Origin of the sequence: Aporhodopirellula rubra (genome assembly GCF_014192335.1) — a bacterium.
In the GTDB taxonomy this organism is placed as follows: Bacteria; Planctomycetota; Planctomycetia; order Pirellulales; family Pirellulaceae; genus Rhodopirellula; species Rhodopirellula rubra.
On the sequence record NZ_JACHXU010000010.1, the window covers coordinates 57,672 to 101,717 of the forward strand.

The window sequence follows — 44,046 nt, forward strand, 5'->3', positions numbered from 1 at the left end:
CTACGTTCGCCAGAGCGTGGTCCACTGTCGACCGTCCGCCGTCAGGTGACGGTAGCTACGGTCGCGTGGAAAGGTTCTGGAGATTGCATGAGTTCGGCGACGGGGCGAGTCATTGTCTCCGCTACGCCGCAATGTTGACCGTTTTGGCTCAAGCGTAGATGAATGCAGCCGACGCGTTCTCCGACGACGTCTGATCGAGCGATGAACTGATCTCGCTGTTTACTTTTTCAATAGAACCTGTTCGCCAAATGAACGAAGCATTGGGTTTCGTTGGTAGCAGGCAAAAACATTCTAACTCCTTTCAATCCCCCACTCCTCCTTGCTACTCGATCGACTTCGAACCAGCGGCGTTTTGATTTTTGTCTCGATTGCGTCGCTGTATGCTGACGCGAACTTTTCGGTCTCCGGTGCACCTGGTTTGTTCCTGTTTCCGTTGTTGTTGTTCTTTGCACTCGGGACCGCCGCGGATCTGTGTGGGCTGTTGTTGCGGGCGGGGTTCCCGGTTCATCGGGGCGTGATTTTGGCAGCGACGGCATTGATCGCGTTGTCGCCATACGTTCCCGTTGTTTGGAACACCGTGTCGGCATTGGTTCCGAATGCGTTGTCGCCTTATCCGGTGGATTGTCCGATCGGGCAGATGGGATGGATCACGTTGGCGGGCATCGTCGCGACGTTGATCTTTTTTCTCGACGAGATGAAAGATTATTCGGTCGGTTCGGATCCCTCGGGAGTTCTCCGGCGGCTCACCGCGAGCATGTTCACGGCGACTTATGTCGGTTTGCCGATGAGCCTGTTGGTCGTTTTGCGAGGGTTGGGAGCCGACGACGTGTCGGCGACCGGAGCGGGTAATTGGGGGTTGGCGGCGTTGTTGAGCATGATCGCGATTACGAAATCCACCGACGCGGGGGCTTACTTCACCGGAAAGTCGATCGGACGCCGGAAACTGATCCCGCGGCTGAGTCCGGGGAAGACGTGGGAGGGTTCGATTGGCGGTGTGGTCGTCGCCACGTTGGTCGCGGCGGCCTGCATTGCGTTTCTTTTTCCGGCGATTTCGGGTGCGGATTCGGCACCGCCGCTGGGGCTGGCACTGTTGCTCGGGCCGCTTTTGGCGATTTGTGGGATGGTCGGAGATTTGGCGGAATCCCTAGTAAAACGGGCCTGTGGGGCGAAAGATTCCGGGAATTTACTGCCTGGGCTGGGTGGCGTTTGGGATGTGACGGATAGCCTGATTTTTGCATCTTTGCCAGCTTTTCTATGTTTCGCGGCCGTGGCATGATCTGGTGTGCGGGTTGCATTAAAATGCCGGTTAACTTTCAATCGAACATGCCGGGTCTTTCCATTGTCGTTTAGAATTCACGCGGATCGTGTCCGGTGATAGTTTGTTCTTTTCCTCGAAATGAGAGTCGTCTGATCAACGTTCCTTATTCATTCGTCGTGGTTGTCCAGTGAAGCCCGTCATGAGCGAAGCCACGATTTCGACGGCAGGGCCGGACGAAGTTCTGATGCTGTTCGGTCCTCGCGACCAACACGTTCGCAAACTCCGCCGTCTTTTCGGTGTCGACATCACCCATCGCGACGGGCGTGTCCGTGTCGCGGGAGAAGAATCTAAGGTAGGCGCCGCGGCGCGTGTCCTGGAGCGGTTGCGAGTGATCGCGCGGAAGAAAAACGAGTTGTCGGTCGGCGACGTCGAGACCGCTGCGACCGAAGAGGGCGCAGTTGTCGAAAGCGGGCGGCCTGCGCGGCCGAGCAGCGAGACGATCAACATCCAACACGCGGGACGAAAAATTACTCCGCGGACGCCTGGCCAAGCCAAGTATGTCGACGCGATTCGTACTCATGATCTGACGTTTGCGACTGGTCCGGCCGGTTGCGGGAAAACATACCTCGCCGTCGCGACGGCGGTCGAAGCTTACAAGGCGGGTGAGGTTCGCAAGATCGTGTTGGTGCGTCCTGCGGTCGAAGCCGGTGAGAGCCTGGGGTTCCTGCCCGGTGACTTGCGTGCGAAGCTGAATCCGTATTTGCGTCCGTTGATGGACGCGCTTGGTGAGATGGTCGATTACGACCAAGCACGTGGGTTGATGGAACAGGATCTGATCGAAATCATTCCGCTGGCGTACATGCGTGGCCGCACGCTGAATGATGCGTTCATCATTTTGGATGAGGCGCAGAACACGACGGTGGCACAAATGAAAATGTTCCTGACCCGAATGGGTGAACGGAGCAAGATGGTGGTTAGCGGCGACGCAACCCAGTTGGATTTGCCTCGTGGCGTGCGAAGTGGATTGCACGATGCGTTGTACCGACTCAGCAAGATCGACGGCGTCAGTGTGATCCGTTTGGGAACACACGATATTGTTCGGCACCGATTGGTGCAGGCGATTGTCGAGGCATATGAAGCGTCCGAGCGACGCGAGGACCATAACGGGCGTCCGGATTCCAGCACCGACGGTTCTCACTGAGCCAGCTCGAGAGATCATCATGAGCAATGCAAAAACACAACGTGCGGGCAAAGAACGCATCGAATCGCTCGGCATCCCGAAACCCAAATGGGCGACGTGGTGGGACAAGAGCGATAAGGGCAATCTAGCGATCCGTTTCGGCATCGCGTTCATTGCCGCAGTCGCGCTGTTGGCGTTGTGCCGCACGTGGCAACCGGCGTTTTCGTATCGCATGGGGGCGATCCCTGCTCGCGATTTGATGAGCCGGGTGACGTTCCAGGTGCCTGATCGCGTTGCGACGGACGATCAGCGTGAACGCAAACGCCGCGAAGTTTTAACGTTGTACCGCAACACCCCGGTGCGACTCGAGCAATTGCGTGCGGCCCTGCGAAACCGATTGTTTCTGGTGCTGGGGGCGTCGTCTTTCGAGCAACTCGGCGAAAAGGAACAGGCCGCGTTGACGGAGTTTTACGAGGGCAGTGAAACGGCGTCGGATGACGAGTCGCCTGCCGAACGGTTCGCGTTGCTCAAACGAGTGTTTGCAAAAGATGTGGAGCTAACCGAACTCGACAGCGTTGTGGAATCGGCAATGATGCCGCTGTACCGCAACGGTGTTTTGCAGGCCCCGCAGCACTCGCCCGAGCAAGGGTCGCAGCGAATGATCCGCGTCTTTCAGGGTAACCAAGTCGACGAGGCGGTGCCGGTCGAACTCAGCAAAGTGCGGATCGCCGAGGCCGCTGGCGAGCTTCGCACGAAGTTGAAAGAGAACTTCCGGACGCGGTATCCGTCCGATGAAGGTCAAATCGCGGCGGAGATGATCGCGAAATGGTTACGCGACCAATTGCCCAATTATGAAACGCTGAAGTACGACGACGAGATGAGTCAGAAGGCACGCGACCAAGCGGCCGACGCCGTCGAGACGGTGCAGATGACTTACTATGCCGGTCAATCCAAACTCGCCGACGCGGGGAAACCTCTCAGTATTCGAGAGCTCGAATTGCTCCGGAGCGAATGGTCCGTGTTGGTCGATGACATGCACTTGTTCGACCGAGTCGCTCGCGTGGCGGCGTTCGCCGGAATGATTATCGCGTTGTACTTGCTTTGCGGATCGTACATTTGGTTTGTCGACGATCGGACGCTGGTGACCGATCACTGGAAACTCGCGAAGGTGCTCACGCTGCTCGTCGCAACGATCGTATTGAGCTACTACGCATCGCGTGACGCTTGGCGTGCGGAGTTGGTTCCGTTAGTGCTCGCGTCGATCACCGCGGCGGTTGTCTATGGTCGTGATTTTGCATTGTTGGTGATGGCCGGTGCGAGTCTGAGCGTGACGTTGTTGCTCGGTGCGGATTTATCGAACCTGGTCGTCATGGCGGCGGCGTGTACATCGTGTGCCCTTTTGACCGGACGCATTCGCAGTCGCACGCACTTGATCACCGTTGGGATTTTGTCGGCGCTGATTACGATGTTGACGACGATCGGTGTCGGTATCGTGTCCGGGCAAACGTTGTCGTCGGGAGCACCGGGGGAATCGCTCGAACCGATGCTGTTGAGCGGACCGCTGCAGCGGGTGCTCTCCGGATTGGTTGGCGAAGCCGGTTGGGCGGGTTTGTGTATCGTTGTTTCGTCGCTCGCGATGACGGGCCTGTTGCCGTTGGTCGAGAAGACGTTTGGCGTGCAGACCGACCTGTCGTTGTTGGAACTCGGCGACGCGAGCCATCCGTTGCTGCGACGTTTGGCGCAACGCGCACCGGGAACTTACAACCACTCGATCAACGTCGCGTCCATCGCCGAAGCCGCGGCGGACTCGATCGGTGCGAACGGGTTGTTGGTTCGTGTGGGAGCGTATTTCCACGACATCGGCAAAATGTTCAAACCTGAATACTTCATCGAAAATCAAAGTGCCGGGATTAATCAGCACGACTCGTTGCAGCCCGCGATGAGCACGCTGGTGATTATCGCGCACGTCAAAGACGGTGCTGACTTGGCACGCAATCACCATTTGCCGCGTCCGATCATCGACTTCATCTTGCAGCACCACGGTACGACGTTGGTGGAGTATTTCTATCGCGAGGCGGCCCGTCGAAGTGAAGAAGACCCGAACCGCGAATCCGTCAGTGACAAAGATTTCCGGTATCCCGGACCAAAGCCGCAAACGCTCGAAGCGGCTGTGTTGATGTTGGCCGATACGGTCGAGAGTGCGTCGCGGACGTTGGTGGATCCGACTCCGGCTCGGATTTCGAACCTGGTCGATTCGATCGCACAGAAGAAAGTCGGTGACGGACAATTTGACGAATGCGGGCTGACGTTCTCGCAACTTCACCGCGTCCGGCAGAGCCTGGTGAAGTCGCTGACGGCGATCTACCACGCTCGAGTCAAATACCCTGGGCAGCAATCCGCGTGACCGGTTTGATGAGTGAGATCGAGATAACGATAGACTCGCGTGTTCGCGATCAGGTTCGCGGGCATTCGAGTGAGGAGCGTCCGCTCGGGCGAGTCGAAATCGAAGCCGCCGTTCGTGCGGCGGCTGCAGTCGGGAATTGCACGGATTGCCGGATCGGCGTGCGGGTCACCGATGACGCGACGATCCACAAGATCAATCGCGAGTTCCTGCAGCACGATTATCCCACCGACGTGATCAGTTTTCCCTACGAGTTGCAACCACCGATGGTGGAAGGGGAATTAGTCGTTAGCATCGACACCGCGGAAAACGAAGCCACGGATGCGGGATGGTCCGTCGCACAGGAGTTGCTGCTGTACGTCATCCACGGAACGTTGCATCTGGTCGGATTCGACGACACCGATGATGAGTCGAGAAAAGAAATGCGTGAGGCGGAAAGAAAGGCGTTGGGAGGATGAGGTGACAGGTTGCAGGTTTTTTGAATAACGCTGTCTCAATTTCGTCCACCCGTATCCCCGTCCACCCGTATTCTGTCCTCTTGTTTCCATGTTTCCCTCCCCTAACCCTCTTTCTTCATGATTGAACTGCCTCTCTGGGTCGCTGTGGCCTGGACGATTTTCGGATTCCTTATCGGCAGCGTCGGCGGTCTTGGCGTCGAGCTGTTGGACGGATTCGCCGGTCGGTCGTTCGAAGTCTATTGTCGGGTGAAGAAGAACCGCGATCGGTTCGGTTCGGTGTTGGATCACCAAGACGCCGCGATTCGGGGAAGCGATTATCTGCGAATGATCGGCACCGTTCTGTTCATGATGTTCGGAACGATCGCGGTGATGGATCACTACGGCGAGGGAGTCAACGCTTTGGTTTTGTGGGCGAGCGCGGCGGGTGTGTTGATGATGCTCACGCACCTGTGGGTTCCCGTTGCGGTAACGCGGTTTACGTCCGCGCCGTTGCTTTATTACACATGGCCGTTTTGGTTGACATTGTCGATCGCGATGCGGCCGTTGCAGGCGCCCGGCGAAGTGTTGGAGATTGTGACGCGACGGTTGGCGGGCAAAGCGGAAACGGAGGACGAAGACGAAGAACAACTCGAAGACGAAATCCGAACGATCGTTGCGGCGGGAACACGCGAAGGCTACTTCGGTCCCGGTGTGCGTGAAATGATCCAAGGCGTGATGGAACTGCACGAGGATACCGTCGGGCACATCATGACTCCCCGGGGCGACGTGGAAGCCATTGATGCGACGATCAGTTGGAAGGACGCGTTTGCAAAAATCATTGCCAGCGGCCGGACACGCTATCCGGTTTACGAAGACAACATCGATAACGTGGTCGGCATTCTGTTCGTGAAAGACCTGTTGCCGTTTTTGGTCTCCGACGGTCTGCCGAATCAGCCGATCGTGGAGCTGTGTCGTCGACCGTGGTCGGTGCCGAAAGACCGCAGCGTCGAGGCTTTGTTGCGTGAGTTCTTGCACAACCGTTCGCACATGGCGATCGTGGTGGATGAGTTTCAACAGACCGCGGGTGTGGTGACGATCGAAGACGCACTCGAAGAAATCGTCGGCGAGATCGTGGACGAATCGGACGAGGAAGAAGAGTACGGCATTCGGATCATTGACGACGACACGATCGAGGTCGATGGGCGGGTGATGATCGATGATCTCAACGAGCGGATCCACTGGGACATTCCCGAGAGTGAGGATTATGAAACGATCGCAGGATGGGTGCTGTACAACACCGGATCGATTCCGGATTCGGGACACTTGCTCAAACTAGGGAATCTTGAAATCGAGATTTTGCGAGCGACCAACCGAAAAATCGAATCCATGAAGCTGCACCGCGGTGCGGGCGTGACCCAGTGGACGTGATCTGATGGGCACGTTCCCAACGGAAGTGCCGCAACGGGCGTGATCAGGCCAGATGGGTGGCCGGCGGGGTGAATTCCGGTATCCGGCGAGAGGGCGGGCCAAACGAGTGCGGTTTGTTGTCCGACCCTACCGCTTTTCGCGTGACCTGCAACAATTCAGGTCGACTGAGTTTGTTTCCACGAGCCCCATAGAAATGCAATGTCCATGGCGACCCCTGCCTCGCAGCCATCCGCGAATGAGACTGCTGACGATTCGTTTCCGGAACCCCGTGATTCGCTGCTCCGTATCGGCAACCATACGCTCAACAGTCGCCTGATTGTGGGCACGGGGCGTTACGATTCAATGGACCAGATGCGAGATTCATTGGTCGCCTCGGGCAGCGAGTGTGTCACCGTGGCGGTCCGGCGGGAGCGTTTGTATGACAAAAACGGCCAGAACATTCTCGATTTCATCGACCCTCAACGCTACACCCTGCTGCCCAACACGGCCGGTTGCTATACGGCCGCGGATGCGATCCGGGCGGCCCGTTTGGGACGCGAGATTCTCAGGACGCTCGGTAATTCTGGCGCCGATTGGGTGAAGCTCGAAGTGCTCGGTGATTCCAAAACGCTGCTGCCTGATCCCGCGGAAACCGTGCTCGCGTGCGAGAAACTCGTTGAGGATGGGTTCTCCGTGTTGTGCTACACGAGCGATTGTCCCGTCACGGCGGTGCGGCTGAAGAAGGCTGGAGCGGCCAGTGTGATGCCCGCGGGCAGTCCGATCGGCAGCGGCCAAGGGATTTTGAATCCGAACAGTTTGAAGATCATTCTCGAATACCTCAAGGAAGACGACCCGGATTATCCGGTGATCATCGACGCAGGCGTTGGAACCGCCAGTGACGTCGCCATCGCAATGGAACTCGGTGCCGACGGGGTGCTGTTGAATACGGCGATCGCTCACGCTCGCGATCCGGTTCGGATGGCAGTGGCGATGAAATATGGCGTGATGGCGGGCCGACACGCAGCGTTGGCTGGGCGGATTCCACGTAAGCTTTACGGTACGGCGAGCAGTCCCAGTGAGGGTGTGATCAGCACGCGTCCCTACGGAAGCCAAGCCGATGGGACGGCGAAGTCGTAGCAGGCTCCGCAGTCGGCCTTCTCGTTCGCGGTTTGTGAAGAATCTTTCCCGGGCGTCAGTGTCATCGCCTCTCGACACAAGTTCGGGCAGGTTGCAAAGTTGAGCGGGGGCAAAGTTGACTGGGATTGGAGCCTCGTCGCCATTTGCTGGCATCCGCCGGGACGCTCGGTTAGCTTATGGGCATGAACCGCTCAAACGAAATCCGTCCTGTTCTCCGGCCAACGATCCGATTGCGTTCTGACGCGGTGTCGGCGCGAACGCTACCGTCGACCGAATCATCGCTCGGTCGCGACGTGTCGGGTAGTGGCATTTCGGGCTATGCCGATGTCGCACCGAACGGCTCCGGCGCAAGGATTGGTAATCCGATCGGCGAGTCACCAATTTTGTCGGCCCGCGATGCTCGGGCGGGCGACGGTGGTGCGGGAGATTCTTTCTTCGAGGCAGGTTCGGTTTGGACGCCGGAGCAAGGAAGGAAATCCGAACTCATTGCCGCGGTGCGAGCGATCGAGAACAAGTCAACGGGCGGTTTCACCAAGTTCATCGTGCTGTTGGTGTCGCTCGCGGTCTTTGTCGCAGCCGGTGTCGCATGGTGGGACCCGTGGATGGTTTCTATGTTGGTGGTCGTGTTGTTGTTTCACGAGGCCGGGCATTACGTGGCGATGCGGATGTTCGGTTATCGAAACGTGAAGATGTTCTTCATTCCGTTTCTCGGTGCTGCCGTGAGTGGGCGTCACTTCAATATTTCCGGTTGGAAGAAGGCGATGGTTTACCTCGCCGGACCGGTTCCCGGCATTATTGTCTCGTTACCGTTGATGACCGCGGGGATCGCGTTGGAAAAGGATTGGATGTTGGAACTTGGTGGCATGGCGTTGCTGCTCAACACACTCAATTTGTTGCCGATCATGCCGCTCGACGGTGGTTGGATTATGCATTTGACGGTGTTCAGTCGGTCGCCGATTCTCGAAATCGTCGCTCGGGTGATCGGAATCGTTGCGATGGTTGCGTTTTCAATCTTCACTGAAAGCCGGTTCATTTTGTTCGTCGCGATACCGCTGGTGTTGTCTTTGCCGATGACGTATCGCGTTGCCAAATTGATTCGTCGATTGCGAGACCGGCCGCTGCCGCAGCCTGAACGAGATGAGATTCCCGACGCCGCGATTCATTTGCTCGACAATGAGATTCAAGCCACGCCGTTGGCGCCCACTCCGACGGCGAACAAGGCAGGGATCATCGTACAAATGTACGAATCGCTGATCGTCCGGCCGCCTGGGATCGCCGCGACGCTCGCGATTTGGATGGTCTATGGCGGTGCGTTTGTGATCGCGATCGTCGGCGGGATGGGGATCCTCGTTGGTCGAGATCTGTTTCGTGATGGCATCTTTGACATGGACATGTTCGATGCCGACAGCCACTCGGTGCCGTTGGATGTTGACGACACGCGGTTTCATCTCGGTACGGAACCGATCGTCGAGTCGTATCTCGCGGTCGCTCGTTTTGATTCGGCGGTCGATTTGGAAGCGGCCAAGCAACGGTTGTCTCCGGAGAATCTGGAAAAGTACACCCACGTGCGTTTTGGAAACGTTTGGTTTGCGTCGATTCCGATCGAGGACGATGGCCAAACGGAAGATGAATTGTTGGTCGACGAGGACGTTTTCTTAGAAGACGAATTCGACGACGAGTTTGGCGAAGATGACTTTGAGGCGGTTCGTGAGCGGATGCGGGAGTTGTTTCGTCCCGTCGATCCTGCCGAAACGTGGGTCGCGAAACTCGCACAATCACCGAACGTTGGAGACGGTATGGATGATGTGGCGGGCGACGTGGAGGGTGACAACGGGCGGATGCCACGTTTGGGGCAGTCGACTGTGCACGTGATCAGTGGGATGCATCATTCGTCGATTCAAATTCGTGCGATCGCACCGGATCCCGAAACCGCCAAACAGGTCGCCGAGGAATACTTCCAGATGCCCAGCGTTGCGGGAGACCGATTGTATCTGCCCGCGTGGTCTCCGCTGGACGCGCCGACGCAGCAACAAATCGATTGTCGAAATGTGCTCAAGACGCTGATCAGTGGCATCACGCCCGAGACGGCACCCGAGTTATTCGAAGAACGGAAACGACTCTACGAGCAGCAGTACGCCACGATTGATGACGACTATGACCCGGTGAGAGCGGCTGAGTTCGCGGCGCAGATTCGAGATTTGCAGACGCAGTTTGTCGCTGACTTTGTTGACGGGCTCGACGGGGAGCAGGCCACCGTTGGGCGAATGTACCAGCGATACCAGCAGGATGAATTGGCGTACCAAGCTGACGTGGAAAAGCGTTCGATTGATATTCGTGCCCGTATCGCGGCGGGTGAGGAACTCGATGAGAGTGCGGACTCGGAGATGATGGAGGACGAATATCCGATCATGGATGACTATCTGATCGGCGAACAAAATCTTTTGGGGTTGAGCGACTCATCACGGCGGAGTCACCATTTTGCCGCACATGTCAGCGGAGATGTTCTGACGGCCGAGGATGTCATGGAAGAACGCGAGTACGCCGATCAGGATGCGGACACGGATGTAATCGCGTTGAACCCTGGCGAGCGAATTCTCAATCTGCACGTGCACCGGGCGACGGATCAAGCCGCCACGTTGTCGGCAATCGTCGCGTTTCTAGGTGATCGCGGATTCCACACCTTTGAATTGCAATACGTGACTCCGACCGCCGAATTCGAGTGAGGCACCGCGGCCGGTGATTTCGGAGTCGCGTTTGGGGTTTTGGCCGCGTCTCGACTAGTTCTTGTCATTGCCACGTCGTGCGATTCGCGGGCGGTTTTGCGGAGGGAGTGAACGGACAATCCGGCTCATTCGCGGTCGCTGATGCGTTTTGGTTGACTTTGACGGTTAGGTCGATGCTGCCATCTATTCGGATCGTGCTGCGGTCAGCCCCTCGGGAGGGTCGATCAAGTCGAGGTAGATCTCCTTCACGTCCGATTCTAGCGATTGCAACGAAAACGCAGATAAATGCAATCGTCCGGCACGCTCCCATGAAACAACCACACATGAAACTCGGCGGAATACTTCTGTTTGCAGTGCTGTGTCTGCTCGGGACGGCATTCGTCTGGCAGGCGGCGCCGGTCGAGGCGACTGGTCCGTACGGCGTCAACGGGCCCGCTCGCCCCACGCGTCTCGGCGCATCGGGGCGGTTCGCGAGCACTCCCGTCGGTGGAGATTCCGATGAGGACTTACTAAGCAGTTCGAGCGATGAGCTCCACGGCGGCGATGATTTGCTAGGCGGCGACGACCTGCTCGGCGGAAGCAACGAGCCATCCGGGGATGATCTTCTCGGCGGTAACGACTTGCTCAGCGGCGATGATCTCCTCGGTGGGAACGATCTGCTCGGCGGGAGCGATGCACTCAACGGTCTCGGCCAAAAGAGCGACGACGTCGATCCTCTCGCAGGGCTCGGTGCGAAAACCAAGATCAAGCCCGCTGATGCGAAGTCGGCCGATAAGCAGGACAACGCGACGGACCCTCACGTCGGATTGTGGACCGAAGATATCTATCCGTCGGCTGAATCTTGCCGCGCGTGTCATCCGAAGCATTACGACGAGTGGAGCGTCAGCAGCCACGCGTACGCGTCGGTTTCGCCGATGTTTCATCGTTTCGAGCAGACGATGACGGAACTGACGCAGGGGACCGTGGGATCATTTTGCATGCGATGCCACTCGCCTGTCGCGACGCAATTGGAAATCCCGCGAACGGTCAGCATGCTCGACCAACCTGCCGTCGCGCGGGAAGGCGTCACATGCATCGCGTGTCACCGCATCAACGAACACTACGGACGCAGCAACGGTGACCGTCGTATTGAACCCGGCGACATTCATGCTCCGGTAGGACGCGGGGGCAATGGCCAAGCACTCTACGCGGCGCTCGCCGAAGCGAAAAAACACAAACTGAAAACGGACGCCTCTCAAACGGGGCCGGGGCAAAAGATTCACAACGGTTCGTTCTTCTTTGAGCCGCTGACCAAGACCGACATTTGTGTTTCCTGTCACCAAGTTGCCGTGCATCCCGGCATTTGGTTGGAAGTTGTGCACGGACAATACCGTGCCGGTCCGGCGGCGAAACGCGGTGCCACGTGCCAAGATTGCCACATGGGCGCGGTCCCAGGTAAGGATCTCGGGTACGAGCATTGTCACGTCGCCGAACTGTCCGGCAAACCCTACGGGGAACCGAAGAAGCATTCGAATCATACGTTTTGGGGGCCGGGCTACTCGATCGCTCACCCGGGAATTTTCCCGCATCATCCGAAAGCAAAAAAGTATTCGCCGCGACAATGGTTGACGTTCGATGACCGCGCAGGATGGGGCACGAAAGCGTTCGAGGATCACGTTCCACCCGGAATGGTTTTCCCCGAACCGTGGACGGAAGCCGATGACCGGATCGATGCGAGAAAGATCATCGACGAGAACCTTGCCAAAGTGCACGCCAAACGTGGCGTCTCGGCGATGACGCTCGAGTCCGCCGCTCACGTGAGCGATCCGGTGTTCTACACGACCCCGCAACTCGGACGGCCGTTGAAGATCGGCTATCGGGTCGACAATGCCAGCGACGGACATAACTTGCCGACCGGTTCACTCGGGGCTCAGCCGCAACTGTGGCTCAACGCGGCCTTGATCGATCCGACCGGCAGACGAGTTTGGGAAACCGGCTACCTCGACTCCAATGCGGACCTCGCCGACATGCATAGCGTCGACGTGGCGGAAGGCCGCGTCCCACGAGACAAGAACTTGTTTAATTTGCAAACGAAGTTCTTGATCAACAACGTTCGCGGAACGGACCGCGAGGCCGCGTTGCCGCTGAACTTCAGTCTCGATCAACTCGTGTTCTTGCGTCCCGGAGCGGTTCCGGTCAGTGTTTTGAATCACCCGCCGTTGATCCGGATGGAAGCACACAGCATCGCGCCGCTCGACCATCGAATTGCCAAGTACACGATCCCGGCGTCCGCGTTCTGCATGCCGGGAACGTATCGACTCAGCGTTCGGGTGCGAAGCCGAACCGAACCGATGTATTTGATGAAGTTGGTCGGTGCGACACCGGACATGATGCGGCGAATGAACGAGAACATGATCGACATCTGCCGATCCAGCATTACTTTTGAGGTTCGATAGTTATGTTGAACCATCACCCAACCGACAGTAAACGCCCCACGGTATCACCCCGCCGTCGATTGCTTAGGTCAATGATCATCGCGAGCTTGATCGCTGTTCCGTGCGGAATGGCAAATGCGATCGACCCAATTATCGATATGTCCCAAATCGACGCGGTGTCGACGCTCACGCCGTCGCACGTGGATTGGTTAAGCGTTCCGTTACCGACTCAATTGCCCTCGCGTTCGTTCGCGTCGGCAGGTTTGCGACCACGTCCGTTGCCGCCGATGGACGCGTTCGCGGCGACTCACTCGGTGTTGGAAGGCTCTCTGCAGCAACCGACCACCGCGCGTGCCGCGGTGATTGCCCCCAATACTGCGCCGGGAGATTTTGGCCGGCGTCCTGGTCACTTCGTCCGGCAGCCGACGCCGGCGCCGATCGTCGCGAAGGTTGAAATGAAAAATGGGATGCAGTTTGATCTGCGTGCCACGGAAACCATGTCTGACCCCGATTGGTTGGGGCTTCCGGTTCCGAATCCGCCATCGGAGCCACATGCTCAGGTCGCGATGGCACGGCCTCGACGTTTACCGATGTTGGAACCGGCGGCGGAAACCGACGCGGACGATATTCTTTCGCAAGGTTTCAATGACGAGGTGGAACAATCGAGCGAATTGTTCTCCATGGAATCGCCCGCCACAGAAGACTCACCGAACGTCGACGATGAAACCTTGGTGGGGCTGCCCCGCCGTTTGCCGCCGATCGGTGATCTGGCTGCGGAGGAAGAGTCGCCGCGTGATTTTATCGCGTCGGCCGGCATGTCGCCGATCGCCCGCCAACTCGATTGCACGCTCAACGATTTTTCCGCTACGCCGTTGCCTGGCGGAACGGAATACAACAACCCTTACGCGGCTCAATGGATTTACGACTCCAAAGCCGCCGTGCCGACGCAGGCACCATGGATCGAATGGGGGCGGTTGTTTTATGGCGACGGAATCACACCACGCGGACGCGACTGGTTCGGGCCTTACAACATGGTCCGCCCTCAGTTCTATCTGTACGGAGACTACCGAACAGGGATCTCGGCGGGACGCAATGCCGCCGGACGTACCGACAACTGGTCAACGCGTTTGAATCTCGACATGGATTTGCGGATCACTGACACGGAACGTTTCCATGGCTTCATCGGGCCGCTGGATCGCGCCGGGAAAGTCTCCGGCATCCAACTCAAGGACGGCGAAATCGATTATCAAAGCGTCATCAACCCGAACTTCGTCACGGCGTTCTTTGAAGGTGACCTTGGTGCGATGTGGGGCGGTTTCCATGATCAATCGTCGCCGATGGAGTTGCCGTTCACGGTTGGACTCGTTCCGTTGTTGTTCCAAAACGGCATTTGGATGGAAGACGCGGTGACCGGTGCCGCGTTCGCGTTACCGGCGCGGCATAGTCGGTTGCTGAATTGGGCGAACTACGATGTGACTTTCTTTGCGGCAGTGGACCAAATCAACAGTGCTGCCTTCGGAACAGACGGGCATGCCGCGCAGGCGTTCGGTAACGCATGGTTCATTGAGGCCTACGGAGGCTACATCGAAACCGGTTACGCTTTCGTTCGAGACCGGAACAATGCCGCGAAGAGCTACCACAACATGACGGCTAGTTTCACGCGGCGGTACTTTGACCGCATCAGCAATTCGGTGCGCGTGATTGTGAACAGTGGCCAGGATCTCGCCAAAGATGACCGAACGGCCGATGGCGGACTGTTATTGGTCGAAAACAGTTGGATCACGTCGGCACCGCTTACCGTGGTTCCGTATGCCAACTTCTTTTACGGTTGGGGACGCCCGCAATCGGTGGCCCGGGCGGCGAACAGCGGCGGGATTTTGCGGAATACCGGGATCAACTTCGACACCGACGGGTTGAACGGGCTCGCGACTCTCGATCCGACCGGGGCTGACACCGCGGGTGGTTCGATTGGCGTCGATTTGATCGGCAACCAACTCGACCGGCAATTGCTTATCGAGGCGTCGTACCTGACTGAGCACGGCAACCTGAACCCGGGTGTCGACGGTGACCAGTTCGGATTGGGGGCTCGTTATCAGTTTCCGGTTTCGAATGCGACGTTGCTGCGTTTCGACGTCATGCACGGCTGGCGGGGCGATTTGCCTAATGTCTACGGGACTCGGATGGAATATCGCTGGAAATTCTGAGGCCGGGAGAGCGTCGACGCGGGCACAAATGCGTCGAAAACGAGCTTTCAGCGTTAAAACGCGGGTTTCGCCGCCAAAATTCACGACGACTTCACTTCCGCTCGAACCGGGAAATTCGGTAGTTTTCGGACCAGCCGTTCTCATTTTTTTCCCGTTCAGGACGCACCTGCTATGCACGAACGAACCACGCGGGCGATCGCTCGATGGCTGTTCGTTGGCTGCTGCGCCGTGCCGACCGTCCTAACAATGTTCGCGATTTTGGTCACGTGGACGCCCTGGTATGACAACCGAGCCCGTCATGCCCTCGAGGATCACGTGGCTTTGCTGACGGGGCTGCATGTTGAAATAGGCGATTTCGAACGAGCGGATCCGTCGACGTGGAGGCTATCCGATGTGCGGTTGGCCGACCCCGAAACGCTCCGCACGGTGGCAACCGTCCGAACAGTGTGCTGGATTTCGCAAAGTGACAGCACCGTTATTCGGCTGAGCCAGCCGGAAATTCGTGTCGAGACGCTCGACCAAGTCGCCACGTTGGTGCACCATCGTTTCCTGTGTCGGCCGGATCAAACCCGTGTCCCCGTACGGATCGCGGCTGACGACGTCACGCTGCGTGGGCAGTCGACGGCACAGACGTTGCAGGATTTTGATGCGTACTTGGAGACGCGAGATGACGTTGTTTGGGCGACGGTGCGATGCATCCCCGCTGGGCAACGACCCGACAGCGAGGGTGTGCAAATCGAAGTCACGCGTGATCGTTCGGTCTCACCGCCGATGACTTCATGGTCGCTGCAGACCGGCGAGATGCGAATGCCGTTGGCGGTGATGGCGGACTACTACCCGTTCGTGAGCCGTCTCGGCGCCGACGCGACGTTTGACGGAACGTTCTCTGCATCGCGGCAGGATGGCGTTGCCGCGGACGCTTGGTCGATTAGCACGACAGGGCATTTTCGAAACGTTGATCTCGCCCAATTGACTCAGGAGTTGCCGCATCGGGTTACCGGACGTGGCGATGTTGCGATTGATCGTTGTCAGCTCGAACGCGACGGATCGGTGAACGTGGCCGGCCAACTCATTGTTAATGAAGGATGGATGTCGGCGTCGATACTTCCCCGGCTCGCGGAAGATTTGGGATGTGAGTTGACCGTTCCGATCCAAGATGATTTTGCGTTCGATGCACTCGCGTTGCGATTCGATCTCTATGCCGCTCAGTTGAAAGTGGAAGGCGTTTGTCGCGAGCTTTCGGGGCGACAGTGGTTGCCTTCCGATGTTGTAGTTTCCGCAGGTGGTCAGCCGATCGTGTTGTCGCGAGGGGGATGGCTTCCTGCAACGAATCTCGCTCGGTTGATCGCTCCGGCGCACAGCGTGACGATACCGATCTCTCACCAGACGACCGGATTGTTAGAAATCCTGCGTCCGCCGCGACACGCTCTTCCGGGTTCGGTGCATCCTCAGACGCCCATGGACGAGAATGCGGAGCCCGCCGCACGAATCGGTCGGCTTCAGCCATGGCGAGATCAGAGCGAGCCAATTTCGCAACCGCGATAACCAGGTTCGCTGCATTGCCGCAAATGCGGCGCTGCTACACTGTTGCATTATGGATCAGCTGCCGACCCCGCATAACAACTTCTTTCATTTTGCACTTTCGCACATTCCGAGTGCGAGGAGTCTGATCGAGTCGCAGCTCGACGCAAAAGCGTTACGGGCGTTGAGGCTCGACACGCTCCGGGTGGAGACGGGGAGTTTTGTCGATCCCGATTTGCGAGAGAAGTATTCGGATCTGTTGTTCTCGGTTGAGTTGGCAGATTCGACCGAGGGTGCGGATGAACAGATCTCGGGCGATGAATCGCGACGTGCGAACGTTTACTTTTTGTTCGAGCACAAGAGCCAATCGGATTCAGCGACGGTGCTGCAGTTACTGTCGTATATCGTTCGGATTTGGGAAAAGCGTCGACGCGAAGCCCTGCCGCTGACGCCTGTAATCCCGTTGGTGATCTACCATGGCGAGATCGGATGGACCGCAGCGAGAAAATTGGCGGATCTGATCGAAGGGCCAGAGGCGTTGGTGCCTTACCAGGCAAGCTTCGAATTTTCGCTTTTGGATCTCAACCGAGTGCCTGATGACGAAATCGATGGCGATCCCATTTTGCGTAGTTCGCTGCGGCTGCTAAAATACAGTCGGAGCAACGACTTGATTCTGCACCTTCATGAGATATTGGAGGTTTTCGGCCGTTTTGCCGCGAGCGGTCAGCTTCAGGACTGGATCACGGCGATTGGAGTTTATGTCATGGCAGTCAACAAGAATATTGACGATCAACAATACAAGCAAACCGTCGCCAGCGTGTTTCCCACTCAATTCGAGCCCGGTTCACTCGCCGACCGCCTGCTGATTCGTGGCCGTGAAGAAGGTCGCGAAAAAGGCCGTGAAGAAGGGATGGAGAAGGGGAAGCTGGCGGGGACGATTCAGACGTTGCAGGGATTGTTGGGGGATGCCGTCAGTACGGATGCTGAGTTATTGGATATGGACGTCGCACAACTAAAAGCTCGAGTCGACCTATTGCAGCAGCGACTCCGCGACCGGCCGTAAAAGCCGGGCTGAGTTCGGTCGTTCGAGCTTCATTCGAATCGCCGCGTGCTCAAGCCGTCCGCCGTTGATCGACTAGGCGAACTCGACTTTGTTGTCGTTTTCGCGAGTCTCGTCCGCCATCTCGATGCACAGTGTTTCGACGAGGACGTTGAAGTGCTGATCGTGGCGTCGGCTTGTCTTGAGAGTCCATCGTTGGTCTGAATCCGGCGCGTCGTCGGCGAGTCGGATTTCGACCGTATGCGTTAGCCATCCGGGGGCGAGTCGTGGCTGGGTTTTGTCGCACAGCATCACGCCTTGGCGTCCTCCGCCACCGGGGATCGGCATCCAGGAAAGTGGTGACCAGGATGACGCGGGCACGAGCGACCAAGTCGATCCGTCACGCACCAGCCGCAAGCAACTCTTGGCGGGGAACGGGCCGATGGCGTCTTGCGGAAACACCACGAGCCCGTTTCGGCCGGGCACTGCGTATGATCGCCACAAGCGAGCGAGCACGGGATCGAGCAACATGGTTCGGTAGAATCGCACTCGCCGTGCCGTCCAACGGAAAATGATAAGCGCGATCAAAAGTACGAACAGATTGATCGCCGTCGCGAGTGTTGGGCTGAATGCGTACACCGCCATCAATCCGGCGCAGATCGCTTTGTTGCAAATTTCAAAAATCGCATCGACGGTCGGAAATGGGGTCAGCCAAACTAAGAACTCAAAGAAAAACTTGACGCTGTTAATCACCAGCAGATTGATCGCCATCGCGATCATCAGCAGTGTCTCGGCGGTGAAGCTGACAATGCCGGCTTCAAAAACGATCGGGCTAGAAAGAGATGCCGTCTGGATGCTTTCATCGATCGCTGAATCGATGCTGTTGTCAACGCCGCCGGAGTAGTTGGCGGATAGTTTGATGGCCAGCAAAATGATCACGACCGCGTAGGCCTCCACGCGATCCATCGCCTGGGCAAACGGTTTGCTCACTTTGGATAGTCGCGGGAGGCTGGTCAGCAGCGCCAGGATGGCGAAGACGACGAACAGCGGGACGTTGCACAGCGGGCCGGAGTTGTTTAGCAATGCGTTGTCGGTGATCCAGTCCGGTCCCCAGAGTGCAAGTCCCGACAAACAGGCGACGCCGAAAAATGGCGAGAGTGCCAGCGGAGCGAGCGGTCCCAACCAGTCGGCGAGGTGCAGTTGTTCGGCCCATGCGGTTGCCGCCGCGATGTCGCTGGTCTTGAAATCGCCTTGTAGGGCCTTGGGGATATCTTCATCGGAAACTGCCGGTCTAGCATCGCTTGGCACTTCTGGCTCAACCGTTTCTACGGCTTGGACTGCGATGAGGGAGACCGATGGCGGTGAGGCGTGGGTGGTAGGGTTTCCAGAATCGGATTGAGCGTGACGGTCAGTTCCGCCCATCAGAACGCTGTCAATTGCAATGAATACGACCGCTGCGATCGCGAACAAAATCAATTTACCGTTCATCTGGCTAACCGCCCTTGTTGTCGTAAATAATCCGATGGCCTAATGTTTCGAACTATGAAACGACCACATCTCTATTTGACCGGGTATCGAGGGTGCGGCAAGAGTACTGCCGCAAAACTCTTGGGTGAATCTCTCGCACTGCCCGTATGCGACCTCGATCATGTGATCGAACAGACGGCAGGAGCAACGATTGCGGAGATCTTTGCATCCGAAGGCGAGGCTGGATTCCGTGACCGGGAAACGCAATGTCTCCAGGAAATCTCCGCTCAACCTCAACGCGTGATTGCTCTCGGCGGAGGTGCGATTTTGCGGCCGCTCAATCGACAAACGATCGGCATCAGCGGTTGGTGTGTTTGGTTGGACGCGGATCCCCGAATTATCGCGGACCGAATTTCCGGCGACGCAACGACTCGCGAGCGTCGACCGTCATTGACCGGACGGCCCGTCGCAGAAGAGATCATTGACGTGATGACAAAGCGTGAGCCGCTCTATCGTGAAGTCGCCGATCTGAGGGTCGAGACGTCTCACCGTACGATCGAAGAAATTGTCGCGGAGATTAGCAAAGCGTTCGTGGACGTCGAATAACGGCGTCAGGCGTGTAGCCGAGCGTCTCGCGATCGACGCCATTTCGGAGTTTCGATCAAGGTTCAACGTTTGAAGTGTGGGCCGGCGTTCTCAGGTCGCCCGGCATCAATCAACTCGAACCCGAGCCTACCAACGCAGGATCAAGGTTCCCCAAGCGAGCCCGGCACCAAAGCCACTCATCAAGACAAGGTCGCCACGTTTGAGGCGACCCGCCTGGGCGGCTTCATCAAGGGCCAACGGGATGCTCGCGGCGGAAGTGTTGCCGAAGCGATCGAGATTAACGAACACTTTCGAGGCGTCCACACCGAGGTCTGACACGGCCGAATCGATGATTCGTTGGTTGGCTTGGTGCAGTATCAACAGCGATAGATCGTCTGGTGAAACGTCCGCGTGCGCCATCACGTCTTTGGCACTTTCGTCGACAACACGGACGGCCCATTTGAAGACCGCGCGGCCGTCCATTCTCATGTATTGGTCACCGGCGGCATACGCTTCCGGAGTCAACGGTTGGCGACTTCCGCCTGCGCGGACGCAGAGCAAATCGCCGAAGCATCCTTCGCTGCCGAGTTGGTAGGCGATGATGCCGTCGCCGCACGAGTCCTTCGCCACTGTCTCAGTTCCGCTGGCGTCTTCTTCGTCGGCCAAGTTCACGAACTCGTCGCTGGCGGTCACCAGTGTCGCGGCGGCGGCGTCGCCAAAGAGCGGGAACGTTTTTTTGTCTTCGGGATCGATCGTCCGGCTCATTAAGTCCGCACCAATCACCAGTGCGTTCTTTGCGTTGCCGGCCGCGATGAACTGTGCCGCGGTGACCAACGCGAAGGTATACCCCGAGCACGCAACCGAGATATCCATCGCGGGAGCCGAGGCCCCCAATCGACTTTGGACTTGGCAGGCCGTTGACGGCGTCGGCGTGTCGGGGGTGATGGTCGCGACCAGGATCAGGTCAACATCCGCGACGTCCGTGCCTGAATTTTGCAAGCATCGCACGGCGGCTTCATAGCACATGTCGCTGGTCGCCTGATCCGGGGTGGCGTGGCGACGTTCTCGGATTCCCGTTCGGCGGACGATCCAGTCGCTGTCGCATCCCAGTGCCGCGAGGTCTTCGTTCGTGACACAATTTTCGGGAACGTACGATCCGGTGCCCGCGATCCGAATTCCACCGACGCGTCCGAACCGCCCTTTGGCCGTGACCGTTCCTTTGGCGTGCACGGCGCCCGTCGCAGCGCCGCCCTTTCCGTCCGCTGGTACGCCGCCGGAGGTTTGGTTCTTGGCCGATGTGACGGATGTCTGGGGCGATTCTTTAGCCGGTTCGGTGTGCAACCAACTTTCCTCGTTTTCAGGGATAAAATGTCGCAAAATCTTTCGCGAAGCTTTCGGGGCAGAATATACATAAACGGGCGGATCGACGACATATCCACCGATCCGGGAAGCGCGGCGAATCTGTGATTACAATTCCGAGCCATCACTGCGAGGGCGTGACAGCGTTGGCTGGGTGTTTGCCGCGTCCACTAACGCGGCGGCTCACGGCGACCGGGCACACAGCAAGCGGGCATCTCACAGAGAAAAATCCGGTGACGAAATCGGATTGCCCCCCGATCTGAAAAGTCGACCAAGAGACGTCTTTTCAAATGCGAAGAATTGTCGTAAGTTTCCGCCTTCTCGAAGACGATACCTGTTTTCGCAGGCGAACCTGAATGGCATTTTTGTGCTCACTCGGGTTTGCGACCGCGAGACGTTCGGTTACGTTTTCGTGATCTTCAAGGCGATGTAGCTCAGTCGGTTAGAGCGGAGTCTTCATAAGGCTTAGGTCAGCGGTTCGAGTCCGCTCATCGCTATTTTGGCGTCGCGTCCGGTCGAAAACGGATGCCGTCTTCAGGAAAAGACGCCTTTCCATCTGAGGAGCCCGTGTTTCCGGCTCCCGCCAATCCTGGATCTCGCGAAATTGGGATCGGTTCCCTCGGCGGTCTCGCACCACTTCTCCGATCCGTATCGCTGCACTCTTCGGCCTCTTCTGTTCCGCGTCTGAGTGTTGTCAGCGGCCGGATTCGGGCGTGACATCGCCGTTGCGTTTGTCGGTGTTTTCCGGTTAGCTCGCTCGTCGAGCCGTTAATACCGTCTCATGGCGACTAGTGTTCCTCCAAAAGAAGTGGTCATGCGCTCATCTTGACGCGATTCTGATTATTTTGGTGCATTGTCGCGTGAGTCGATTTTTTTTGGAGATTCGGCCAATTGGCGGTGGTGCGTGTCTCTTCGATCGATTGAATCTTAATGCCGTTGGACACGGCTTACCTCGGAACTCATTAGATGAACCATCCCGAAAAAGCACCGAGCTGCCACCCGTTTCGGTTTTCCGAAGCTCGATCACTGATCTCGGATTTACAACGACCCAACCAAACCATTTATTGGGTCGATTTCTTGTGCTCCATCATTCTCGGACACTTGACCCTCCACACTATGTTTTGGGCACCGTATTTCTACGGGTTCGCTCCTTGGGTGATCGCGGTGATCGGTGTCAGTTATGTCGTCACCGTGCTGCTGTACATGCGAGCGTTGATGTTTATCCACGAATTGGTGCATTTGCCCGAACACGGATTCACGTTTTTTAGGGTCGCTTGGAACGCACTCTGCGGGATTTTTTTCCTCGTCCCGTCGTTCCTCTATTACCCGCACGTCGACCATCATCGGCGGAAGCACTACGGCACCGATCATGACGGCGAGTACCTGCCGCTGAGCCATCGCAGTCCGTGGTTGATCGTCGGATTCATCGTGCAGGCTCTGTTTCTACCGTTGCTCGCACTGTTGCGTTTCGCCGTGATCAGTCCGCTGTGTTGGGTTTTCCCACGTTTGCGTCCGTTCGTTCATCGGCACATGTCAACAATGTTGGTCGACCCCTTTTACGAGCGCCCTGACGCGTCGCCGAAATTGATGCGGATCGTCATCATGCAAGAGGCGTTGTGCTTCGCGTGGTGCGTTTGGTTCCTAATCCGAGGCGGCATCATGCGTGACCGCTGGATCGACCCGTTTTGGCTGATCGCCTATAGCGTCGGTGTTGGCATTCTCGTGTTGAATGAATTTCGTACCCTCGGCGCTCACCGATGGAACAACGACGGTGGCGAAATGACGTTTGAGGAGCAACTTCTCGACAGTGTTAATTTTCCCGAGCGTCCATGGTTTACCGAGTTATGGGGCCCGATCGGCACTCGCTATCACGCGCTGCATCATCTTTTCCCGCGTCTTCCCTATCACAACCTCGGGAAAGCCCATCGGCGATTGACCGAAGGCTTGCCCGCCGATTCGATCTATCACCAAACGTCGGAGGTATCGTTGACGTCGGCGATTCTGAAATTGTGGGATCGGGCACGTGGAGCGAGACGGCCGCGTGCTATGATGGCGTCCCATGAAAAAGCCACCGCCGTTGGGTCCTAACGCTTTCGAAAGCCATCACGCCTTTTTCGTTTGTGAACGAATAGGGCAAGAGGGATGGTTGCCGTATCATCAAATCCGATTGCCCATTGATGATCTCGGCTTTCGCCAATCCGTAACCGCCGTCGAGCGATTGCGGACGTACTCGCGGAAGCCGTTTCTGATGGACGAACATTGGACGCGTTTGCATCAGACGCTCGAGTTGATCGGGGTCGGACGTAGTGTTGCGGAAAGAATTGCACCGGCAAACGATCATCTGCTCAGCTGCGAGGCCCTGAGTGAACGGGTCCAGGAACTATTTGATCGCAACGCGGAACTGGTCGATTCCGAAGGTGAGATCGGTATCACGGTTTGGGTGACGCCCGGAGACCGAGTCGGGGCACGACCATCGATGGCGGTGCATCTCAATCGAATCGACCCTCAGTTGGTTCGCTCTCGGATGAAACACGGGCAACCCGTCGTGTTGACGGATGTGGTGCAACCGGACGAGGCGAGTTGGCCGCGACGGGCGAAAGTCCGTTGTCGTTTGCACTATTTCCTCGCCGACAGCGCCGCTCGTCAGGCGGCTGAAGACGCGACCGGAGTGCTGAAAGACACCGACGGCAGTTGGACGGAGTCGGGGATCGCGAATTTGGGGCTGGTCATCGACAACGAGATCTTCCTCGCGCCGCAGGATCGAGTGCTGCCCGGGATCACGCAGGGGCACCTGATTTCAATATCGGCGTCGTTGGGGATCTCGGTGCGGCGGCGTCCGCTGACGACGGAGATGATTCGCCGAGCCGAAACGGTGATTCTGACGGGAACCGATTCCGGGATTTGGTTTGCAAACGCCGTTTACCAATCGAGCGACGGTGCCGTGGCGAATATTCGGGAGTTCGATCGCCCGGACGCCCGCAGTGTCTTGCGAAGATTGCAAAACGCGATGCCGTCGGGGCAATGAACCCGCAAAACCGTCAGATTTAGGCTGAGTCCACCCTGTCTGGTTCGGTGTTTTCGCCAAACAATTCGCGAAGTTTTTGGGCGACGCGTGTATCCTGGAGCCCATGTCCAGTCACACGTCTCCCGAATCGAAACGAGCCGAATCCGCGCCAGTGGACGCGGCTGCTGCTGGATCGATTAACATTGCGTCGGAAGTGCAGCGTTTGGCGGACGTTTCCGGCGGACGAGAAGAATTCCTGCAACGCGTGGCCGCCTTTCTGGTTGAGTCCCTGCAGGCCGCGTTGGTCGCCGTTCACGATTCGCCGTGGCCACAACCTCGAATGCTGGTGCGTGACGAGCGGGTCGCTGGAGGCATCGATCGCGATCACGTCCACGCTCTGTTGGATTCGTCTGTTGCCCCGGTTTCGTCCAGCACCATCGCGTGCGATCCGGTTGCCGGCGGAATGGTGATGGCGGGGACAGATTCGATCGTGTGCGGCAGCATGTCGACCGAGCTGTTTCCGGCTCCTCACCGGTGCAGTCTGCTGGTTATCGAGTCCGGGCCGCGAAACGCATCCGAGATGTTGCCCGCGATGCGAACGCTAACGGCTGTTTCCAGTGCGGCGAGAGCGACGCGTTTCCATCACGCAGGCGACGCAACAGACACCGATTCTCATGATCGCGTCGCACCGGCGGCAATGGGAAATCTGGTGGATTTGAAAAAGGCGGACGATCGATCTGCCGCCTTGATGGATTCGTCTGGTCTCGATCAAAACGTTCGTGTTCGCGCATCGCTTCGTCGGTTTCATGGATCGCTCGACCCAACCGCGACCTCGTACACGATCGCATCCGAGTTACCGCATCTACTACTCTGCGATCGCGCGGCGGTTTTGATCGCTCGACCTCGGCGTGGAAATCGTCGAAAATATCGAGTCACCGCAATCAGCGGTTCCTCCGTTGTCGATCGTCGCTCACCGTTGATCCGTACGATGAGTCGGCTCGCTGACCGGGTTTCCATTATCGGGGAACCGATCGTTCTTCCTCCGCCGAGCGAATGCCCGGTTGATAATCCACCGCACGAACCGAAGAATCGGCAGGTGCCCGGTGACAGTTCTAAGAACGACGCTATGGCGGTGACTCGGACGCCGGCAGAGCATGCTGGTCACCTAAGCGACCTGCCACCGCAAATTGTCGATGTTCTCGAAGAATACCTCGACGAGTCTGGCGTGCTCAGTGTCACGGTGCTACCGATTTTTGATCCGGCGACGGCGTCTGATTCGAGCCAAGTTGCCTATGCCAGTGTTGACTCGAGCGTTTTCGGCATGGCAACAAACCGAAAAAACGCTGACGCACCGATGGCGATCTTGTTGTTGGAAACCTTCTCCGGCGTACCGACTGGTATCACGCCTGGGATGATCGAGATCGGAAAGGAAGCTGCAACGGCGATCGGCAATTCGCTTCGATATGACGACGTGTTTGCTCTCCCGATACGACGGCCACTCGCGGGGTTGTCTCGCGCGGCGGTGCGAAATTGGATGTTTGCGATGATGATTCTGGTCGCGGGCCTTGTCATCGCGTCGTGGTTCATTCGCGTCGATCACACGGTTGTGGCGACGGGGGTGGCTCGTCCGGTCGAACGTCAGGCGGTGTTCGCGCCGGTCGATGGGGTCGTCGATGAAATTCTTGTTCGCGATGGCCAGGAAGTCGCGGAGGGCGACGTTTTAGTGCGTTTAGAAAACTCCGAAATTGCTCGTGAATCGCAATCGCTCGCCGGGCAACTCGCCACCGCCACGGAAAAGCTCGCTTCACTGCGTGCGATGCGACTGGCCGGCGAAGACGGCCCACGTGAGGTGGCCCAAAGCGTACTTGAGCAGGGGGCATTGGAGAGCGAGATCCGTACGATCGGTCGACGGATCGAGATCAATGAAGCGTTGCAGGAAGAGCTCGTGATTCGGGCAGCCATCGCGGGCGTCGTTGTCGGGTGGCGATTAGACGAGAAACTGAGGTCGCGCCCTGTCAGTCGCGGCGATCGTTTGTTTGCGCTCGTTGCACCGGACGGACAATGGGAACTCGATCTCAAACTCGAGGAATCCAATGCCGGTGAGATCATGAAGTTGCACCATCAGGGCGATTCCTTGCCGGTGCGTTTCGCGATCGCGTCACAGCCGACCCAGACTTATCACGCGGCCGTTTCGCAAATCGGCGGAGTAGCCCGTCGGCGTGCCGATTCCTTGAACGTTGTGGACGTGGTTGCGTCGGTCGCATCGGATGCCGATGGCCCGCTGCAACGAGACGGATTTCGTGGGGATATTGATGTGACCGCAAAGATCGTGTGTCCGCCTCGCCGGTTGATCGATTCACTCAGTGACGGTCTCGTCGCGTGGTGGCATCGTCATGTTCTGTTCCGTTTCCGGTGAGTTATTGAGATCGTGAACGGGCCCACTTCATCCACGGATCGTTCTCTCGGCGTTCGGCATCAGGTCGGTTTGAAAGCCGTTCGGGTATCGCATCGCCACACCGCGAGTGTGAACGTTCACGATCCGGTTGCGGGGAGATACCATCGGTTGAGAGAGGACGAGTTTTTTCTTCTGTGCCGTCTCGACGGTGAGTGTTCGCTCAATGATTTGCGTGACGAATATCAGGTTCGCTATCCCAACCGCCGCGTCACGCCGGCTCAGATCAACGCATTACTGTTCCGATTTCATGAAAGTGGGCTAACGGTCTCGCGGTCCGTCGGGCAGGGCGTGGCGTTGTTAGAAAGATCCGATGAAGAACGCCGGAAACGCTGGCTTTCCGTCGCATCGCAGTGGTTGTTCGTTCGTTTCCCAGGAGTTGATCCAGCGCCGGTGATGCGGTGGATCAATCCGATTTCGCGTCCGCTATTGTCCACCGTCGGAGTCACCATCGCGGCATGCTTCGTGGTTGTCTCGTTGGTTGCGATGATCGTTCATCGTGAACGCTATGTCAGCGAGTTGCCGGCGGCCTCGGAGTGGCTGACCATGCAGAACGCGTTGATATTGGCGTTTGTGATCGGGTTGACGAAAGTCGCACATGAGTTTGGGCACGCTGCCGTTTCGGAACGTTTCGGCGCACGCTGTCAAACGATCGGTCCGATGTTGTTGGTGTTCACTCCCGCGTTGTACTGCGACACGTCGCAGTCATGGATGCTGGCGAGTCGATGGAAGCGAGCAGCAGTTGCATTGGCCGGGATCGCGACGGAAGTCCTGATCGCATCCGTCGCGGTTTGGGTTTGGCTGTCGACCGCTGCGGGGCTCGTCCACTCAGTGGCTTCGCACGTGATTGCGGTTTGCGGGGTCAGCACGTTGTTCTTCAACGCCAACCCGTTGTTGCGTTATGACGGCTACTACCTGCTCTCGGATCTTACGGATGTTCCGAATCTCGGCACGCGAGCGAATCGTCGACTCACCGGGTTGTTGCGACGCGTTTGTCTCGGAGTTGTGGATGATCGTCCCACGCTCGAACGCGCCGATGGCTCGACGTGGCTGCTGATCTATGCCATCGCGGCGTTTGCGTATCGGTGGTTGTTAGTGTTCACGATCATCGGCTTCATTTGGTACGTGCTGCGACCGCACGGTCTCGAAGTCATCGGTCAATTCGCGGCCGTCATGGCGATCGTGACGATGTTGATTGCCGGTTTTGTTCCGCTGCGAAAATTCCTATCCAACCCCTCGATGCGAAGAAAAATCAAGATGTCTCGCCTAGTGATGACCGCGATCGTTGTTAGCTCGATCGTCGCCTGCGGGTTCATCGAGTTGCCCCGAAGCGTTGTTGCTCAATCGCGAATGGTGCCACACGATGAAACTCGTGTGTACGTCGTATCGGGCGGCGGGCTGGTCGAGATGGCTGCGCGGCCGGGCGAACGCGTCGAAAAAGGTGAGCTTCTCGCACGATTAGATAACCCCTCTTTCGCACAGAAACTGATTGATGCCGAGGGGCGTCTTGAGCAGCAAACCTTTCGAATCGAATCGCTGCGCAAGTCTCAGGCTCTCGTACCGGAAGCCGCCGAGCACCTCGCGGCGGCCGAAGAGATGCTCGATCAATTGAATGATGATGTCGCCGCGATCAAGAAGAAAATTGCCGCTCTATCGATCACCGCCCCACGATCCGGTGTCATCATCGCCGCAGCCGGGAACCTGAAAGCCGCAAATTCGGACACCAGTGAACTCGATGCTTCGTTTCTCGATCCTGATGGCGAGCACCTGCCGACGACAGCGCGAACGGATGTGCGGTTGGCGTCATGGTCGGGGAAGCCGACGGACCCGGAAAATCTGCGGTGCTATTTTGAATCTGGTACCGAACTACTCAGTATCGCGTCGCAGGATTCTTGGGTTGCGGAGATCGCCGTGACCGCCGCAGAGGCAAATCGGATCGACGTGGGAGCACCCGCGGTCGTGATCTGGGACGCTTCACCGAGTGATCGGTTTCGGGGAACGGTGTGCGAGGTTTCCGAAGAAGCCTTTGACCCGCAACTCGATTCGATTCGCCGCGATCACCCCGATGCTGCACGTGCTCGTTGGACTCCGCAAACGCGGTACTTGGTCACCGTTACGATCGATGGACCGACCACTGCAGAAACGGACTCGAGACGCATGCCAACTTGGCTGGTCGGTGGCAGCGGCCGGGTGAACATCTCGACGCCTCCGCAGAGCATCTGGCGACGCGTCGTCGAGGGGCTCGCGGGCGTGTTTCGATTCCGATAGGTCGCTCAGCGGACGCGTGTCATGTAGTTAACGAATTTGTCGTCGAGTTCATCAACGGGCATCCCGAACGCCGATTCGATCATCTCGATCCTTTCGCGACCGGATCGTTCACGCAGTGGCTCGCCGTTGCTTAGTTCTTGCAAGTAAGCGATGTATTCGTTCTTCATCGTTCGGATCGCGAAATACGTCATCGCCCAAGACTCGCCGTACGCGTCTTCCGCCGTCGCCGAAGATCGGAATCGAGAGTCGTCAGCGATCATCGTGACTAGCGAATCGTCAGGCCGTCGTGGTTGGTAGCGTCGCCATCGTCGCAGGTTGACCGTGTTCACGCGGCCGACGCCACGCCATCCACGCGGGTTGCTCAGGTCCGGCGACTCAAAGAACATCGCGAGCCCTTCGCTGACCCACATCGGATTGTCCGCAAACCGTGTTTGCAATCCGCAGTTGTACGCGATCTGATGTGTCGCCTCGTGGATGATCGTTGCGATGTTTCGTTCGATGTTCGCGACCCGGTACGTCGTCATTCGATTACTCTCGAGATGGTAGTAACCGATGACGCTTTGTGCCGTTTCTCCGATCTCCTCGCCCGCAAATTTCAGGAACTCGTTTCGATCCTTGAGAACCAATGCCACGAGCGGATACTTCGGTTCGTCCAACGCGACCCGTTGGTTTTTCCAATAAGTGAAGAACGCACGGTACAGCGACTCGAACAAGGTCCCGACGTCCCTCGCGTATTCCGTGTTCCCTTGATGCAGAATGACGTAGTGCGACGTGTGGAACGCCGTGAACCCGCGTGGTAATTCTGCCAGCATTCTCCGTTCGACTTCGTCCGCGTCGATCGGTTTCGGTGGTGGGCCCTCTTCTCGGTGCGTGATTTGCTCCGGTTGAATCGACCAGATCCGCCCGTCGTCACCTTGTAACATGACGCCACCGTCGACCGCTTCGACGAGAATCTCGCCATCCACGACGCGCTTCTCGCCGACCAGTTTGCCATCACGCAATCCGCGAAAAACGATTTGATCACCACATGTTTCGCCCGCCATCGCGGTGAGAGTCACAAGAAACAGCAGCAGTGTGAGAATGCTTGGTTGACGCATGCAGATGAGCGAGGGGCAGAACAGGCATAATAGATAACGTGGGAACAACCGTCCCGACGAACGTCCGCATTGTAACGCATCGCCAACAAAAGCGCCTCCGCACCATGGTCATGACCGCACGAAAATTCTCGCTTGGCTTGCTCGCCGTGCTCTTTGTAGCGGCTGGGGCCAATCACTTCGTCAACCCCGAGGTCTATTTGCGAATCATGCCGCCGTCGTTTCCTATGCCTTCCAAACTGGTTGCGGTGTCGGGATTTTTCGAAATCTTCGGCGGAGTGGGGGTGCTCGTGACGCGTCTTCGACGCCCCGCAGGTTGGGGGCTGGTCGCACTCTTGATCGCGGTCTTCCCCGCCAATATCCACATGGCATTGAACACGTCGCAGTATCCCGACATTCCGGCGTTCTTAATCTACGCCCGCCTACCGATGCAGTTTGTTCTGATCGCGTGGGTTGCCTACGCGAGCGATCTGCGGCGACCGACGCCTACGACGTCGCATCGCGAGGACGAGACCGCTCGCGCTGACGCAGACGTTACTGTTCGGTCCGAGAAAGAATGACCTTTCCACGGTCGACGCCTGACTCGACCCGGCGGTGTGCGTCGGCGCACTGGCTGATCGCGAACCGGCTGTCGATGGTCACTTTTAGTTTGCCCGCTTCGTAGAGCCGAATCAGTTCCTTCAAATCATCCGAGCGAGGGTGTGCGAGCATGACGGTTCCGGATTTCGAGAACGGCCACGTCAATGCCGTCATCAGCATTCCCTTCACGTCGGGTTCGGTGGAGACGTAACGACCGCCTGGATTCATGACGTCGCGAGCGTCCCAGAAACCGGACTTTCCGGCGGCATCAAAGATCACGTCCCACCGTTCGCTCGATTCGGTGAAGTCGACCTTTTCGTAGTCGTAAAAATGGTCGGCACCGAGAGACATGCAAAAGTCGCGATTGTCGCCACTGGCCACCGCATCACAATGGCAGCCATAGGCTTTGGCGATCTGCACCGCGAACATTCCGACGCCCCCGCTCGCTCCATTGACGAGCACACGGTCGCCCGGTTCCATGCGTCCGTGGTCGCGAAGTGATTGCAGTGCCGTCGTTCCCGCCAACGGCATCGCGGCGGCGAGTTCAAACGACATGTCGTCAGGCAACTTCGCGGCGGCGTCAACGGCGCATACGGCGTAGTCGGCACACGCTCCACCACGGGCCGTCGTCAAAAAAGCCATCACGCGGTCACCGACGCGAAACGGAGCATCGTCGGCACAGTCGGCGACAATCCCAGCGACGTCATAACCCGGAACACGAGGGAAACCTCCTGGTAGCAGCCCTTTCATCTCACCGCTCCGCAAACGGTAATCGATCGGGTTCACGCTGCTCGCATGGACTTCAATCAGAATTTGTCCCGGCAATCGTTCTGGTGTGGGAATTTCATCGGCGTGCAAAACACTCGCGTCTCCATAGTCGTCATAAACAATCGCATGCATCGGTTAGCACTCCCGTAAGAACAGTTCGCAGTCAACGGCTCGCCAACATCGCGTGGCCGAAGTTGACGCAAACGTGCGATTGCCGTGCCAATTCAATGGTCACGCCAAAGTGTCCATGATTCCAGCGGTGCGGTAGGACGCGCCTGATTTCATCAGCGCCTTCTGAGTACGAACAGCGATCGCTGTTCAAAAACTTAGGACGCCACGCGGCGGCGTTGGAGTTCTTGCTGGGCCGCTTCCCGGATGGGGCTGAGGTCGCGATTGATGATCGATTGCTCGATGCCCAACTGTGGGTTGGATTTGTTTTCGCTGCAACCGAGGGCCGAGAGTTGTTGTAGCAACTTCGGCGCGAGTTCTTCGCGGGTGTTCTCGATAACGCTGAGAATATCAGCGATGATCGCGGCGGCCTGTTCGTCTCGGTTCTCCTGCGAGCGAGCGTAGACCGTCGTCAGTCGGTTCACCAGGACCGGGATGACGTGCCGGTCTTGGATCTTGACCGACACTGCAACCGCCGCGTCATTCAAGAGTGCCGTTTTGGCTTCGTTGCCCTGGACATTCTTCGCGATCTTCAGCAGCGTTCCGCGTGCCTCCTTGGTACCGACTCTCACGACCAGGCTCAGTGCGACGGGAAAACCCATGCGTGTTCGAGAGAGAGCGATCAGGTCGACGAGGGAGCGATTGTCGACGTGCATCTTGTCGAACGCGGAGCAGATCTCTTTGTAGATCGAACAGTCGCGGATGTTCAGAACACACAACATGCGATGGAACGTTTTGTCCGAACGCCAATCGTCAGGCAATAGCTCCATCTTGCTACGTAACTTGCCCTCGGCGCGATGCAGCGAATCTTGCGAGCGTTTGATTCGAGACAAACACTCGCCGCTCGGATCGAGCAACCGCAATTGTTGTAAAAGGCGTCCGCCATCGGCATCCTTGATCCCAAACCGTTTCATAGGCTCGTCATGGGCGCCGATACAGACACTCACCGCTCGCTCGTAGTCGTCCCAAAGATCGGGCCACTCGAGTTCTTCGATCAGTTTATAGTTTTCTGCACTCCGCCAATTCATTCGTGGTCTCCCGAGGAACCAGGCAGCAACGTTGAGTAAAAATATATAAGAACTCGTATCGAGATCGCTATGCCGAGTTCGCGATGGGCACGAAAAGGGGCTAGCTCATTGCTGCGGAGTCGTCGAGAAGCATTCCTGAAACTGCCGCGAGATCCGTGGAACGATTCTCCTCGACCCGCGATCTGGTGTCAATCAAATCGCCGCTCCTGCCCATTCACCGCCGAGCGTCAACTGAGTGCAAACTCCGGCGTGGGCAGCGTTTCCGAATCCGGTGAACTGAACCGATCGTGGCTCTGTCCGCTTATGGGGCGATTACAGAAAGCAGGCTCGCCGTTGGGGCATGCGGGCACTGAATCGCACGAAAAACCGAAGGCGGATACAAAAAAACACGTGTAAAATGAGCGTGCCTTTTTAAGGCGTTGAGGACCAATTTCGAGCCGAAACAGCGTCGCCGGCGACACCGATTCCCCAAACGCCCGCGCTCGGCTCGGCGTCGACGATGAGCCGAGCACGTCACATCTGTCTCTGTTGTGATGGCTTATGCGAGCGAGAATACACAACCATCCGTTGAGCCCAACGGCCTCACAGATCGTTAGGATTGAGCGATCAAGTCCAACAAAGTTTGGCGGACGACCTTCGGATTGGCGTTCGGGTTCTTGCCCCGTGCCTTGCCGATCAACGCGCCCACCGCTTGCTGTTTGCCGGCTTGGACGTCGGCGATCACTTGTGGATTCTCGGCGAGCAATTCACGACACAAGTCAACGATATCGTCTTCGTTTACCGATTCGATACCGAGCGCCGCCAGCGCCGCGTCGACGCTGTCGTCATGTTCGAGCAAATACTCGAAGACGTCTCGGGCGCGTGCGTTGTCGAGTTTGCCGTCGACGATCTGATGAACGAGATCGCCGAGACGCTCGGCCGGAATCGGAAACGATTTCGCATTCAGGTCGCGTTCCTTCATCGTTCGCATCACGTCTTGCAGCATCCACGACGATGTCTTGCGAGCATCGCCACTGCGCGTCGCAGCCGTTTCGAAGTATTCGATCACCGCGGGACCTTGGTTGACGATCACGTCAGAATCGTACGTCTTCAAACCAAACTGATCCTGCAAACGTGTGCGGGTTGCAGCGGGAAGCTCACCGAGCGTTTGCCCGAGTTCTTCCACCCACTCTCGAGGCAAACGAACCGGCAACAAATCCGGGTCGGGGAAGTATCGGTAGTCGGCGGACTCTTCTTTTTCACGTTGAGCAAACGTTCGTTCGTTGACATCGTCCCAACCAAACGTTCGCTTCGGAGCGTCATCGATTGTTTCGCCTGTGTCTTCCCATGCGATCAGTTGACGTTCGACTTCGTAATCGAGTGCCCGACCGACGTTTCGGAAACTGTTCAGGTTTTTGACTTCGACGATCGGCGTTGCCACCTTCTTGCCGTCGACGTCAATGTGCAAGTTCACGTTCGCATCGACACGCAGGCTGCCTTGCTGCATTTCGCAATCGGAGACCCCGAGGTGAGTCAGCAGCAATTTTAATTCACTCAAATACGCCTTCGCTTCATCGGCCGAACGGAGGTCCGGTTGGCTGACAATCTCGAGCAGCGGTGTGCCGCATCGGTTCAGGTCGATCTTGGAATCCGACACGCCCGACGATTCATCGTGCATGCTCTTGCCCGCGTCTTCTTCGAGGTGAGCCCGGATGATTCCGATTCGCCGGATCGCGTCCGGGTTCGCCGGGTCGGTGATCTCAACAAACCCGTCCGCACAGATCGGCAAATCGAATTGACTGATCTGATATCCCTTCGGCAAATCGGGATAGAAGTACTGTTTGCGGTCCCATTTTGTCAGCGGCGGAATATCGCAATTCAACGCTAGCCCGGTTCGCACGGAAAGCTTGATCGCCTCACGGTTCATCACGGGCAGGGCACCGGGCATTCCCAAACAAACCGGACACACTTGGCTGTTGGCGGGCATTCCGAATTGAGTCGTGCAGCCGCAGAACAACTTGGTCTGCGTTTTCAGTTGAACGTGAACTTCTAACCCGATGATCACGGTGACGGGATATTTGTTCGCTGCGAGTGTCTGAGTCGTCGGCATGGGAATCCTGCTGCGGTAATGTGTTTAGCCGTGATTCGATTCCGACGCCGTTGATTCAGGCCGCCGGAACGTTTCACCGGATGTGTTCGTCCGGGCGGCGACGGTGATTCGCGAATGCCTGCGTTGACGGCAGGCTCGGCGTAGTCGCGGCGAGGGGACTCGGGTGAAATCCGGTTTCGTCGCCCAAAATAACCGATCCGGCTACTTCACGGCATCCCCGACACTCCACCGAACCATTAAGAACATTCCATAGAACAACGCCACCGTGTACACGGTCACCATCACGCCCCAGAAACACTTCTCAATCCGCGAAAAACGGTCGCTCCGCCATAACAGCGGCAATCCGAAGGCGCCGGTCACGATGAACAACACGGTCAGAACCGCCCATCGGCTTTGTTCTAACTCGCGGCCACCGGAGACGAGTTCGAGGCGTTCGCGGAGATACCGCGGGGCGACATTTCCAGGAGCGATGACAAATCCTTTTGTACGAGAATCACTCATTGGAGCGGTTCTCGTTGGTCGGCTCTCGCGGCCCCGCCAGCGGACGTTTCGGCAAGTCGATCTTGGGCCGTTTTCACCAACGGCGCCACGGCAGCATTGGAGGCGTACAACTCAACGATTGAGTACCAAATCTTCTTCGCCGCGATCGTGCGACCTTGCAGATACAACTGGTCGGCCTCTTCGATCTTGGCCGAAATGATCCGAGCCGCTTCGCTCTGATCGGTATCAGCGGCGGAGATCCGAGCGATCTTGTTTCTCGCCAAATTCACCAACGGCCGGTAATCGTCGAATTTGCTGTTGTCGGCGTCCGATTCGTCACCGAGCAACGTGATCAGGCTTTGGTACTTGTCGACCGCAGTCGCATTGTCGCCAAACTTTTCAAACCGCATCGCTTCGGCGCACAACCGTTCGGCTTCGTTCTTCAACGGGAGGTTGCGATTCAGTTTAACAGTCAACGCGTGTTCCGCCTCCAGCATTTCAACGCGATCGATTTGTTCCGACGCCCACGCGGCGTGTTCCCCTTCGGGATACTGACGAACCATCAATTCGAGATAGCTGATTCGGGCTTGCGACATGGACGAGCGAGTGCCTTCGTCGAGCAATTTTTCGGCCCGTTGACGCATTGTGTCTTCGTTCAATGGCCAGGCAACCCAAACCAACATCGCCAACAACAAACCGAGTACCGGCAATAGCACCCATGCTTTATCGTGCCAGGGTGTTGCGTCGATGACTTGTTTCGCAGGTTCCGTTGACGCGTGTTTGCCGAGCAGCACGCGAGCCTCTTCGCGGTCGGCTTGATTGGTTACCGCGAGCGGACTGAACCCGCTCGAGGCGTGTTCGGCGACACCACTTCGCGACATCGCCCGGCGTCTTACTTCGCCGAGTTGCAGTTTGACCGCCTCGGCGGAAACCGGACGTCCGGCTGGATCTTTCGACAGCAGCTGCATCACCAGTCGGTCCATCCAGACGGGCGTGTCCATCACCGTTGACGCCACGGATGTCGGGGTTTGGTATTCCAGGTTGGCGGTCGTTTCTTGAATCGTCGAACCGCTGATCGGCGGTGCGCCCGTGAGTGCTTCATAGAGCAACGCACCGAGCATGTACAAATCGCTCCGCGCGGTGACTTGGTCATGCAGACCCGGGGCCTCCGGTGGACGACGTTTGAGCTGTTCGGGCGACGGCGGCCGTTGGAAATGGTACGGACCGTCACGAAACGGAGCGCTGCCGTCTTCGCCGCGAACGTCAACCAGCACCGGGCTGAGTCCCGCGATGATAATCTTGTCCGCTCCCAATCGTCCGTGCACGATCCCGCGTGTGTGCAGATAATTCAATGCGTCGGTGATCGGTTCGGCAAAATCCAGAACGCTCTCCCAAGGCAGCCGGCAGCGTTTGGCGATCTCATCCGTGAGCGTCGGTCCTTCGATCAACTCGTGCGCCAGATACGCTTCGCTGTCTTCGAAACCGCCGCCATAGCATTTGCAGATCGCCGGATGGTCGAGCTTCTTTAACCGAGACCATTCTTCGGCAAACTGCGTACGCGATTCGAGTGTCCCGCCGAACGCGACATGGAAGACTCGCACCGCGACACTCTTGCGAAGCGATACGTGCACCGCTCTCCAGACGCGCGCGTCCTTGCTCGTTGGGTTGGATCCCAACGGCGTTTCAATGGCGAGCGGTCCGAGTCGGCTGCGTGGCAACGGGCTGTCTGAGGGCTAAAGAGGAGGATTCTTTCGGCGGAAATTTTCAGCGTAAAACGTGATCACAAACGACGCCCCACTACAAGTTATGATTCTGCACAACATACACCACCGGGTAAGGCATGAATCGACGAGATTCTGTTAAACGAATCGGTTCGTCTCCCGTCATATCTCCCCCACCCGGTGTGATTGTGATCCACGTTCGGTCTTTCGCCAGAATTTGGTTCCGCAAAAGTCGCGCAAACCCCGGTTCGATCCCACCTCGACGGGTGCCCATCAACTCGTCACCGATCTCACGTAGCACTGGTTCGATTCGCTCGCCCGCCCGGCGAAGTCCCGCTTTTGCCTCCGGCGATGACCAAACCTGACTCCACGCGTGTCGAATGCGTGTGTTGTCCACGACCGATTCACGCAAAATCGTCCGCAACAATTCGCGTGCTTCGGGATCATTGGCGATCGTGCCAATGACCTCGGAGAGTTCTTCACGGAGCGTGTCGTTCGCGGCGAGATCCTTCACGATATTTTCCACCGCAAAGGTAATCTCGTCGAGATGGTCTTCGACGATCGGCACCACCTCGTCGTCGACAAACCGTCGCCACTCTTCGACCACGAGTTCTCGCTCGGGCAACGGTGATTTGTCATAGATCGCTCGCCAGCCGAACCGCCACAGCGACGCGCGGTTCCATACTTCGCGACCGATCGATTCGGCAGGTTCCTGGCCATGTTTACGAACGATCGGCAGCACCTCCTCCCGAACCAATGGGACGATCCGCTCACGCACGATCTCTTCGCGGTATAGACCGACCAAGGCGTCGATCTCCGCCTCGTGGTTCGCGATGGATTCGGTGACAGCACTTTCGATCAGGGGCACGGTCGCTTGCGCCGATTTGACGACCAGCGGAACCAGTTCGCGTGCGATGGCGTTCGCGTGAGCCTCAAATGCGAGAGACAGTTTCAGTTGCAATTGCTCGCGTTTTTCCGGCGGCACCAACGTCTCGACCACGTCCTCCAAACGACCACTGTTGCGATGCACCGTGAACGTTGCCGTTTTCGACCACGCGTCAGGTTCGAACATGGTCACCGTCAGTCGATTGGCTTTGTCGATGACAGCGCTTTTATTGTCGTTCTGTTCCACCGGTTTGCGAACTGAGGTGACGTATCCCACCTCATGCCATGTCGGTTTCTCGGGTGGCGACTCGCTGTCTTTGCGGTCCGTCGGTTTGCTTTGAGGGTCGGGTGCGAACACCACGTCGCCGACCCGGACGACGCCCGTTGGATCGGCAATCTCAAACGTTTCTTGAGTCGTCCACAACGAACCGAGGATTAACGACGCGGGGCTTTCGGTCGCGTTTTCGGTTGTTTGAACTCCCTCGATCGAGTTCGTGTTTTCTACCGTCTTGCTGCCGATCATCCACGTCAGTCCGCCGGCGAATACGATGCCCCAAAAAACAAGACCGAGGATGCGTTGGTTCTTTTGCGTCATGACTCGCCTCCCGAGAATCGCACACTCCGCAGTCGGTCCACGTAGACCGCGCCGATGATGATCACACCGAGCAAGATATTTTCAACTTGGTTTTCCAGTTCCAATGCCGTGCACCCGAGATTGATGACACCCATGATCACCACACCGCATAACGTCCCCACGATGCTGCCGCGTCCACCGAGCAACGACCCACCGCCGATCACGACTGCCGCGATGATCTCGAGTTCCAAACCCATGCCCGCCGTGGCGTCGCCCTTTTCTAACCTCGCAATGTCGACACACCCCGCCAACCCGAACAACGCACCTGCGATCACATAAACCAGAATCTTCGTTTGCGTGACTCGCACGCCGCAGAGTCGCGCCGTCGCTTCGCTCGATCCGATCGCAAAGACATGGCGACCGAACACTGTTTTGTGCAGTCCTACGGCGACCAATATCGATAGCAACAATGCCAACCACACGCCCCAACCGAAATTCGGCAACGGGTACGCGTACGGGATCCACATCGGATCGGGGTACTGCGTCACCATCGCTCGCAACCAATCCGGAATCGTCTCACGAGGCGGTGTGATCGTGCCTCCTTGATCGCACAGGAATTTTCCAATCCCCATAAAGATCGTCATCGATCCCAACGTGATGATGAAAGGCACCAACCGCAACGACGCGATCAACACCCCGTTGAATAATCCGCACGCGGCACCCGACACCACCGCGACAAACACCGCGAAATAGATCGAATAGCCATGGTCTAACAAAACCGCCGCGACGCACCCACACATCGCCGCCGCCGTTCCCGCTGACAAATCAATGCCGCCACTGATGATGATCAGCGTCATGCCCAACGCCGCGATCCCAATCTTCACGCTCTGCACGCCAACCAGGCGAGCCGATGAGATCGATGCGAAATTGCCTTCCGTCCCCGTGATCCATTCCGCGATGGCGAACACGACCACTACGATCAACAACGCGAGCATCGGGCCGAAAAGACTGAGTAAACGCTTCATTTGGAGAGATAGGAAGACGAGGAGGCGGGAAGGGTAGGAGGCAAATCAAGACGGAACGACAATTCTATCCCAAAGACACGAATGATGGTCGATCCTTTGCCACGCAAAAAGCATCGCCACCGATGGGGCCATGCGTGCCTCAAACGGCTGCTTGCTTTCGTAACTTTCCACCAATAACACCACCGGTCCCTTCAAAAATCAAAACGCACCTTTCCTTCTACTAGTTTTAACTTCGCCTCGAACGATTTGCCCGCCTTGGATTTGAAACCTTTGATGACGGGAGTCTCGCCCTTTTTCAACAGCTTTTTCACGTTCGTCATCGAAATCTTTTTGCCTGACATCAATTTCCAAATCGTCAGCCCGCATCCGTCACGCCACCGACTGCAACTGTACGATTTCGATTGCTCAATCACGGGACTGCCACACAACGGACAGGCGCCGATCGGTTTGTCTCCGGATGCGGATGCGGATGCGGGGCTGGACGATTTTGTGGTCGTTCGTTTGGCTGTTCCTTTTGTTTGCCCACGATCGGTCTTTTCTGTACGTTTCGATCCCGACGCTTTGTCATCTCCGTCCTGCTCATTTCCCGTCGGCACTGGGATTTCGACAACGCAGCCTCCTTCGGACATTCCTAAAAGGAACGGCGCCCCATCATCGATCACCAACGGAGTGGTCGTCGCTCCGATTTGAAGCAGTTCGCGAACCTGGGCCATCGACAAATCCGCGTTGCGGTACGTCGGTTCAAGCACAAACCGACATCCCTTTTTCCAACCCGAGCACCCGAACGCCTTCTTGCCCGCGATCACCGGTTCGCCGCAACGTGGACATGGCCCGTAGATGCTGTGGTCGATCGATACCGAAGCACTGTTCTCAACGATTCCACGCGTGTAATCCTCGATCTCACGCATGAAAACGTCCGCTGACAGTTTTCCGTTTTCGATCTGTTTCAGCTTTGCTTCCCATTCGCCCGTTAGTTCCGGCGACGTTAGGTTTCGGTCACGAACGATCGCAACGAGATATCGCCCCAAATCGGTCGCGACAATGTTCTTTTTCTCGCGAGCGATGTATTTTCGGTTCAGCAACGTTTCGATCGTGGCCGCTCGGGTCGCCGGCGTTCCCAATCCCTTTTCCTTCAATGCCTCGCGCAGTTCCGCTTCGTCGACCAGTTTTCCAGCCGTGTCCATCGCACCGAGCAGTGTGTTTTCGGTGAAGTGTTTGGGCGGAGAGGTTTCGCCGGCTTTGACGAAAGGCATGTGTGGCCCGCTTTCGCCTTTAAAAAAGTCCGGAAGGGTTTGCTGTTCCTCACCGTCATCGCCACGTTTCGTTTTGCGTGGGTACAGTTCCGTCCAACCGGGGACGACCACGCGAACGCCGCGAGCACGAAAGTCGACCTTGCCCGCCGCCGCATCCACTGTCGTGATTTGTTTTTCACATGCCGGATAGAACGCCGCGATGAAACGGACCACGATCGCGTCATAAACTTTCTGTTGCCGATCGGCCAGCACGCCCGCGTTTGCTCCCGTCGGAATCACCGCATGGTGATCCGTTACTTTCGCGTCGTTGACGATTCGGCCGGTGAACGGCAACGCCTTCAGGTCGAGTTTGCCGATCTCCTTCGGTTTCAGCGAACTCAGTTGCTTCATCACACCCGGAATGTCTTTCCGCATGTCTTTGCTGATGTATCGCGAATCAGTCCGCGGGTACGTGATCAGCTTTGCTTCGTAGAGCGATTGAGCGGCCGCCAAGGTGTCCGCTGCCGAGATTCCGAATCGACGGTTCATGTCCCGTTGCAACTCGGTCAAATCATACAGTTGAGGTGGTTGTGACTTTTCAGTCCGGCTCGTGATTTTGCGAATTTCAAGCGGATGCGAGGCGGCCGTTTGAAGCAGTGTTTGCGCGTCCTCTTCTTTGTCGAACCGCTTTCCGGTATGTCGGAATTGAACATCGCGGTATTTCGTTAGCAACTCCCAAAAAGGCTCCGGCCGAAACGTTCGGATCTCGTCATCGCGGCGTACGATCATCGCGAGCACCGGAGTCTGCACGCGTCCCAGACTCCACAGTAATCCGGACGCAACCCGAGGTGATTCTCCGTCGTCCGAGTTCCCACGGCTTAGTCCGCCGCGGTAACGAACCGTGTAGTTACGGGTCGCATTGAGCCCGACGACCCAGTCCGCTTGGCTCCGACACTTTGCCGCCGCATAAAGATTGTCGTAGTCCGACAGTGGCCGCATCGATGAGAACGCCGCCGCGATCGCGGAAGGAGTCAACGAACTGAGCCACAATCGTTCCGCGGGTTTTTTGGTGCACGCGGTCAGCGTCATGATGTAGCGAAAGATCAGTTCGCCCTCTCGCCCCGCGTCCGTCGCACAAATCAACGAGTTCGCATCGCGAAACAATCGTTTGATCACCGAATACTGTTTCTTGGCCCCGTCGTCGCCACGAAGACGCAGTTGAAACTTTTCAGGAACAAACGGCAGCGATTCGAGCGTCCACCGTTTCAGCGACGGATCGTAGTCGCCCGGCTCTTTCAATTCGACCAAATGCCCGAACGCCCACGTGACCTGGTACCCGCCGCCTTCGAAATAGCCGTCGTGTCGCTTCGACGCTTTCAAAAACGAAGCCAAGTCTCTCGCCACGGAAGGCTTTTCGGCCAGAATCACCTTCACCACAATCCCTTTGTTTCCGGTTCACGAACGAGGTCACGAGCGATAGTGGAACCTCTCGCCGAGCCCCAGTTGCCAAACATGCCGACGCTCGGCATAATCCCCGCTCGAGTTCGGGAGGCAAGCCACCTCACGTTTATCAAATGTACATGGCTTGCCCAATCCAGCAAGCCGGATCATCCCGTCCGCGATTCAGAGAGTTCCCGCCAGGAACGCCTCGAAGACACTTGCTCTTGGAGCAAAAAAAGTACATCATGTGCAGGTGCGGCAACCACACCGCATAACAAAGAAACACGCACCCGTGGCGCAACTGGATAGCGCATCGGTCTTCGGAACCGAGGGTTGGGGGTTCGAATCCCTCCGGGTGTATTCTTCACAATTGGCGAAAGTTGCTTTCCCGGCCCATTCGCACCGTGAGGGGCTCCATCGGCTTTTTCTGGCCGGTCAATAAACGCCGTGTTGCTAGCGTTTTCTAAGTTTCGGTGATTTGCCTGAAACCTCTCTTTCGAAGTCGGCCGATCCGGATTCGCATGAGCCAGCGTCCGTCTCGACGGTTTTGTCTCTGCGAACTAACGCGCTCTCTGTTCACAAAGTGGCTGCGTGCAACCAGGCCGACTGTTTCCGAACCACCGAACCAGACGGTTCATGTCTGGCTCGGGTTATCAGGTTGAGAGTCTTTGATCGCTCTTCACATTGTTGATAGCGCTAACGTCGCTGTTTCTAGTTGAGCGTCTTGGCGACGGGGCGGATATTGGCTGCCTTGATTGGGTCGCGGCTATTGACCGTGTTGGGAACGAACAGAAAGTATTCCTGAACGTCGGGGGCGAGATTGTCAATCCACATGATTTGCGTGATGCGGGTGTGTGATCAATGGTCAACGATTTCTGGTATTTCATGGCACCGCCATTAGGTTGACGACATAGCCCGGAGGGCGAAAGATTCATTGCCGGTGGCGTCAGCCACCGGACCATAGTTACCTCACATCCGAGCCCGGAGGGCGACACATGGCAGCCCATCAACAACTTCTCTACCACATCATTTTTAGTACCAAAGAACGCCGGCCGTTCCTGCAAAACGATACGTTCCGAGAATCCGTGTGGGCATACATGGCAGGCATCGCACGGAATCTCGACGGTTTCGCCATCCGCATTGGTGGCTACCACGATCACGCTCATCTACTCATCCGGATTCCGGCCAAAGTGGCCGCGTCCGACTTTGTTGGCAAACTGAAAGCAAACACCAGTAAGCACATCAACGAATCTCGTGATGCGGGAATGAAGTTTCATTGGCAGGACGGATATGGAGCGTTTACCGTCAGTCCGTCGCAGCAGGATTCCGTCATTGCTTACATCGAAGGTCAGGTGGAACATCATCGCAAGCAATCGTTTCAGGACGAATTCCTGCTGATTTTGAAACGGGCTAATGTCGAGTACGATCCAAAGTACATCTGGGAGTAGAGAATGTGTCGGCCGTCGGCCTTGGTTGGCTCGAGCTTTGAAACCGGTGGCTGACACCACCGGCAGGGATTCTGCCGGGCTCCGCCCTCGAGTTCAGCCGGGCTCGTCCCTTGAGATAACTGCATAGCCCGGAGGGCGAAAGATTCATTGCCGGTGGCGTCAGCCACTGGAGCATAGTTGCCTCACATCCGAGCCCGGAGAGCGACACATGGTCTGCTTCTCAACCTCATGATGTGTCGGCCTCCGGCCTTGGTTGGCTCGAGCTTTGAAACCGGTGGCTGACGCCACCGGCAGGGATTCTGCCGGGCTCCGCCCTCGAGTTCAGCCGGGCTCGTCCCTTGAGATAACTGCATAGCCCGGAGGGCGAAAGATTCATTGCCGGTGGCGTCAGCCACCGGACCATAGTTACCTCACATCCGAGCCCGGAGGGCGACACATGGTCAACTCCTCAGTCTCATGATGTGTCGGCCGCCGGCCTTGGTTGGCTCGAGCTTTGAAACCGGTGGCTGACACCACCGGCAGGGATTCTGCTGGGCTCCGCCCTCGAGTTCAGCCGGGCTCGGCCCTTGAGATAACTGCATAGCCCGGAGGGCGAAAGATTCATTGCCGGTGGCGTCAGCCACCGGACCATAGTTACCTCACATCCGAGCCCGGAGGGC

General features: G+C 57.4%; 30 protein-coding genes and 2 tRNA genes. 20 read left to right on the forward strand and 12 right to left on the reverse strand.

Annotated features, from left to right (window positions below):
• Positions 1–319 precede the first annotated feature (319 nt).
• The 11 genes from FHS27_RS14710 to FHS27_RS14760 all read left to right on the forward strand — a co-directional run bounded on the left by FHS27_RS14710 (position 320) and on the right by FHS27_RS14760 (position 17,745).
• Positions 320–1,276 (forward strand): phosphatidate cytidylyltransferase, encoded by a 957-nt coding sequence (locus tag FHS27_RS14710; RefSeq protein WP_184305682.1) that lies wholly within the window; start codon positions 320–322, stop codon positions 1,274–1,276.
• A 181-nt stretch (positions 1,277–1,457) separates the two neighbouring features.
• Positions 1,458–2,459 (forward strand): PhoH family protein, encoded by a 1,002-nt coding sequence (locus FHS27_RS14715; protein ID WP_044254311.1) that lies wholly within the window; start codon positions 1,458–1,460, stop codon positions 2,457–2,459.
• Positions 2,460–2,478: 19 nt separating this feature from the next.
• Positions 2,479–4,842, forward strand: coding sequence for an HD family phosphohydrolase (locus FHS27_RS14720; protein ID WP_184305683.1), 2,364 nt, complete (start codon positions 2,479–2,481; stop codon positions 4,840–4,842).
• On the forward strand, positions 4,839–5,297 hold the full coding sequence (gene ybeY, locus FHS27_RS14725; protein ID WP_184305684.1) for an rRNA maturation RNase YbeY: 459 nt from the start codon (positions 4,839–4,841) through the stop codon (positions 5,295–5,297). The genes FHS27_RS14720 and ybeY overlap by 4 nt, the downstream gene beginning before the upstream one ends.
• Positions 5,298–5,414: 117 nt before the next feature.
• Positions 5,415–6,704: a hemolysin family protein gene (locus tag FHS27_RS14730; protein ID WP_184305685.1), complete on the forward strand. Its 1,290-nt coding sequence runs from the start codon at positions 5,415–5,417 to the stop codon at positions 6,702–6,704.
• A 204-nt stretch (positions 6,705–6,908) separates the two neighbouring features.
• Positions 6,909–7,820 carry a thiazole synthase gene (locus tag FHS27_RS14735; protein ID WP_315854579.1) on the forward strand — a complete coding sequence of 304 codons (912 nt, stop codon included), beginning with the start codon at positions 6,909–6,911 and terminating at the stop codon, positions 7,818–7,820.
• A 182-nt stretch (positions 7,821–8,002) separates the two neighbouring features.
• Entirely contained in the window at positions 8,003–10,543 is a 2,541-nt protein-coding gene (locus FHS27_RS14740) for a site-2 protease family protein (protein ID WP_246419810.1), read from the forward strand.
• Between the two features lie 308 nt (positions 10,544–10,851).
• Complete coding sequence (locus tag FHS27_RS14745) at positions 10,852–12,978, forward strand: cytochrome c family protein (protein WP_246419812.1); 2,127 nt, start codon at positions 10,852–10,854, stop codon at positions 12,976–12,978.
• Between the two features lie 71 nt (positions 12,979–13,049).
• Positions 13,050–15,161 carry a hypothetical protein gene (locus FHS27_RS14750; RefSeq protein ID WP_184305687.1) on the forward strand — a complete coding sequence of 704 codons (2,112 nt, stop codon included), beginning with the start codon at positions 13,050–13,052 and terminating at the stop codon, positions 15,159–15,161.
• Between the two features lie 171 nt (positions 15,162–15,332).
• On the forward strand, positions 15,333–16,706 hold the full coding sequence (locus tag FHS27_RS14755; RefSeq protein ID WP_184305688.1) for a hypothetical protein: 1,374 nt from the start codon (positions 15,333–15,335) through the stop codon (positions 16,704–16,706).
• A 49-nt stretch (positions 16,707–16,755) separates the two neighbouring features.
• Complete coding sequence (locus FHS27_RS14760) at positions 16,756–17,745, forward strand: Rpn family recombination-promoting nuclease/putative transposase (protein ID WP_184305689.1); 990 nt, start codon at positions 16,756–16,758, stop codon at positions 17,743–17,745.
• Between the two features lie 72 nt (positions 17,746–17,817).
• Here the strand turns inward: FHS27_RS14760 and FHS27_RS14765 are convergent, their stop codons facing one another.
• Complete coding sequence (locus FHS27_RS14765; protein WP_184305690.1) at positions 17,818–19,209, reverse strand: hypothetical protein; 1,392 nt, start codon at positions 19,207–19,209, stop codon at positions 17,818–17,820.
• A 54-nt stretch (positions 19,210–19,263) separates the two neighbouring features.
• Here FHS27_RS14765 and FHS27_RS14770 point away from each other — a divergent pair, with 54 nt between their 5' ends.
• Complete coding sequence (locus tag FHS27_RS14770) at positions 19,264–19,794, forward strand: shikimate kinase (RefSeq protein WP_184305691.1); 531 nt, start codon at positions 19,264–19,266, stop codon at positions 19,792–19,794.
• 126 nt (positions 19,795–19,920) lie between these two features.
• Here FHS27_RS14770 and FHS27_RS14775 read toward each other — a convergent pair whose 3' ends face one another.
• Positions 19,921–21,003, reverse strand: coding sequence for a beta-ketoacyl-ACP synthase III (locus FHS27_RS14775; RefSeq protein ID WP_315854580.1), 1,083 nt, complete (start codon positions 21,001–21,003; stop codon positions 19,921–19,923).
• Positions 21,004–21,555: 552 nt separating this feature from the next.
• Between FHS27_RS14775 and FHS27_RS14780 the strand changes: the two genes are divergently transcribed.
• The 5 genes from FHS27_RS14780 (at position 21,556) to FHS27_RS14800 (ending at position 28,856) form a co-directional block, all read left to right on the forward strand.
• A tRNA-Met gene (locus tag FHS27_RS14780) sits at positions 21,556–21,629 on the forward strand.
• Positions 21,630–22,098: 469 nt separating this feature from the next.
• Entirely contained in the window at positions 22,099–23,220 is a 1,122-nt protein-coding gene (locus tag FHS27_RS14785; protein ID WP_009099058.1) for a fatty acid desaturase family protein, read from the forward strand.
• Positions 23,192–24,157, forward strand: a complete 966-nt coding sequence (locus tag FHS27_RS14790; protein ID WP_184305693.1) for an aminotransferase class IV — start codon at positions 23,192–23,194, stop codon at positions 24,155–24,157. The genes FHS27_RS14785 and FHS27_RS14790 overlap by 29 nt, the downstream gene beginning before the upstream one ends.
• Before the next feature lie 103 nt (positions 24,158–24,260).
• Positions 24,261–26,552, forward strand: a complete 2,292-nt coding sequence (locus tag FHS27_RS14795) for an efflux RND transporter periplasmic adaptor subunit (protein ID WP_184305694.1) — start codon at positions 24,261–24,263, stop codon at positions 26,550–26,552.
• 12 nt (positions 26,553–26,564) lie between these two features.
• Positions 26,565–28,856 (forward strand): site-2 protease family protein, encoded by a 2,292-nt coding sequence (locus FHS27_RS14800; protein WP_315854574.1) that lies wholly within the window; start codon positions 26,565–26,567, stop codon positions 28,854–28,856.
• A gap of 5 nt (positions 28,857–28,861) precedes the next feature.
• Here FHS27_RS14800 and FHS27_RS14805 read toward each other — a convergent pair whose 3' ends face one another.
• Positions 28,862–29,953 (reverse strand): DUF1570 domain-containing protein, encoded by a 1,092-nt coding sequence (locus FHS27_RS14805; protein ID WP_221225122.1) that lies wholly within the window; start codon positions 29,951–29,953, stop codon positions 28,862–28,864.
• A gap of 110 nt (positions 29,954–30,063) precedes the next feature.
• Here FHS27_RS14805 and FHS27_RS14810 point away from each other — a divergent pair, with 110 nt between their 5' ends.
• Positions 30,064–30,510 (forward strand): DoxX family protein, encoded by a 447-nt coding sequence (locus FHS27_RS14810; RefSeq protein ID WP_246419814.1) that lies wholly within the window; start codon positions 30,064–30,066, stop codon positions 30,508–30,510.
• On the opposite strand, the gene FHS27_RS14815 is transcribed toward FHS27_RS14810, so the two are convergent.
• The 8 genes from FHS27_RS14815 to FHS27_RS14850 all read right to left on the reverse strand — a co-directional run bounded on the left by FHS27_RS14815 (position 30,485) and on the right by FHS27_RS14850 (position 41,933).
• Positions 30,485–31,429 (reverse strand): NAD(P)-dependent alcohol dehydrogenase, encoded by a 945-nt coding sequence (locus FHS27_RS14815; RefSeq protein ID WP_184305696.1) that lies wholly within the window; start codon positions 31,427–31,429, stop codon positions 30,485–30,487. The two genes, FHS27_RS14810 and FHS27_RS14815, sit on opposite strands and share 26 nt — an antisense overlap.
• Positions 31,430–31,623: 194 nt before the next feature.
• A complete protein-coding gene (locus FHS27_RS14820) occupies positions 31,624–32,493 on the reverse strand; it encodes a hypothetical protein (protein ID WP_184305697.1) in 870 nt (289 codons plus the stop codon).
• A gap of 592 nt (positions 32,494–33,085) precedes the next feature.
• Positions 33,086–34,582, reverse strand: coding sequence for an Asp-tRNA(Asn)/Glu-tRNA(Gln) amidotransferase subunit GatB (gatB, locus tag FHS27_RS14825; RefSeq protein ID WP_184305698.1), 1,497 nt, complete (start codon positions 34,580–34,582; stop codon positions 33,086–33,088).
• 201 nt (positions 34,583–34,783) lie between these two features.
• Entirely contained in the window at positions 34,784–35,083 is a 300-nt protein-coding gene (locus FHS27_RS14830) for a hypothetical protein (protein ID WP_184305699.1), read from the reverse strand.
• Positions 35,080–36,780, reverse strand: a complete 1,701-nt coding sequence (locus FHS27_RS14835) for a serine/threonine-protein kinase (RefSeq protein WP_184305700.1) — start codon at positions 36,778–36,780, stop codon at positions 35,080–35,082. Before FHS27_RS14835 ends, FHS27_RS14830 begins: the two co-directional genes overlap by 4 nt.
• Before the next feature lie 79 nt (positions 36,781–36,859).
• The gene (locus FHS27_RS14840) at positions 36,860–38,263 is read right to left on the reverse strand and encodes a hypothetical protein (RefSeq protein WP_184305701.1); all 1,404 of its coding nucleotides are present in this window, start codon (positions 38,261–38,263) and stop codon (positions 36,860–36,862) included.
• Positions 38,260–39,267 (reverse strand): ABC transporter permease, encoded by a 1,008-nt coding sequence (locus FHS27_RS14845; RefSeq protein ID WP_184305702.1) that lies wholly within the window; start codon positions 39,265–39,267, stop codon positions 38,260–38,262. Before FHS27_RS14845 ends, FHS27_RS14840 begins: the two co-directional genes overlap by 4 nt.
• Positions 39,268–39,458: 191 nt before the next feature.
• Positions 39,459–41,933: a type IA DNA topoisomerase gene (locus tag FHS27_RS14850; protein ID WP_184305703.1), complete on the reverse strand. Its 2,475-nt coding sequence runs from the start codon at positions 41,931–41,933 to the stop codon at positions 39,459–39,461.
• 292 nt (positions 41,934–42,225) lie between these two features.
• Here FHS27_RS14850 and FHS27_RS14855 point away from each other — a divergent pair.
• Positions 42,226–42,299, forward strand: a tRNA-Arg gene (locus tag FHS27_RS14855).
• Between the two features lie 351 nt (positions 42,300–42,650).
• Here the strand turns inward: FHS27_RS14855 and FHS27_RS31405 are convergent.
• A complete protein-coding gene (locus tag FHS27_RS31405) occupies positions 42,651–42,773 on the reverse strand; it encodes a hypothetical protein (protein ID WP_261363934.1) in 123 nt (40 codons plus the stop codon).
• Between the two features lie 161 nt (positions 42,774–42,934).
• Between FHS27_RS31405 and tnpA the strand changes: the two genes are divergently transcribed.
• Positions 42,935–43,387: an IS200/IS605 family transposase gene (tnpA, locus tag FHS27_RS14860; protein ID WP_184305704.1), complete on the forward strand. Its 453-nt coding sequence runs from the start codon at positions 42,935–42,937 to the stop codon at positions 43,385–43,387.
• Positions 43,388–44,046 lie beyond the last annotated feature (659 nt).

Coding starts and splice junctions, on each gene's coding strand:
- FHS27_RS14755 (WP_184305688.1), top strand. CDS start 15,333: ATGCACGAACGAACCACGCGGGCGATCGCTCGATGGCTGTTCGTTGGC.
- FHS27_RS14745 (WP_246419812.1), top strand. CDS start 10,852: ATGAAACAACCACACATGAAACTCGGCGGAATACTTCTGTTTGCAGTG.
- tnpA (WP_184305704.1), top strand. CDS start 42,935: ATGGCAGCCCATCAACAACTTCTCTACCACATCATTTTTAGTACCAAA.
- FHS27_RS14815 (WP_184305696.1), bottom strand. CDS start 31,429: ATGCATGCGATTGTTTATGACGACTATGGAGACGCGAGTGTTTTGCAC.
- gatB (WP_184305698.1), bottom strand. CDS start 34,582: ATGCCGACGACTCAGACACTCGCAGCGAACAAATATCCCGTCACCGTG.
- FHS27_RS14805 (WP_221225122.1), bottom strand. CDS start 29,953: ATGCGTCAACCAAGCATTCTCACACTGCTGCTGTTTCTTGTGACTCTC.
- FHS27_RS14810 (WP_246419814.1), top strand. CDS start 30,064: ATGACCGCACGAAAATTCTCGCTTGGCTTGCTCGCCGTGCTCTTTGTA.
- FHS27_RS14830 (WP_184305699.1), bottom strand. CDS start 35,083: ATGAGTGATTCTCGTACAAAAGGATTTGTCATCGCTCCTGGAAATGTC.
- FHS27_RS14750 (WP_184305687.1), top strand. CDS start 13,050: ATGATCATCGCGAGCTTGATCGCTGTTCCGTGCGGAATGGCAAATGCG.
- FHS27_RS14795 (WP_184305694.1), top strand. CDS start 24,261: ATGTCCAGTCACACGTCTCCCGAATCGAAACGAGCCGAATCCGCGCCA.
- FHS27_RS14790 (WP_184305693.1), top strand. CDS start 23,192: ATGAAAAAGCCACCGCCGTTGGGTCCTAACGCTTTCGAAAGCCATCAC.
- FHS27_RS14820 (WP_184305697.1), bottom strand. CDS start 32,493: ATGAATTGGCGGAGTGCAGAAAACTATAAACTGATCGAAGAACTCGAG.
- FHS27_RS14735 (WP_315854579.1), top strand. CDS start 6,909: ATGGCGACCCCTGCCTCGCAGCCATCCGCGAATGAGACTGCTGACGAT.
- FHS27_RS14840 (WP_184305701.1), bottom strand. CDS start 38,263: ATGACGCAAAAGAACCAACGCATCCTCGGTCTTGTTTTTTGGGGCATC.
- FHS27_RS14760 (WP_184305689.1), top strand. CDS start 16,756: ATGGATCAGCTGCCGACCCCGCATAACAACTTCTTTCATTTTGCACTT.
- FHS27_RS14730 (WP_184305685.1), top strand. CDS start 5,415: ATGATTGAACTGCCTCTCTGGGTCGCTGTGGCCTGGACGATTTTCGGA.
- FHS27_RS14845 (WP_184305702.1), bottom strand. CDS start 39,267: ATGAAGCGTTTACTCAGTCTTTTCGGCCCGATGCTCGCGTTGTTGATC.
- FHS27_RS14770 (WP_184305691.1), top strand. CDS start 19,264: ATGAAACGACCACATCTCTATTTGACCGGGTATCGAGGGTGCGGCAAG.
- FHS27_RS14740 (WP_246419810.1), top strand. CDS start 8,003: ATGAACCGCTCAAACGAAATCCGTCCTGTTCTCCGGCCAACGATCCGA.
- FHS27_RS31405 (WP_261363934.1), bottom strand. CDS start 42,773: ATGTGGATTGACAATCTCGCCCCCGACGTTCAGGAATACTTTCTGTTC.
- FHS27_RS14720 (WP_184305683.1), top strand. CDS start 2,479: ATGAGCAATGCAAAAACACAACGTGCGGGCAAAGAACGCATCGAATCG.
- FHS27_RS14785 (WP_009099058.1), top strand. CDS start 22,099: ATGAACCATCCCGAAAAAGCACCGAGCTGCCACCCGTTTCGGTTTTCC.
- FHS27_RS14715 (WP_044254311.1), top strand. CDS start 1,458: ATGAGCGAAGCCACGATTTCGACGGCAGGGCCGGACGAAGTTCTGATG.
- FHS27_RS14765 (WP_184305690.1), bottom strand. CDS start 19,209: ATGAACGGTAAATTGATTTTGTTCGCGATCGCAGCGGTCGTATTCATT.